The following is a 57,392-nucleotide window of genomic DNA, read 5'->3' on the forward strand; positions in this document are numbered from 1 at the left end:
TGCTTCCTCAAGAAGGTGGCCCACAGTTATGGGTAAAAACAGCTTTGGGTAGCAAGTGGGGATTTGTCGTTGCTTGGTTGCTATGGGTTCAAATGTTCCCTGGTATGGTAATGGTCGCTTCAACATTAGGCCCATTGCTTGGAAATACCTTTGGAAATGTTGAACTAGGAAATAACCATTGGTTCGTATTAGCTTGTATTTTAGTTATTTATTGGATTATTACTTTATTGAATTTAAAATTTGATATGGCAAAAGTTGGCGGAAATATTGGTGTTTGGTTGGGTGTATACATTCCCGTTGTCATTATGTTTGTGCTTGGTTTATTGGCAGCATTTAAAGTTGGCTTGGTTTCAAACGGCTATTTAGGTGCATTTTCTTGGTCAAAAGCTTTCCCAGACTTAGAACACGTGGAATCATTAAAATATCTAGCTGGTATCACTTTTATTTTTGTTGGGATTGAAATGAGCTCGGTTTATATGCCTCGCTTGAAAGATGCAACGAAAAACTATACTAAAGGTGTATTCATTGCCTTGATTGGTCTAGTTTTATTGAATGTCATCAATGCGATGTTAGTTGCTAACGTTGTTCCGAATGGAAAAATGGAATTGGCTAACATCACACAACCAATCTTGATTGATTGCCAAATTTTAGGTTTACCAGAAGTTATCGGAAATATTTTTAGTTTCATGGTCTTCATTGGTGTATTGTTACAGCTATCTGCTTGGGTTACTGGACCATCAAAAACCATCATCCAAGTGGCCAGAGAAGGCTTCTTACCACCAAAATTTGGTTTCCATAAAGAAAACAAATATGGTGTTTCTAAAAATGTCGTGTTAACACAATCTATTGTTATTTCATTGTTTGCGCTACTTTATGGTGTAATGGATGACGTTAGTGCGGTTTTCTTGACATTAACAAATGCAACTACAGTCATTTACTGTATTGTTTATGTGTTGATTGCTATTTCTTTACTTGAAATGAGAAAAAAACATCCAGAATTGAACCGACCTTATCGTATTGGTAAATCAGGAAACTTCTTTGCTTGGGTTATTAGTTGCATGTTGATTTTCTCAATCGTTGTCGTTGTTTTTGCTACATTAGGAACAGCAACAATGAGTGATGCATTACTTGTAACAGCTATCGCAGTTGTTATGTTTGTAATCCCATTGATCATCAACCATTTCAAGAAAGATTCTTGGAATACTGCAGTTGAAGCAAGTTTAGAAGAAAATTTAGATGAATACTCTGATCAAGTGACAAATAGTCACTAATCCAGATTGTCCTACCAAGAGAATAATATTTTCGAGGTGGGACTTTTTTCATGAAAAAAATAATGGAGAAGTGAGAACAAGTGAATAAAAAAAGTTCGATTAAAGAAAGTATCGCTGTCTTGGTGGTACTATTAGCGATATTAGGTATTTTGATTATTGGGTTTCATTTAACACCACACATCCCAATTTTAATCGTTTTTATGGGTTTGTTATTTTATGGTAAATTTAGAGGTTTTACTTGGGATGATATCCATGCAGGGATCGTCCAAGGAATCACACCGGGAATTATCCCAATTTTGATTTTTTTGCTGATTGGCGTGTTAGTCGCTTCGTGGATTTTAGCCGGAACGATTCCAACAATTATGGTTTATGGTTTTCAATTGATTTCTATCCGTTTCTTTTTACCCACAGCGTTTTTAGTTTGTACGATTGTAGGGATTACGGTAGGGAGTTCATTTACGACGATTTCGACAATTGGAATTGCCTTTTTAGGAATCGGTCATCTACTAGGCTTTTCTGATGCCATGACAACAGGTGCTGTAGTTTCTGGAGCTTTTCTTGGAAACAACTGTTCACCGTTATCTGATACCACGAATTTAGCAGCTGGAATTGGTGGGGTAAATTTATTCGATCACATTGCAGCAATGCGTTATACGGATTTACCAGCTTTTATTGTGTCTTTAATCTTGTATACACTATTAGGTCAAAATAGCCATTCGGCCGATTTATCAAATATTACTGGGATGATCGATAAGATGCAGGCAAACTTTTGGATATCCCCTTGGACGTTGATCCCATTAGTTATTTTATTTGGTGGTGCCATCAAAAAAATTCCAGCTATTCCAACTTTATTAGTGGGTTCTTCAACAGCAGTTGTATTGGCATTTATTCATCAAAAAATAACGATTCAAAAAGTCGCTGATATCTTGATGAATGGTTATCTTGCTCAAACTTCAGATGAAAAGTTGAATACATTGCTTTCTCGAGGAGGAATCATGAGTATGCTTGGTTCGGCCAGTTTGATTCTGTTAGCTTTGGCATTAGGTGGTTTATTGATCAAATATGAAATTGTTGGGACAATTGTTCAAAAGCTACGCGAAAAAATGGATCGGCCTTCACGTTTGATTGGCTTCACTGCATTAAGTAGTATCGGAATTAATTTGATTGTTGGTGAACAATATCTATCAATTATTTTGCCAGGAGAAACCTTTAAAGGGTCGTTTGAGCAAACTGGCTTACGTAAGACTTATTTGACGCGCACGCTAGCTGATGCGGGTGCTGCGGTCAATTCTTTAGTTCCGTGGGGAGTTAGCGGGACGTTTATTATGGGAACCATGAAAGTCAGTGCATTACAATATTTACCATTTGCTTATTTTCCATTGTTTGCGCCAATATTTACAATAGTAATTGGTTTTCTTTTGAATAAGAAAATTAAATTGGAAAAATAAAAATAATCGGCACTGAGACAAGAACATGTTTCAATGCCGATTATTCTTATTGAATAGATAAATGAGAACTTAACCATTTTTGTTATAGCGAAGTAAAAAAAGTGATAGCACCTAGAAAGATTCCGGGCACATTGGCTATGATGATTGGCCAATCTTTTTCTTTTTTTAACGTACCGTAAATTGTCCAGATGATACAGTTGACCATTGCTACTAATGGTTGGATAGGATTGCCTTTTGAACCCGCTAGATTATCCATGATTTGTGGGATATAGGAAACATACATCATCACTGAAAGAATCGATGCGATACGTCCGATATGCCCAATAATTTTTTCTCTTTTTTCTTCGTTTTCCATATAAACACTCCTTAATTTTCACAATCGTTCTATCTAACAGTATAGAGTTTCTTGTGATAATCGTCTAACTAAAAGAAATCGACTGTTATTAAACAGAATAAAAAGCGTTAGGATGAATGCCCTAACGCTTTTTTCTTTGCTCAATTATGTGGTTATTTCGGCTAATGGAATGACTGTCTCTCTTTTAATTAATTTATGAGGAATGACCATACGAACACCACTACTTAATTCGTCATGGATAATTTCTCGTAGCTTCTGCATAGCCATTCTACCTAATTCTGAAATATCGATATCAATACTTGTTAGGTAAGGGTGCGTTAATGTTGAAAAAATTGAATTATTAAAACTTATTACTGACAAATCATCAGGAATAGTGTAGCCATACATTTCTGCAAGCTGCATCGTACGCAGTGCAAAAATATCATCAATGACAACCAAGGCAGTGGCTCTCGTTGTTGTTAATGTATCATTAAAAGTTAGATAGTCTTCTGGATTTTCTAAGACAATACTAGGGAAAGTGGGTAATTGATTGAGCATCAGTGCTTTTTGGTAACCAAAATAACGCTCGAAGTATAAACTTTCATGCGTAGTATTTGTAACGAATAAAATATTTTGATGCCCATTTTGGATTAAAAACTCGGTTGCCTGTTTCCCAAGTAATTGATTGTCGTTATCGACATAAACAATATCATTTTCATGTTGATAAGGTTGACCAATCAAGGTGAACGGAATCTGATTTTTATATAAATAATCAATTACTGGATCAGCGCTATCTGAATAAACGAGAATAAAGCCGTCGACCTGTTTTTGTAGGTGCATGCGTTTGACGTTCTCAAGCAAAAGCTCAAAGCTTTTAGCCGTTGCAATCGCTGTCGTCATATCATAAAGTCGAGCTTCGTCGTTGATTGCTTCCATGATTTCAAGGTAGAACGGATTACCAAGTCTTTCTTTAGAATCTAGTGGGGGCAAAATAACGCCTACGGCATTCGATGTCCGCTTTCCGAGATTTCTGGCAGTCATGTTTGGAACGTAGCCAAGGTCATCCATTACTTTTCGAACTTTTTTCTTGGTTGTTTCCGAGATGCTTGGATGATCGTTGATTACACGCGAAACAGTTGAAGTAGCAACGCCTGCTTTTTTTGCGACATCTTTTACAGTGATAGCCATTATTTGCCACGCCTTTCTTGTGATTATGAAGTAGTCATGAATTGATAAGTTGTTTGGGTGATACGTTCTTGTCCAGGATGCAGTGTAATCGAACCCCATTCTGGAAAGTGAACGATGTCGGGTACTTCCTGTGGTTCAATAGCTAATCCGTAGTTTGAATGCATTTTCTGACCATTCAATGTAAAATCAGCATCAAACCCAGTCGTAGAAAATAATACCACACTTTTATTAGAAGTTGCCACAGACATCTGTCTACCTGACTCTTTTTCTTCCAGAAGAAGTGAAGGTTTAGTTACTTTAGGATAACGTAATAAAAAAACATCATCTAAACCAAGTGGATAAGCATCGAGAATTTGTTTTATCGAGTTCGTTTTTTTGAAGTTTATACGTAAGTCGTTTTCTTCGAGCAAGTTTCCTGTAGGTAATTTCTCAGAATCTAGCTCCAACATTCCCAACGTATTTAAGGTCAAAGAATGCGTTAAAATATCCCTTTGTCCGTTCCCTGAAAGATTGAAATACGCATGGTTGGTCGGATTCGTAATAGTAGTCACGTTGCTAGTTGCTTTAGTGGTCATTTGAAGCTGGTTATTTTGTAAACGGTACGTTATGGTAGCTTTTATCGGGCCTGGATAACCAGAAAATGTATCTTTTAAATAAAAGACAACGCCGATTGCATCTGGTTCTTCAAAAATTTCGATTTCCCAATATTGAAAAGACCAGCCGTTTGTTCCACCATGAATGTGATGTATGCCATTGTTTTTTTCCAGCTGATGATTTTTCCATTTGCCGTCGCGGATCCTCCCCGCGACAGGGCCGACAGTTGCACCAAAAAAACTTTTGTCAGTTAAAACATCTTCGTAATTATCATAACTTAGTAAGATATTTTCAACGTTTCCATCTTTGTCAGGTGCAAATAGTTGATGAAGACGAGCGCCATAATTGAGAAGAACGACTGTTAAAAAGTCGTTCTTCAAAGTGATTTTTTTTAAATTATGAGTAATTGGTGTAACGAGGATATGCGGTTTATTCATGTTCATGCCACACTTCTTTAAGGTAGGCTAGCGTTAACGCAGTTGTGTCAGAAACGATTGGGATGTTTTCACCAAGGTCTTTTTTTTGACCGACGCCTACAGGTTGAGCACCACTTGCCATGATTGCTTGGATTCCGGCACGTGCGTCTTCAATACCGATGCAGTCTTTTGATGTTAAACCTATTTCTTTAGCAGCTAGCAGAAAAATATCCGGCGCTGGCTTACCATGAGCAATTTTCGCAGGGTCCGCGAGTGCATCGAAATAAGAAGTTAAGTTCATTTTTTGAAGTAGAAAAGGCCCATTTTTACTTGCGGAAGCAAGAGCAATTTTCAGGTTGGCTGCTTTCAAATCTGTAAGTAGTTCTAAAATTCCTGGGTAAACATCTCTGGGAGTGATTGCTTGAATCATTTCCAAGTAATAATCATTTTTTCTTTGAGCTAGCTCAGCAAATTCTTCAGCTGTAAAATCGTTCTCTTTATTTCCATAACGTAGCATTAAAGATAAAGAATCTTCACGGCTAACACCTTTCAATTGTTCGTTGAATCGGCGATCAATTGTAATACCGATTTCTTCACCAAGTTTTTTCCAAGCGTGGTAGTGATATTCAGCTGTATCAGTAATAACACCATCTAGGTCAAATAGAACGCCCTTAAACATAGTCATCTTCCTTTCTAAGCGGTAGAGATAATGTATTTGCTAATTCATAGGTCCGGTTATAGACAACGAAACTGAAAGGTTCACCTTCTAATAAAGTGAAAGTGACTTGATCACTTTCAACAACAACAGAAATCAAACGATTCCGATAGTTGATATGGAAAGAATAGGCTTCCCAAGTTTTAGGTAAAAATGGTGCAAAACTTAATGTTTCCTGGTCTGTTTTCATTTGCGCAAAACCTTGAACGATGGCTAGCCAGCTACCAGTCATTGAAGTAATGTGAAGTCCATCTTCGGTATCGTTGTTATAATTATCCAAATCTAAACGTGCAGTACGTTGATACATTTCAACCGCCTTTTCTTCCATACCTAACTCTGCAGCCAAAATGGCATGGATACTTGGAGAAAGGGAAGACTCGTGAACGGTCATTGGTTCGTAAAAATCAAAGTTACGACGCTTTTCTTCAGTTGTGAATTGGTCATTGAAGAAGTAGATTCCTTGTAAAACATCCGCCTGTTTGATGAAACAAGAACGCAAAATTTTATCCCAAGACCAATGTTGATTCAAAGGTAGATCACTTGGAGAAAGATTTGCTACTGGTTGTAGATCTTTATCTAAGAAAGTATCATGTTGTACAAAAATTCCTAATTCTTGATCTATTGGGAAGTACATATTTGCGGCGATTTCTGTCCATTTCGCTAATTCTTCGTCTGAAATTTTGACAGTTGCCTCTTTTTTGAACTCAGAATATTTTTCAGCTGTATAACGTAAAACCCAAGCAGCAATCGTGTTCGTATACCAATTGTTATTGATATTATTTTCATATTCATTTGGTCCAGTAACTCCATGAATCATATATTTATTTTGTCGTTTGGAAAAATGAACGCGATCTGCCCAGAAACGTGCGATCTCAGTCAAGACTTCCAGACCTTCTTTTTTCAAGTATTCTTGATCGCCAGTGTAATTTGTATAGTTATAGATGGCATAAGCAATCGCGCCATTTCGATGGATCTCTTCAAAAGTAATTTCCCATTCATTATGGCATTCAATACCTGTGAAGGTAACCATTGGATAAAGTGCGCCTTTTAGTCCTTGTTGTTGTGCGTTGTGAATGGCTTGTGGTAATTGGTTGTGGCGGTATTTTAAAAGATTTTTTGTTACTTCTGGTTTGGCTAAAGCTAGATAAAGTGGTACGGCATAAGCTTCTGTGTCCCAATAAGTTGCGCCACCATATTTTTCACCAGTAAATCCTTTTGGTCCAATGTTCAATCGTTGATCTTCTCCATAATAAGTTGAGAATAGCTGGAAAAGATTGAAGCGAATTCCTTGTTGCGCTTCATCATCACCTTTGATGATAACATCCGCCAATTCCCAACGTTTTGCCCAAGCTGCTGTTTGATCTGCTTTTTCTTGTGCATATGTTTGATCAAGCTGATTAAGCATCTCCATTGCTTGTTGAACTTGTTTTTCTTTTTCAACATCACGGCTAGTTAAAACAACGACTTCCTTATCAATCGTAAATGATTCACCAGCTTGTAAAGTCTTGGTAAATGTTGCAGATAAAGTCAATTCAGTTTCTTCATATGTTGGTACGGCTAGTTTACCGTCGATTAAATGGCGAACGGCAGAAGTAACGGCAAAAGTTTCAATTCCAAAGTTATTAGGGATTGTTTCAGTAGTTAAATAGCCGATACCATCTTTTGAACCAACGGCGATCGGTAGCCAAAAATGTTCTTCATAATTGCTGTCCTCATTTTGAACATCCCCGTCTAATTTTGAACGAAGATCAATTGTGCCTGTGCCTTCAAGCATTTCGACAGTTAAGTGGATAAATGCAGATTCTTTTTTAGAAATACTTAGAAAACGCTCAAAAGAAAAGCGTACTTTATTTGTGTCAGTAGTGATTGTAAATTGGCGTGATAATAGTCCGTTCCTCATATCTAATTCTAGATAAAAATTTTCTGGCTGGTGCGTTGCTAAGTCGACTGGTTGCTCATCGATAAATAAATCCATCGCGATAAAGTTCACCGCATTGATCACTTTACCAAAGTATTCTGGATAGCCGTTTTTCCACCAGCCAACTCGAGTTTTGTCTGGATACCAAACACCTGCAAGATAAGTTCCTTGATGGTGATCGCCAGAATAACTTTCTTCAAAGTTACCACGCATACCCATGTAGCCATTTCCGATACTTGTAAGGGATTCTTGTAGGCGTAGTTCATTTTTATTAAGTTGATTTGTTTTGATTTTCCATGGATCGATTTGAAAAAGACGTTTGATTTGTTTCATGATTTGCCTCCTAGTGAATTCATATTGATACGTTTATAATAAACGCAACCGATTGCGTTAGTCAATAAAAATAATTCAAGAAATCTTTTTATTTTGACTGAAGGATGATAAAAAGGATTAAATACTGATTGTTGTTGCTTTTCAAAAACTAACGTGATGTACAGAGAAAAATCAATATAAGAAGTAGGGAAAATTTTTTTGTCGTTGATTAAAAATAAAGCATTTACAAAAAATAAAACCCAAGCTATAATGACAATATAGCGAAACCGATTGCGTAAAGGAGAGAGAGCATGAAGAAATTATTTAGTTTTGAATTTTGGCAAAAATTCGGAAAAGCATTAATGGTTGTTGTTGCAGTTATGCCAGCTGCAGGGTTAATGATTAGTATTGGGAAATCACTGCCACTGATCAATCCAGATTTTGCACCGTTAGTTACAACAGGTGGTGTAGTTGAGAGCATTGGTTGGGCAATTATTGGTAATCTACATCTTTTATTTGCACTGGCTATTGGAGGCAGTTGGGCAAAAGATCGTGCAGGAGGAGCATTTGCTGCAGGGATCTCATTTGTATTAATCAATCGAATCACTGGAGCGATTTTTGGTGTTACTGCGGATATGTTAGCGAATGAAGAAGCATTTACGCATACCTTATTTGGTACGAAAATCATGGTTAAAGGATTCTTTACTAGTGTTTTAGAATCACCTGCTTTAAACATGGGCGTTTTTGTTGGGATTATCGCCGGATTTGTTGGGGCGATGGCTTACAATAAATATTACAATTATCGAAAATTACCTGATGCATTATCATTTTTCAATGGGAAACGTTTTGTACCATTTGTTGTAATTTTATGGTCTACAATTGTTGCTTTGATTCTTGCTATTGTGTGGCCAAATATCCAAGCAGGAATCAATAACTTTGGTTTATGGATCGCTCAATCACAAGATAGTGCACCAATTTTAGCACCGTTCTTATACGGAACACTTGAACGCTTACTTTTACCTTTTGGGTTGCATCATATGTTAACGATTCCAATCAACTACACACAATTGGGTGGAACGTATGAAATTCTATCTGGTGCACAAGCTGGAACACAAGTATTTGGTCAAGATCCATTATGGCTTGCTTGGGCAACAGACTTGGTTAATCTTAAAGGTGCTGGCGACACATCACAATATGCCTTTGTATTGGAAAACTGGACACCTGCACGTTTTAAAGTTGGACAAATGATTGGTTCGTCTGGTATTTTAATGGGCTTAGCTTTAGCAATGTATCGTAATGTGGATGCTGACAAACGTTCAAAATATAAATCAATGTATTTCTCAGCAGCGTTGGCAGTTTTCTTGACAGGTGTGACAGAACCTCTTGAGTTTATGTTTATGTTTGCAGCAATGCCATTATATATCGTGTATTCTTTTATCCAAGGGGCAGCTTTTGCAATGGCAGATATCTTACCATTACGAGTACACTCTTTTGGGAATATTGAATTATTGACACGAACACCACTAGCTATCAAAGCCGGTTTAGGTGGCGATTTACTTAACTTTGTTCTGTGTGTTGTAGTATTTGGTGTAGGAACTTATTTCTTATCAAACTTTTTAATCAAAAAATTCAATTTTGCGACACCTGGACGTAATGGAAACTATGATAATGATGGTGGCGATGCAACAGAGACAACAAATGATGGTGAAGGCGTAGCAAGTGAACAAGTTATTCAAATTATTCATTTATTAGGTGGTAAAGAAAATATTAGTGAAGTAGACGCGTGTATGACTCGTTTACGTGTGAGCGTCAATGATCGTGAAAAGGTCGGTACAGAAGATGCTTGGAAACGTGCTGGAGCAATGGGGTTGATTGTAAAAGATAATGGGGTGCAAGCTGTTTATGGACCAAAAGCGGATGTTTTGAAATCTGATATTGAAGATTTGTTGCAATCTGGTGCAGCTATTCCCTTGCCAAAAAATAACCTAGTAAGTTCAACAGAATCACAAACGACATTTTTAGGCAAAGAACAAGCGATTCATGCGGTAACAACAGGAAAGTTGATTGCACTTGAAGATGTTGATGATCCTGTGTTCGCACAAAAAATGATGGGTGAAGGATTAGCGATTGTCCCAACTCAAGAGACAGTGGTAGCACCAGTTGATGCGAAGATTATTAGTATTTTCCCAAGCAAGCATGCGATGGGCTTACAAACGGTAGATGGCATTGAAATTTTGATCCATATGGGAATCGATACGGTTGAGTTAACGGAATCGGCTTTTGAAGTTTTTGTTAAAGAAGGGCAAATAGTTACTGCAGGAACAAAACTTGCATCTATGAATTTAAATGTTATCGAAAAAGCTGGTAAAGAAACAACGATTATGGTTATTTTCACGAACAGTGATAAGGTTGAAACATTAGAAATCCCACGGTTTGGAAATGTGCAAGAGAATGAAGTCATTGGAACTATCCACATTTAAATTGAATACTTGTGAAATGAAAAAGGGGTCAGATAAATGAATTTGCTCACACTAAATACACATAGTTGGCTAGAAGATGAGGCGGAACGGAAGTTACAACAATTAGTTGAGAAAATTGTGGAAGCAGACTATGATATCATTGCATTGCAAGAAGTGAATCAACTAGTGGAGTCAGCTGTTGTTTCTCAGAGTGACCTTGTTAATTTTTGTTCAGTAAGTGGACAAAAAAGTATCCATGAAGATAATTTTGCCTATTGTTTAATCAAAAAATTAGCAATGGAAGGACGCTCCTATTATTGGAGTTGGGACATGAGTCATATTGGCTATGATATTTACGAAGAAGGAAATGCGCTACTTTCAAAAAATCCTTTGACAAGTGAGGCAATGATCGTATCTGAAACAAGTAACTATCAAGATTATCGAACGAGAAAGTTACTAATTGGCAATACGTTATTCCAAGGAAAAGAAATTTGTGTTGTAAGTACTCACTTTTCTTGGTGGCAGGATAAAAATTCCGGTTTTGCTTTTGAATGGCAACAGCTAGAACAACGATTATTAACGGAGAATAAGCCGCTTTTCTTACTTGGGGATTTTAATAATCCAGCGCAAGAAGCAGGTTACTTACTTGTTGAAAAAAGTCCACTTGCAATAATAGACAGCTATTCCATAGCGAAAACAAAGAATGGTGAAGCAACAGTAGAGCAAGCAATCGATGGGTGGAAAGAGAATACTCGGAAATTAAGAATTGATTATATTTTTGTTCCAGAAACTAGTATTGTTTATTCCCATCAAATTGTATTTGATGGAGAAAATGCTCCAATCATTAGTGATCACTTTGGAATTGAGATAGAAATCGCTAAATTTTAAACAAATACATGGTTGATGAAAAGATGACCAACTATTATGAAAACTACCGACTAGAAAATTTTAGTCGGTAGTTTTTTGTGATATTTTATTCATGATAACTGATTTTTCAAAAGACATTTATAGAGTGCAAAAATATGAATCATCTATAAACATAAAGATATTTCTTTTTTTGTGCATATGGATAAGTTTAATCTATAAAATGGAATACAGAGGTAAGCGCTCATTGTTGGAAAATACGTAGGACTCATGAATGCCAAATATCTCAATTTTTCTAGATCGTCCATAATTCATAAGAGATTCTATTGTTTTAACATTGGCAATATTTATTCTAAATAATAATGATTTTTTTCAAGTGAATACTAGTAGTCAACTAAAAAGAGGACAAGAATTTGAATGAAGAGGAGCTTTCATAAATCGGAAGAAGAGACATAGTGAATGCATGACCGATTGATTGCTACAGATACAAAAGGTAAAGTAAAATTTTATGTTCTGAAAACAGAAGAAACGATTGATGAATCATCTGAAGAGAACAAGGTAGAACAGAGTTCAGCTAGTTACCCGTCATCTAGTAAAGAAAAGTTGGTTGAAAGCGTAGAGAATCAATTCTTGGTATCTCTTGGAGAAAATGTTTATGTTGAATTGGTCGTGGCAGAAATCATCTTGATTATTATCACAGTTTTACTTGTTTTGGGAAAGAAACGAAGAAAGTAAACTAAAAGCTCATTCATCCACCTCTCGTTTCAGAATGAAAGAACTACTGTCACCTTTAAATGGTTCCTTTTTACTAAGTTAGATAATTTAAACAACAAGTCCCCTTACGGTGGTTGAGAAACATAACCATAAGGGGACTTGTTGAACTTATATGTGTGAATGACTTCTTGTTGAAGGGGACAATAACTACTTGAATAATTCCTTTTTTTTGCGCCAAAGCGTATATTTTTCATAAATAGGAGACAAAAATAGAATTCCCCAAGCGACAAGACAGATGACAAGAGAAACATAAAAATAGAACGGTGGAGAATAATGAATCGTCACTTTGTTAATACCTTTGTGCTGCTTGATAATGGGCGTGCCAATATCAGTTAATTGATAGTCTGTGATCGTATGGCCATTTCGAACTAATCTTGTTCGATCATAGACAATAATTGGTAGTTTGACTGTTTCGGTTCCCGTATTTTTCCATTTAACAGTTAAATCACCTTTTGAATAACTCTTGATATATTTTGTTTCATTATCTAGAATATCTTGGCTATAACGATCATATTTATTTGCAGTTGTTGCTTGATAGATTGGTAGATAATCTGGTGTTGTTTTTTGAAAAGCAAACAAACTGGTTGCTAAATCTTTATTAAAAAATGTTTTTCTCGTGTCGGCTTGATTCTCAAATAAATAAGTATGTCTGCTGACAAATTTTGTTTGTTCCCACTGAGCTAAGTGGCTAGAGAGAGTTTGGACAGTTTGACCAGTACAAATAATCACTATAAATATACCGATTATCTTCAGCCATTTCTGAGAATGCCAATGGCTGGAGACCAATGCAAAGAGTAGCAAAAATAGTAGCGTGAAAGGCACAAAAAAACGAAAAGGAAATTGAATCAAACGAACAAAAGGGACACCTTTTGCTACCAATGTCGTCCAAGGCACCAAACTGGTTGAGAGAAGCAAGAAGAACAAGCTTGTTCCAAAGAGTAATTTCTCAAAGAGTGTTAGCTTTTTCCGGAATAAAATTAATAACAGAACGCCTATAGCTAAAATAATAGGAAAGATTCCTGGATAGCGTAGCCAATAACTTCCACCGAGATCAATCGCTTTTTCGCTCATGTTTTTATTAACGAATGGTGCTAAAATTTCATTTCCAGTATAGACAATTAGTAAACTAGCCCAAACGTTTGCAGTCAGGCAGAGGTAAAGTAAAATTGATTTTCCAAGTTGTAGTAATTGGCTTCCACGATTTGTTTGCGAAAAAAAGAAAGTGATATAAAAAGGTACATACATTAAAATAAGCATGATAGTTGAAAGTAAATGAATCTGGGTCATTATAGCTATAGAAACTGCTACTTTTTTCAAAGGAAACCTTTTGTTAACGACAAAATCAACGATGGGGAGTAAACACAAAGGAAAAAACGCGGTTCCCCAGCTAGTAAATCCTTGATTGATTGCCCAATATTGTATGGAATAAGTACTCATAAAAATGACAGCAATCGGTATAGCAATCGAATCTTGGACTTTCGCATACTTCAATAAAACAATCATAGAGCAACCAGCTATCAAGTATAAAAGAAAATTAGAAAGTATTTGGTAATGAAACCAACTACCAGAGATCAGGACAAGTAGCCCTTGAAAATAAGCAAAAAATGGACCGTAAACAGCATTGACAATCCGACCACTTTGCTGGAAACCATAAATGGAAGTAAAGTAATGAAAGTTGTGATTTTTAATTTGCTGAGCTGTTTCGTAAAAGCGATTATAATGAAAAGAAGCATCTGCGCCAAGGATCAGTTTATGTGTAAATAAATGTGGAAGAACAAAAATAAGTGCAATCAAACTAATCACCATAAAAGGTCTGATTTTTTTCAAATAGAAAGCTCCTTTCAATTGGATGAATTAGTTATATGATAAAGCCAATTGAAAACGGAGGCAAGAATTTTGAAAGAAAATTGAAATTTCTTTCTATTATTGAAAAAGGTTACTAACTATGTAATGATAAATGAAAAGGGTACCAAAGGAGGGCGGACATATGAAAAATGAAAAGCCATTTAAAAGGAAACAAAAGATTAGAACATTATTGTTAAAAATAACATTGTTATTCGTAATCCTCCTAGGATTACTGATTGCACTCTATCCTTTTTATGTTGATTCGCTGAATGGATTGATTGATCAAAAAAGAATTGAGCAGGCGCAGAAGAAATCAGTTGAAGAAACTGCTTCTTTACAACAAAAAATGACAATGGAAAATGAACGCTTACGAAAAAATGGGCTCAATCCTGGTTCTGACCCTTTTAATGATGAAAAAAAGGGAGAAATTGTGCAGGCTGAATTAATTGGTAGCATCAATATTCCTAAAATCAATATCCATTTACCACTTTATGATGAAACAACTACTGATGTTTTAGAAATCGGTGCAGGCGTTTTACAAGGGACATCTTTTCCTACCGGTGGGAAATCGACGCATTCTGTTATTTCGGCACATTCGGGTTTACCCAATCGTCTGTTCTTTACTGATTTAGAAGAAATGAAAATTGGGGATCAGTTTATTTTGACAGTCTTAGATAAAAAATTAGCTTACCAAGTCGAGAACATTGAGGTGGTGACACCAGATGATACTTCTTCATTATCGATTCAAGAAGACAGAGATCTAGTTACATTGTTAACTTGTACACCATACATGGTTAATTCTCACCGTTTATTGGTTACGGGTTACCGTATTCCTTATAATGAATCCGTAAAAGTGAGTGAAATAAAAGGAAATCAATGGCGAATTTTGCGTTATGTTTTGATTTTGATTGGTGTGATTGTTGCCACACTATTTTTGATTTATTTGGTGTATCGTTTGATTTATCATCATCAATTAAGTCAAAAAACATTTGATTTTTCTTTTATTATACGTAACACATCCGAATTACCAGTAATAGGATCAACTTTTCGCTTAATGCAAAAAGGACGATTGGTTTTTAGAGAGGGTGAACCGATTGAATCAACAAGTAATCAGTTTGGTAAAGTAGAATTTAAACAATTGCCAGGCGGACAATATCAATTAGTTGATGTATCCCATAACAACGTCAAGATTAAGTTTGGTGTGAAAAAGAAAAAAGAGTCAGCTATGTTATTTATTAGTAGAAGAAAAAGAGTGAAACAACTAATAGTTGATAATCGAAAATTTATTGTTGAATAGAATCAAAAAAATGGGACAAATGATGCGTACATTGTTTGTTCCAGTTTTTTTGTAAAAAATCTACTTTTTTGACACACAAAAATGAAAAAAGGCGTAACTACATGATGAAAGGAATTAAAATTGTTTGTTTGAGTGATCAGAGGAGGAAATGCATTTGATGGGATATGTGGTAGGAATTGATTTGGGGACTAGTTCACTAAAAGGAATCGTGACTAATAGAAGTGGAGAGGTCGTAGCCTGTGCAAGTGAGAGTTATTCTTTTTTTCAGGAAAAGACTGGCTGGAGTGAGCAAAATCCAGATGATTGGTTCCTTGCTTTACAAAAAGTATTAAGAAGGTTTGTAGTGGAGATAGCAGATTTCAGTGAAAATCTAAAAGGAATAAGTTTTTCGGGGCAAATGCATAGTCTAGTTTTATTAGATGAACAAAAGCAGGTATTACGTCCAGCTATTTTGTGGAATGATGTTCGTACAAGTCTGGAGTGTGAACAGATTAAGGAAAGTTGTGGAGACCAGCTTTTAGAAATTACAAAAAACCAAGTTGTGGAAGGCTTTACTCTCCCAAAAATATTGTGGGTAAAGAAAAATGAACCAGAAATATGGTCGAAAGTTCGCCATATTTTATTACCTAAAGATTATTTGAGATATCGTTTGACTGGAAAAATAAACATGGATTTTTCAGATGCAGCAGGAACTTTGTTGTTGGATTTTGAACAACGATCTTGGTCAGAAGAAATTGCTGAAATCTTCGGCATTCCATCAATATATTTCCCGCCATTAGTCGAATCGACAAAGTGTGTAGGGATGTTGCTGCTTGAGTCTTTAGACGATGTGAGAATCAATCAAAAAGTAAAAGTTATGGCTGGAGCGGCAGACAATGCTTGTGCAGCGCTAAGTGCGGGGATTTTTTCTTCAGAAAAAGGGTTAGTGAGTATCGGTACTTCAGGTGTATTTTTGACTTGTGGTAAGAGTCAAAAACAAACTACTGGAAAACTTCATTGGTTTGATCATGCAGTTTCTGATAGCTATTATTTGATGGGTGTCACCTTGGCAGCAGGATATAGTTTGCAGTGGATGAAGCAAACATTTGCTCAAGAGAAGAGTTTTTCAGAAGCGCTATCTGAAATTGAACAGATTTCGCCAGGAGCGAATGGCTTGCTCTTTACACCATATATCATAGGAGAAAGGACACCTCATTCTGATGGCCACATTAGAGGGAGTTTTTTAGGGATTGATACGAAACATACATTTCCACATTTTATGCGTGCAGTGGTTGAAGGAATCACTTTTTCCTTGAAAGACATTCAATTATTGCTCGAAGAGATGCTACAACAAACATTTACTCAAGTTATTTCCGTTGGTGGAGGTGCAAAAAATAAAGAATGGGCACAAATCCAAGCTGATGTTTTTGATGTAGACATTTTTGGTCTGGCTGTTGAAGAAGGACCAAGTATGGGTGCTGCGATGATTGCGGCAGTAGGAGTCGGATAGTTTGATTCACTGGAAAATTGTACAGAAATTTTGTTAGTTATCATAAAGTAGCAACGCCAAATACTGATAATGTTCGAGTATATCAAAAAATTTATTCAATTTATCAACAAGTTTATGGACAGACGAAGGAACTGAGTCACCAGTTACGTGTATTTGATGAGGAAAAAGGGGGAAAAGAGTAAAAAAAGAACCACTCACTTATTCTCAAAATAAATTGAGTCGAGGAAGAAAATGAGTGTTCCAAATTATTGAAATTTATTTTGAGTGGATAAGACTAAGCTTCTCTGACTAATTTCTTAATATCTACATTCTCGGCTATAGGGACGATTTTATACGTTAATTCATCTGTTTTATCATCATGAATAATGTAAATTTGGGAATCATCTTCTTTGAAATCTCCAAAAGAAATTGCTGTGTAGCGCTGATCGAACAACTCGATTTCTTTGATACATTTTGAAAAAACTTTGCGAACATGGTGCATTTTTTGGATATGAGCAGTTGCTTTTTCAACAGCTTTTGTCAACGTATATCCTTCGTCCAGATACTGTTTGATGATTTCAACCTTAACAACTGTAGGCAATCGATACTTTCTTGGTCCGTTGGAATCGGTTTCGACAGATTGAATAAAACCTTTCTTTTCCCAATAACGCAATTGACGTGGAGAAACACCAACAAGTTCACTAAGTTCACTGATACCAACAAGCAAATGATCATTTTTTAATAGTTCTTTGAGGTGGTTATGAATCACTTTTGTCACTCCTTTTGACCTTCTTCTTTCTTTAATTATACTTTTGTTGACTTTTGTGTCAAGTAGGTTGACAAACTATCTGATTAGGAATAAAGTATTCTAGTGATTTCGCAAAAATAATTAGAAAGAAGGAGACACATGAGTAAAAAACAGCCCGTAGATATTTACGGCAAACCATATAACCGCTCATTACTAGTGGTTGTTTTACTAATTGGTACCTTTTGTACCGTATTGAATCAAACGCTGTTGACAACAGCTTTTCCTACGTTAATGAAAGCTTTTGATATCACAGCTTCAGATGTGCAGTGGTTAACAACAGGATTTTTATTAGTGAATGGGATCATGATCCCTATTACAGCTTGGTTGATTAACAAGTTCAGCTCACGCAGTTTATATCTTTCAGCAATGACGGTATTTTTAATTGGAACAATTACTTGCTATATCGCACCTAATTTTTCTACCTTATTGATTGGCCGTTTGATTCAAGCTGCAGGTGTTGGTGTTTCAATGCCATTATTGCAAAATATTATGTTATCGATATTCCCACCAGAAAAAAGAGGTTCTGCGATGGGAATGTCTGGAATTGTGATTGGACTTGCACCAGCATTAGGCCCAACGTTATCTGGTTACATCATTGATAATTATCAATGGCGTGATTTGTTTGGGATGATTATTCCAATCGTTGTATTAGTTTTAGTGTTGGCAATCTTCTTGATGAAGAGCGTGATTCCGTTGTCAAATCCAAGTATTGATTTACTTTCAGCAATATTATCAACAATCGGATTTGGTAGCTTACTTTATGGATTTTCTAGTGTAGGCAACGAAGGTTGGGGAAGTGTCCAAGTAATTGGCTTCTTGATTGTTGGGGTTCTTTTTATTATCTTATTCTCATTACGTCAGTTGCGTCTAGAACATCCTTTCTTGGAACTTCGGGTCTTTAAATCAACAACATTTACTATTGCAGCTATTTTAGCTGGAGTAACCAATATGGCGATGGTTGGCGCGGAAATGGTTGTTCCTTTGTATATTCAAAATATTCGTGGAGAGTCAGCCTTTCATTCAGGATTGATGTTACTTCCAGGTGCATTGATCATGGGGGCAATGATGCCAATCACTGGGATGATTTTTGACAAACATGGTGCAAAACGTTTAGCTATTACAGGTATGTTTATTTTAACTGCCGCTACTGCACCATTTGCATTTTTAACAGAAACAACACCAGTCGTTTATATCGTGCTTTTATACGCGATTCGGATGTTTGGGATCTCAATGGTTATGATGCCAGTTACAACTTCAGGTATGAATGCTTTACCAAATAATTTGATTAGTCATGGTACGGCGGTCAATAATACTTTCCGTCAAATTGCTAGTTCAATCGGTACGGCAATTTTGATTAGTGTATTGACCAATGTTACAAAAGACAATTTACCTGACAAAGAAATATTAAAAGCAACACCATTGGCTTATAAAGACCAAGCAATCAATGCAACTTTATCTGGCTATCATGCTGCATTTGTAGTAGCGATTATTTTTGGGATCATTGGCTTTGTTATTGCTTTCTTCTTAAAGAAAAAAGAACCACTTAAAGAACTTTCAGTGAAGGGGGATCAAGCATGATAATTGGTATTTTGATTATTAGTTTAGTTGCCTTTGCTTTGATTAATGTTTTTGCCAAAAAAGCATGGCAAACAGTCCTTTCATTGATCTTTGGTGCCGTTTTTGTTGGAGCTTTAGGATTGATTGTAGCGAATATTTCTAACCATTTTGGGATGGAAAGAGTGACGGAAATAACAACGAAAAAAATCGTTTCTAGCGCTGATTCAGGTGCCAATCTGTTACTTTATAAAGAACTTGGTGATGGAACTGAAAAGATTTACTTGTATAAGACCAAAGAAAGTCAGAAAAAACCAACAGCTACTGGAACTGACAATGTAACGAACAAAGTGGAGTCAACTACTGGAGCTGCAGAAAAAGTCACAAAAACGACTTATTGGGTATACAAGAATGATCATTATAAATTTTGGTTTAATATAGCTGATAATAATCATGAGTTTGATAAACGTGTGAATACATTTAAATTACCAAAGGACTGGATTACTTTAAATACAGATCAAGCAGAAAAATTAGCAAAACTTTCCAAAGAACGTCAAAGTACTATGGAAAGTGAAGCAAAAGCTTATGTACAGGACGGCTTAAAGCAAGCAATGATGGAGAATCCACAAATGAGTCAATCTGAGCAAGAAGCGCTAATCAAAAAATTAACAGCTGCTTATCAACAAGAAGCGTTTACCAAATTGATTCAAGAAGTGAAAGAAAAATAGATGCTAGAAACAGTTGTTTGACCAACTGTTTGAAAAATAGACTAGGACCTGTAAAGGTTCTAGTCTATTTTTTTTGAATGATTGTAGGAACATTTCTAACATGTTAAACTGGCGGGGGATAGCGCTTTCTTTTTGTGGCATGGGAGATATCTTAAAAAGGATTGGAGGAGTAGAAATGAAAGAGCAAGTACCGAAAGCAATAAAAGTGGAAAATGTAGCCAATATTTTGAAAGTAGATTTTGATAATGGTCAGACAAAATACTTAAAATCACACTGGGTTGAAGACCTCGGAGATGCATTCAAATTAAACAGCAAAGGAGCACGCAAAAATCTTTTAGGAATGCCAGCAAATATGTGGATTGGAAGTAAAACTGAAATTGAATTAGATGGAACGGTCGTGCTGAACGAAACCGATCGATATACTTCAGAAGAACTTTGGTATAAGGGACAAGATAGTATACCAAAGCTGTAAGTAGCTAAAACGGAAATAAAAAGCAGCTGAAATCATTAGTGATTTTAGCTGCTTTTTTGTTTATAAATATAAATTTATTCAGCGCGTAAAGCAATAGCGGCATCTTTTTTCGCTGCCATACGAGCTGGAATGTGTCCACCAAGCATTGTTAAAATAGTTGAAACCACTACTAAAATCAATGCGTGAACAGGGTTTAATTGAGCGACATTTTTCAAATCAGTCATACTATATAAGATACTGTTGATTGGAAATGTAGCTAACCAAGCAATTAAGATTCCTAAAATACCAGAAGAAATTCCTAAAATGCAAGTTTCAGCATCAAAAACTCGAGTAATATCTTTTTTACGAGCACCCAAAGCTTTCAATACACCAATTTCTTTTGTTCGTTCAATTACTGAAGTATAGGTGATGATACTAATCATGATCATACTTGTCACCAGTGAAATACCTGCAAAAGCGACTAATACGTAAGTGATGGCATCCATCAATCCACCAGTTAATTCAGTCATTGTACCTGCGAGGTCAGAATAAATGATTTTATCTTCTTCTGATTTGCCTTTGTTGTAGTCATCCAGATAATCAAGGACTTTATCTTTGTCTTCAAAATTATTTGGATAAATCATAATACTTGAAGGCAAGCTATCACCACCAAGGTAACTAATAAATGTTTCTTTGGCAGAAGCATCTAGTTTTTCAGTGGTCATCACATTGGTGTCACTATCTCTTTGTGCCTTAACGATTTCAGAATCCTTGTTTTTGTCAACAATTTGTGTTGTTAACTGGTCGCTGTAAGCAATACCTGGAGATAAAAGATTCATTGTTGAAGATGATTTCACACGCAAAATACCTGCTATTTTTAATTCTTCAGTCGAGTCATTGTACATTTTGTCGTAGTCAGAATTTGGAATAAATGTTCCAGTTGGCAATTGTGAGTAATAGTCATTATTGTTCACTAATTTTAAAGTAGTACCAATAATTTGATCAAAATCAAATTTTTGATCTTCTTTTACATCAAAACCAAGATTTTTTAGTGCGTTGATATTCGTATTATTGTTTCCATCGACAATCAGAACTACATCAGTTGTTGCACTTGGATAACTACCAGCAAGTAGTGAATAGTTATCTTTTAAAAAGTTTCCTTTATCAGCTGCTAATTGTGTTGGGAAAGTTGAGACACCGACACCTGTCATGGAAGCCATTGTGCTTGAAAAAGAAAGAGCGTCGTTATCAGGACTCGCATTGGAGAAGCTTACTGGTTGAGCTTTTCCATCAATTTCACGAAGCAGATTGATTCCCGTTGATCGAGTAAAGCCAATATTATTACTTAAATCAGGATCAATATCATTTACATAATCGACATATTTTTGATCAATTTTGTTTGTGTGTTGTGCCTTATCTTCATCACTAGTTTTAGCGGTGATTGTTTTTTTATTTGGGTAGTCCGCTTTACTTGCACCAAGTGCGGCAGAGTTATTTGTTTGACTAGTTGTCACTTTTGAAATTGTGATTGGGAATTTTGACATTGTTTCTGATTGTGTACTATCAATTTGTTTTTGGAACCCTGTAGACAAGGCTAAGACGATCGCAATCCCGATAATTCCGATACTTGATGCAAAAGAGGTTAAGAACGTTCGTCCTTTTTTTGTTCGGATATTATTGAAAGAAAGTTTTAGAGCTGTCCAAAAACTCATTTTCGTACGGCGCAAATTGAACTGATCATTTTTTGGTCGCTCGATATGTGGATGAGAGTCTGCTAAAATTTTTCCGTCTGAAAATTCAATAATTCGATCAGCATATTGGTTAGCTAGTTCAGGATTATGCGTGACCATGATGACTAATTTCTCTTTAGAAAGTTCTCGAATCAATTCCATAATTTGAATACTTGTTTCGGTATCTAATGCTCCAGTTGGTTCGTCGCATAATAGAATATCTGGGTTGTTTGCTAAAGCACGGGCAATTGCGACACGTTGCATTTGTCCACCAGAAAGTTGATTTGGTTTTTTGTGCATATGGGCAGAAAGTCCAACACGATTTAAAGCTTCTTCTGCTTTTTTTCGCTTTTCTTCTTTAGGAACCCCACTTAAGGTCATTCCAAGTTCCACATTTTCAATAATTCCTAGATGTCCAATCAAGTTGTAGCTTTGGAAAACAAAGCCAATCGAATTATTACGATAGGCATCCCAGTCGCTATCTTTAAAATCTTTTGTTGATTTTCCGTTGATGACCATGTCGCCTGAATCATAGTTATCTAACCCGCCGATAACGTTTAGCATAGTTGTTTTCCCAGAACCACTTGGACCAAGAATTGCGACGAATTCTTTTTGTCTAAAAGCAACGGAAACGCCATCTAATGCTTTAGTTGTCGTTTCGCCAACTTTATAATACTTTTTAATATCCTTTAGTTGTAGCATCTTCATCCTTCTCTCATTAAAAATATTCTGTATAATAACAACTATAACAGAATGATAGTGAAAGTATAACGAATGAATGTTAACTGAATATGAACTGAGTGAAACATTCAAGAAATTTTTTAGAAAAATGAGGAAAAGCGCAATGAACCGACTTTTAGTTGTTGAAGACGATGAGAATCTACAATTATTGTATCAATCTGTGTTAAAACGAGCTGGTTTTTCCACTATTCTCGCCTTTAATGGTGAAGATGCACTGAAAAAACTTGAAAATAATCATGTTGATTTGATTATAACTGATGTGATGATGCCAGCAATGGATGGGTATACATTGTTGGAGAATTTACGAGGGAGTAAGATTGAGACGCCTGTATTGATCATTACTGCGAAGCATGACTTTGAGGACAAGAAACGGGGCTTTCATTTGGGCGCAGACGACTACATGACGAAGCCAGTAGACGTCAACGAAATGGTCTTGCGGGTGGAGGCTTTGTTACGTCGAGCAAAGATCAATCATAGTCAACGCCTGATAATTGGTGAGACTTGTTTAGATCAAGAAACCTATGAGGTGACGAGTAAAGAGGAGTCAATGATTTTACCGCAAAAGGAATTTCTATTATTGTATAAGTTGCTATCTTACCCTAATAAAATATTCACGCGCCAACAATTAATGGATGAGATTTGGGGGATGGATACGAATACGGAGGAACGAACGATTGATGTTCACGTGAAACGTTTACGTACGCGTTTTGAAAACAATCAAGATTTTCAAATTGTAACGATTCGTGGACTCGGATATAAGGCGGTTATCAAAAAATGAAGAAAAAAATATTTTCACAGCTCTGGATCTATTTTGCACTGATTGTTTTTTTGTGCATTATAGTGACGCTAGCTTGTTTTGTAGGATTGGTTTATTTGTTGGCAAATCAACGTTCTTGGACACCAACAGAACGGCCGACGCTTTATCCAATCATGGTTTTAGCAGGATTTAGTGCAGTCGTTGGAACAGGAATCTCTGCGTTTGTTGGTAGAGGGATATTGTATCCAATTAGTGAACTAAGAAAAAATATGAGCCAAGTAGCAAAAGGCGATTTTACAATCCAAATGAATGAGCAACAAAAAGTAGCTGAAGTTCAGCAACTGTATCAAGATTTCAATGTAATGGTTCAAGAGTTGAATAGCATCGAAACTTTGCGCAATGACTTCGTCTCAAATGTTTCGCATGAATTCAAGACACCGTTAGCAACTATCCAAGGCTATGTCCAATTATTACAAAATCCCGATCTTTCAGACGAAGAACGACAGGTATTTTTACAACGAATCATCGAAGGAATCACGCAACTTTCTCAATTAACAGAAAATGTTTTGAAATTGAATAAGCTAGAGAATCAACATATGCTAATGGAGAAAAAAGAATTTCGTTTAGATGAACAAATTCGAGAAGTGATTTTATTTTTACAACCGAAGTGGGAAAAAGAACAATTACAGTTGGATATCCAACTGGAAAAAGTGAAGTATGTTGGAAATGAAGAACTCTTGTACCAAGTTTGGTTGAACATTATGGATAATGCCATCAAATATAATCGTCCAACTGGTAAAATTTCGGTAAAACTAACGCAGAAAAAAGACGAAATCGTATTGGAAGTGACAGACTCTGGTATCGGTATGGATGAGGAAACTTCGGCAAAAATTTTTGATAAATTCTATCAAGGCGATACGAGTCATCAGAATGCGGGGAATGGTTTGGGGCTTTCGTTAGTGAAGAAAATTTTGGAATTGCATCAAGGACGTATTGACTACAGTAGTATTGAAGGCGTGGGGACGACGGTGATGATACGTTTGAAAAATGTGGAAGAAGTTGTGAAGGAAGCGCTTCTTGAACACTGAGAAAAAGGTTGTGGCACAAAATGCTTAGTCCGAGCAGATAGTGCGCACACAAAACAACTAACAAAAATCTCCTCATGATTTTGACATCAGAGAAGCGAATAGAGTGACACTATTTTATACAGTTTCTTAGAAGTTGAACAAGAAAGTTAACTTCTAAGAAGCTGTATATTTTGTTTTAAGTATTTCCAAAACGTATTTGAGGCTAAAGAATGTTCCCCTTGTTTTCTAGCGAATGCCAGAAAACTTTCTCTGTTTGGTGTAATGGGAACGAGTACCGTATCTTCCTTTAATAGATAATTAACCGTTTTTTCCATCACGATCGAGATGCCCATATCGTTTGCAATCATGTTGAGAATCAAGTCCATTCGAGATCCGTTGTAGACAATGTTAGGCTCAAATCCGACTTCGTGGCAAAGATCAATCACTGGTTGATAAAGATTGGTTTGCTGTCCAAGTAACAGAAAGGCTTCATCTTTTAGTTCACGTAAATTTATTTTTTTTTCATGCGCTAAAGGGTGATGAGCTGGGAGTACGGCAACAAAGTAATCTTTTTCAGTGGGAAGCCATTCAAAATTTGTCGGCGGCTCATGAAAATTTCGACCAAAAATAATTGAATCAATTTGTTCAGTTGAGTAATAAGGGACTTCCGCACTTTCAACTTCTTTGAGTTGAATAGAAAATTCAGGATGAAGTTTCAAAAATTGAGTAATATGACGAAATCCAGCATAGTGGGTCATAGTAGGAATCGTTAAAATGCTTAAAGAGAGATTTTGTTTTTTGGTATACATTTCTAAGACATCCGTCATGCCTTGGTATTGTTCGACAATTTTTTTCGCATAGGGCAGAATGAGCTGTGCGGTTTCTGTTAACTCGATTTTTCGATGCGTGCGGTCAAATAATTGAGTGTCTAGCTCCTTTTCTAAAGCAATGATTTGTTTGGAAATCGTTCCTTGCGTCATGAAAAGATGTTCTGCTGTTTTAGTAAAGCTTAACGTCTTTGCTAGATCAAGAAAGACAACAAGTTTTTGAATATTCAAGGAAACCTCTCCTAACTATTCCGTTTATGAATACTTTAACATGAAATTTGAATTGGTTGAATGAAAAAACTTTGATAGACTAAAAAATGCAGCGAAAAGGAACGCTTTGAAAGAGTAAATGAAGCGCGTTAAGGTAGAAAGGAGTTTTTTTATGCCAACTGGAGTATTAATCAACGTCGGAACGGTCTTTTTTGGAGGTCTGTTTGGAGGTCTTTTAGGAGAGAAATTAAGTAATCGATTTAAAACACAACTAATGATGGTGTTTGGTGTTTGTTCAATGGGGATGGGGATTTATTCGATGGGCCCGATGAAAAATATGCCACCTGTCATTTTTGCTTTAGTGATCGGGACAGTGATTGGACTAGTCATTCATCTAGGAGAGCGGATTGATCAAGGCGCAAATTTGATGCAAAAGCCAATTTCAAAATTATTTCCTAGTGAAAAGCTTGATTTATCTCATGAAGAGTTCATTAATACCCTAGTCACAGTGATTGTGCTATTTTGTGCAAGTGGGATGGGGATTTACGGAAGTATTGATTCAGGAATGACAGGAGATAACACGATTTTGATTTCAAAATCTGTTTTAGATTTTTTTACAGCAACAATTTTTGCTTGTAATTTAGGATTTGTAGTTTCCGTCATTGCGATACCGCAATTCATTATTTTTTATGCTTTGTTCTTATTAGCAAAATTCATTTTTCCAATGACAACGCCAGCAATGATTCTAGATTTTAAAGCTTGTGGTGGCTTTTTGATGCTTGCAACTGGTTTTCGAATGATTCATGTCAAAATGTTTCCAGTTGCTGACATGATTCCAGCGATGGTTGTAGTAATGCCTTTTAGTTGGTTGTGGACGACAATCATTTTGCCTCTATTATAAAAGCCAGAATAAATAAGAAAAAATTTTATAAGACAACAAGATTATTTTAAAGTAAAGTATTTTCATTTATACCCATGCTATACTAGTAGGTGAGATGACAGTATAGTTTGTGGTTATCCAAGCGAAAGTTCATGTTTTTCTAACAATCAGTTTGTACGAAGAAAACTATTCAAAAAAATTGGTTATTAGTGGATCGAAAAAACTACCAAATTTAGTTGGTGAGAAGGTGTAAAGACCTTCTCTTTTTTTTACTCAACTAAAAATTAGAATACGTTGCTCAAACTATATTATATCTGATATAATATAGTGGAATTAAAAATATTGTAAAAGAAGGTGTCGCTATGCATATTCAAATTCCAACGGTTCTTCTTGATGGAACGGTGTTAGCAGCATTGAGTCGAGAAGATATGTATGGATATGCACTAACAAAAATTGTGCAGGAAAGTTTATCAATTAGTGAATCTACCATGTATCCCGTATTAAGAAGATTGAAACAAGAAGGATATTTAGAAACCTATGATGAACCATTCGAGGGTCGAAACCGAAGATATTATCGCTTAACACCAATCGGACATACACATTTAGAAGAAATTATTGATGAATGGATCGTTTTTCGAGACTCTTTAGATCGGTTATTGGAGGATAATAGACATGAATGAATATTTAAGTGAAGTCTTAGACGAACTTCAAGAAATTCCTGAAGCTGACCGCTTTGATTTGATCCAATATTATGAAGAGTATTTTTTGGATTCAGGTAAGACAGTCGATGAAATTTTAGAAGAATATGGCACACCTAAACAGTTTGCATTGAAGTTGAAGATCAATTATTTTTCTGAAGCAGATGACTTAGGTCAAGAAGAGATTCATCAAAATAGTCCGAAAAGACAAATGCGTTTGATTTGGTTAATTTTACTTGGCTTATTTGCATCGCCAATCTTAATTCCTTTAGCATTGCTATTTATTGCTGTATTGGTTGGTTCGGTCATCGCATTATTTGCGGTTATTTTTAGTATCTATGTTGTTTGCATTGTGATTTTAGGAGTAGGCGTGGTTATGGCGTTAGCAGGACTGATGATTTTAGGACAATCAGTTGTCAGTGGTTTGTTTTTCGTTGGCTTAGGTCTGTTTGCGACTGGTGCAGCTATCTTTTTTACTCCGATTTTAGTGAGATTGACAAAATGGTTGGCTCAGTTGATGATGCGTTTTGTGAAATGGGTCGGTCGTCGCTTTGTTACTAACCGTGGTCTTCATCCAACACACGATGGAACGGAGAGGTGAATGAAATGAAACTAAAACAATTTTTATTGATTGGTAGTGGCTTGATGCTCTTTGGTGGAATTTTGGCAGCAGGCACATATACGTCAGGAGCACAAAAGACAATCGTTTGGGAAAATGGTCCTAAGTTATTAGAGATGCAAGAGCATACAGAAAAATTTAAAGCAAATGAAATCAAAAAATTAGTGATTCAGGCAGAAAACCAAGAAATCAAAATCAGACAAGGGATTGATTTTGAAGTCACGACTCGTTATGAAAAGTCAGATGCACCAAAAATTGATTTAAAGAATCAAACATTAGCCATTCAAGCGCAAGGTCAGCCGGAATATCCAGTTCAGCTTAGTTTGGAAGAAAATCAGCCGCAGGTAACGATTACGGTACCAAAAGAAATGTCTCTCAGTGATGTTACGATTGAAAGCAGTAATAGTCGATTAACGATGACAGATATTGCAACAAAAAATCTAACTGTTGACGCTTATGCAAATAGTTGGTTAAGTTTTATTGGCTTAACGACGGACTCAGTGACAGCCAAAGATCAATTTGGTTCGCTTGATTTTAGTCGTTTGAAAACTAAAAAGGGAAAATTTACTGGTGAGGGAAGTAATTTTTATTTTTATGATAGTGCGTTAACAGAATCAAGCACGATTGTTGCTAAAAATGGTTCTGTTCAGTTGACGGATTTAGCTGTTCCTGGCTATCAACTAACATTGATAGGCGATTCAACTTTCCAAATGAACAATGAAGTACAAGCAGGCGTATCTTTTGAAAAAGGAAACGCGGAAAAAGGATTGACTGTTGAAGGAACAGACACCTTTATTGGATGGATGGACGATGAACAAGAATATTCGATGAATGAGCAAATGGACGACGATATGGAAGACATGAATGATCATATGGAGCAAAAGATGGATCACATGGACAACCATATGGAAGATGAAACTGAATAAAATTTCGTAAAATGATATTGAGACATTTTTTTGTTTCAATATCATTTTTTGTTTCGCTTAAGTTGTTTTCTTATAGTAAGATAGGTATAGACAAATGAAAAATTGAAACTTAGCAGAAGAATTAGGGTGGGGAAAATGAAGACAGAAGATGTTCAACGAGAACAACTACGAGAAAAAATGCTCGAACTACATGCGCAATTAAAGTCATTGAACGAATTATACTATGATGATGATAAGGAAAAAGTAACGATTGAGTATCCCAAAAATTCAGAAGGACGTCAATTAGAACAAGTACATAATGAAATGTTTCGCCATTTAATGAAAGTAAAAAAGGAGATGGATTATTACTCATTGCCAATCATAGATACGGGTGTTTTACAATATGATCCAAGTAAAGAACGCTTTATTTTTAAGTCTGTCCGAAAAAATATCATTCTCAATGCGGGAATGTATTTGGAAATTTTAGTTGAAGATTACTTTACAGAACAAAAACACTGGGTTAGAACCCGATTAGAGTATTTACCAAAAGCTGCGGGAGGAACGCACTCGACGGGATGGTTCATTAGCGAAGATAAAGATTTAGAATTAGAAGGTGCTTTAGCAAGACTGAGAATAACTGAGTAGTCAGGAAAGAAAGTTTATGCTAGTACGTAAGAGGAGGAAAGACATTGAAAATGAATGAGAAAAAAGCGCTCTATATCAATGGGTATATTGGATTAGTTGGTGTCGTTGTTTTGGCAATCGCGGGTGCCATCTTGTTTTATTTTGGCACAGTAGCAACTAGCCCAACATTAATCATTCTAAGCATCGTTTTGTGGGGAATTGCTTGTTTATTAGTTAGCTCAGCAACAGTGGTCAGTCCAAATCAATCAAAAGCTATTTTGTTTTTCGGTAACTATTTAGGAACAATCAAAGAAAATGGCTTTTTTTTAACCGTTCCGTTAACTAATAAAATCAACGTGTCACTTAAAGTTCGAAATTTCAATAGTTCTGTTCTAAAAGTAAACGACTTAGATGGAAATCCCATTGAAATTTCTGCTGTTGTCGTTTTCAGAGTGGTGGATACGGCGAAAGCTTTGTTTGATGTTGCTTATTATCAAGACTTTGTAGAGATCCAAAGTGAGACTGCTGTTCGTCACATTGCAAGTCAATATCCTTATGATACTTTCAATGATACTGATATTACTTTACGCGGAAATACGACCGAGGTTTCGGATAAATTAGCAACGGAGCTTCAAGAACGACTAGCTGTTGCGGGAGTTGAGGTTATCGAGGCACGATTGAACCATTTGGCTTACGCAACTGAAATTGCGAGTGCCATGTTGCAAAGACAGCAGGCAAAGGCAATCCTCTCTGCACGTCAAACAATCGTTGAAGGCGCGGTCACAATGACGCAAATGGCACTGGAACAGATTGAGTCGGGTCAAGAAATCAATTTTACAGATGATCGAAAAGTTCAACTAATCAACAACTTATTAGTATCGATTATTACAGACAAAGGGACGCAGCCGGTAATTAACACGGGGGATTTAACTGATCGAAAATAACCCATGATTGAAAGTGAAAAATAGCGGGGTGAGGCAAGTTTGCTTCACTCTTTTTTAATTGAATAAGTCTATTGTCAGGTTGACTCATTGGATAAAAGCTAACAATATTGAAAGATGACTGACAGAGGAATCTAAGGCATGTTCGTTCTTTTTTTTCTATACTAAGTTCATCAAGTTAAAAGAGAGGTATAGACCGTGAAAAAATTTCTGATTGGATTATTGGTTGTCGTGGGTATTGGAGTAGCAGGTTTAAAAATAGCAGATGCTGTTATTATGGGCGGAGATGATTACTATGTACAGATCACGACAAACGGTGAAAAAATTGTTCAAAAAGATGAGCAAAATCAAGATGTGATCACTTACCAATATAATTTATCTGGATTTAATAAAGAAGGCGCTAAAAAAGAATTAGAATTTCAAGGGATGCAAGCACGCCCATTACGAAAAAATGCGTATCTCAAAGTAGTCTGGAATAAAAATAAAGGTGTAACTGGTTATGAAGAAGTTGAAAAGTCAGCAATACCTAAAGCAGCACAAGAAAAATTAACTAAAGGGTAGGCGTAAAAAATGGAAAAAATTGTTGAAATCCAAGACGTAACAAAAGTGTATGGTAAAAATAATGAAAAGAAAACGACAGCTTTAGCGGGCATTTCATTTTCAGTGGAAAAAGGTGAATTTATCGGAATCATGGGTGCATCCGGTTCTGGTAAATCAACTTTGTTGAATATTTTGTCTACCTTAGATAAACCAACAGATGGTCGTATTCGGATCAATCAAAAAGATGTAACAGCTTTAAAAGGAAATCAACTGGCAGATTTTCGTGCGAAAGAAATCGGATTCATCTTCCAAGACTTCAATTTATTGGAAAACTTAACCGCGCAAGAAAATATTGCCGTACCACTATCTTTACAAGGGGTTCGTCCAAAAGAAATCAAACAAAGAGTCAAACAAATTGCTGAACGCTTATCAATTAGCCATATTTTAGATAGCTATCCTTCAGCTATTTCCGGTGGACAAAAGCAACGTGTCGCAGCTGCTAGAGCATTGATTACTCAACCAACGATTTTATTAGGCGACGAACCAACTGGTGCACTCGACTCTAAGAGTGCGCGTGATCTATTGGACACGATGGATGAATTGAACCAAAAAGATAATGTTTCTATTTTATTAGTAACACATGATCCTTTTTCAGCAAGTTATTGCCAACGAATCTTATTTATCAAAGATGGCGGCATTCATCAAGAAGTTAAACGAGGCGATCAAAGTCGTGAGTCGTTCTATCGCCAAATTTTAACTATTCTAGGAAATTTGGAACAGTAAGGGGGAGAAAAATATGCTTTGGAAACTATCACTTACTGGTATCAAAAGCCGCTTGCGTGACTATCTAGTCTTGTTTTCAGGATTAGTTATGGCGTCAGCAATTTTTTATATGTTTGAGTCAATGGCAAGTAATGAAGCTTTTCTGAAAAGCAATTCGACAATTGCTTCAACGGTAATCATTTTTCGCTTAGGATCTGTCTTATTAGGAATCATCACCTTTGTGTATATTCTTTATGCCAACTCATTTTTAATGACGATGCGTCAAAAAGATTATGCGATGTTTATGATGTTAGGTGCGAAAGGACGAAAAATCGCACAAATGATTTTTTCAGAAACATTTATCGTGGGGATTTTAGCAACGTTAGTTGGCTCCGTTGTCGGCATTGGTTTAACGAGTGTGGTCAATCACTTATTAGTCCAACAATTGAATGTTAAAATTTCAAATTTTTCACCATTTAGTGTACATGGATTATTGATTACAATTGCGTTTTTCTCTATTTTATTTTTATTAGCAGCTATTGTTAATGCTTTTTCAATTGTAAAAAAACCAATTTTAACTTTGATTCGTGCAGATCAAACACCAACACAAATGAAACAACATAAATTTCTCTTCTTTCTTGAAGTGGTATTGGGGATTGCCTGCTTAACATGTGGTTATTACATGATGCAAAACTTAGCGAAATTTCAGTTGTTTGGAATTGGAGTAGCTTTAGTTACTATTGTTTTAGGAACATATTTCATCTTCCATTCCGTTATTATCTTCTGCTTATCTTTATTGAAAAAAGCAGATAGTATTGCATTAAGAAAACTAAACAACTTTACTTTTTCACAACTAAGTTTCCGTATTCGTGAGTATACACAAATGCTTTCAATGGTAGCAATGCTATTTGCTCTAGCACTAGGGGCTTTGACTGTTGGATTAGGATTTAGAAATGAAATTTCAAAAGTAACAAATAGCTTTACTGTTTATGATCTTGTGCTAAACAATGCACAAAAAGTTGACCAACAAGAAGTAACGAAATTAGCCCCCAAATTAAATGCTTCTTACACGCAAAAAGAAGACGAGCAAACGATATATTATGTGACAGAAGAGTTTGAACAAACACCATTTTTGATTAAAGAAACAAGTACAGATCGAGCAGTTGAACCGAAAGACAAAGAAATCACTGCCGATCAATTAGCAAACGAACTGAAATTTCAAGATAGCTTAAGAGATTACGAGTTGCCTGAACAACAACCAAAAGAAATCAAATTAATTTCGCAAGCAGAATTTGCTCAATTGAATTTACCAGAAACGTCACTACAATTAGTTCAAGTAACTGATTTTGAAAAACAATTAAGTAACATTGAAAGACTGGTAGCAACAAATAAAACAAACAACCCAGCACTTCAAGACGTGAACTATAGCTTTACTCAAAAAGCAGATGTGTACAACACATTCAATGGTGCATTTTCTGGATTTGAATTTATGGGATTCTTCTTAGGTTTAGCCTTCTTGACGATGTTAGCAAGTTGCTTGATGTTCAAGATCCTTTCAGGAAGTAAGAGTGACCAAGTACGTTATGAAATGTTGCAGAAGATTGGAACACGACAAGGTTTATTAAAACAATCGATTCGTAGAGAAATTGGTGTCTTGTTCTTAGCACCTGGTATTTTAGGTGTTGTTCACGTCTTGTTCGGCTTACAAATGTTCAAGTTATTGATGAGTGATCCTTATGATAACTTATGGATTCCATTTACAATTTTCTTTGTCCTATACTTTATCTATTATGTGATAACGACATGGTTGTACACAGGAATCGTTTTAAAGAAACAAGCATAAATAAATGAGTTAGAAGTGTTTGAAACAGAAGTAGTTTAACGTCAAAACAGACTAAAGTTCTGAATTTCCGTCTGAACCTTGGAAGGTTTTCAAATTGACAAGTTTTGTTTTATCGTTTATTTAATCGAAGTTCAAAAAGAAAGAGGTTGGGAAAGTTTATGATCCCAGCCTCTTTCTTTAGGTGTTGTGCAAGTAAAAATGAAAATATACTAGTCATTTTATTTTTGATGATTCGTTCTAGTCTGATTTTTAATGCGAAACTCAAGTAGCTCGGCCTACGATTGCTTGATGTTCTAATAACTCCATAACAGATTCTAATGAAAGATTGTTATGTTTTTTCTGACTAGCTCGTTTGCGATAAGCCGTTGGTGTTTCGCCAGTCTTCTTTTTAAAAGTCCGACTAAAGACAACTAAGCTATGAAAGCCTGACTGAAAAGCAATATTTTCAACTGAATCGTCTGACATCAGCAATAAAAAAGCAGCTCGATTGATTCTGATACCCAGCAACCATTCTTTGACACTTACTCCGATATTTTCATGGAAGGTGCGAGAGAGGTGACTGCGGTTGACGGATAATGCGTCAGCAATTTCTTGAATAGTGAGTTCCTCTGTTGCATGCGCTTGGATATATTCGATTGCTTCAATCGTCAAACGCGAGATATTTTGAGGTGTACTTAAGTGATTTTTTCCACCATCTACTAGCAATTTTTCAAAAAAACGATACAATAACTCGTTCAATTTGATTTCGTTCAGTAGTGTATCTGGTGCATAATCAAAACAAGTTAAAATCAACTGACTATAGTCAACTAACTGATTTGAACGAAAAGTATACTCATCTTCTTTAAAAGGTGAGTGTTTAATTAGTTCCTCAGCTTCTTTTCCACCAAAGGAAAGCCATGCGTAGACCCAAGGATTGGTCACATCGGAACGATAAAAAGTTTGATCACCAGGGCGAATGAGAAATAAATCTCCTTTTTTTAGATGATACTGTTGCTGATTGACCGAATACACACCTTCCCCATCCAAGATGATATGTAGGACAAAATGCTGCCGGATAGCTGGACCAAAAGAGTGGAAAGGCATCGTTTTAGAAAATCCACAAAAGTTAAAGTAAAGTTCACTTGATAAAAAATGATGTTCTTTTCGTAAAAATACAGTTTGTTCCATCTGCTCAGCTCCTTTTCTTCAAGGTACGCTTTCTCGAAAAAAAATGCAACAAAAAGTTAAATTTGTATCACATGATAGCAATAAAAAGAAAGCGATTACTTGTTATAATAAACATGAAGTAATCAACTATGGAATGGAAAGAGGGCGGCAGTATGCAAGTCAAAGAACAAGAATTTGGAAATAATTCTCATTTGATCACATTGATCAATGATCAAAAAACAGAATTAGCCGTTACGGATTTTGGCGCACGAATTGTACATTTACAGACGTTAATTGATGGAACAAAACGGGAATTGATCCTAGGATTTGATCAAGCAGAAGAATATCTTGCAAAAGACGCATATATCGGTGCAACAATCGGTCGAACAGCTGGTCGAATCGCTAAAGGAAAATTTGTTTTAGACAATCAAGAGTATCAGGCGAAAATCAGTGAAGAAACAGGTCATTGTTTACACGGCGGAGATCCTAGCTTTGAAACGAAAAATTGGCCGTATACGATTATCAAAGGTGAAAATGAAATTTCTGTTATTTTTTATTTAACAAGTCCTGATCAAGATAATGGTTTTCCTGGTAATTTAGATATAGAAGCGCGCTATACTTTAACAAATGATGATGTTTGGCGGATGAGCATTCGTGGAATTAGTGATCAATTGACTTTATTCAACCCAACCAATCATGTGTACTTTAATCTAACCGGTGATGTAACTGAACCAATTGATCAGCACGAATTGTGGTTAGCAAGTCGCTTTTTTGCTCCTTTACAAAAAGATTTGATTCCAAAAGGAGAAGTAGCACCAGTTAAAGGGACAGCATTCGATTTTACAACACCAAAAGAACTTTCAGATGTTTTTACTAGTGACTTTCCTCAAGCTAAAATGGTTGGTGGAATGGATCATCCATTTTTTTTACAGAAGACGAGAGAAATGAATCCAGTAGCGAAATTAACTAGTCCTGATAAAAAGGTTGCAATCCAAATAGCGACCAATGCAGGAAGCATCGTTTTGTTTACTGCTAATTTTGGTGATGAGGCACCAGTTATGCACGGAGACAAATTAGTGAACCATGGCGGAATCACTTTTGAAACGCAAGAAGCTCCTGGGTCAGAACGATTTGAAAGTTTTGGCGATATTACGCTTTTACCTAATCAAGCACGTGTATTTGTGACGGAATATCAAATAAAAAAATAGATGAATGAGGGATACAGATGGAAAAAATAGCTGAAGTAACAGCAGCATTTCATAAATTATTTGGAGAAAAAGCAACTAGTTCTTTCTTTGCTCCAGGTCGGATCAATTTGATCGGGGAACATACAGACTATAATGGTGGACATGTGTTTCCAGCATCCATTACGTATGGGACTTATGGTGTAGCTGCACCACGAGATGACAATCAAGTAAAAGTTTATTCCCTAAATTTTGAAGAAGTTGGCGTAATTACTTTTTCTTTGGATAACTTAAACTATACAAAAGAAGATAATTGGGCAAACTATGTAAAAGGATTCATTTTAAAAGTCCAAGAAGCAGGCTATCCGATTACTCACGGCTTTGAACTTGTGATTGAAGGAACGATCCCAAATGGTGCTGGTTTATCAAGTAGTGCTTCGTTGGAACTACTAGTAGGCGTCATGTTAGAGGAACTGTATGATTTACCAATTAGTCGTTTGGAATTAGTTAAAATCGGTCAAAAAGTTGAAAATGAATTTATTGGAGTCAACTCAGGAATCATGGATCAATTTGCAATTGGTTTTGGCCAAAAAGAACAAGCTATTTTATTAGATACAAATACATTAGTCTATGAAATGGTACCGACTGAACTAGGAGACTATGCAATTGTCATCATGAATACGAATAAACGTCGCGAACTAGCAGACTCGAAATATAATGAACGTCGTGGTGAGTGCGAGGAAGCATTGAAACGTCTACAAAAAGTTGTCGATATCCAATCATTAGGAGAATTAGATGAAGAAACATTCCAACGTTACAGCGAAGTGATTAAAGATGCTATTTTAACAAAGCGTGCAAAGCACGCAGTGACAGAAAATCAACGAACGTTGAAAGCAAAAGATGCTTTAGTAGCGGGTGATTTAGTTTTATTTGGCCAACTATTGAACGCCTCCCATGATTCCTTGCAGCACGACTATGAAGTGACAGGTATTGAGCTGGACACTTTAGTTCAAGCAGCGCAAGCACAAACAGGGGTTTTGGGTGCTAGAATGACAGGAGCAGGCTTTGGTGGGTGTGCGATTGCATTAGTGAAAGAAGTGGCGATTCCAGTATTTGAAGATAACGTTAAAGAAATTTATCTAGAAAAAATTGGTTATGCGCCTGATTTCTATGTTGCTCATATTGGGGATGGCGCACAGAAAATCTAATAAGTGAAAGAAGACATAAAAAAGAGCTTCAGACAAGTCTTGTCTGAAGCTCTTTTACTTTATTTAAAAAGTGGAAAGTCTAACCAAAATGATTTGTTTAAACTTAAGAAACTAACCATTGGTAATTCATTTGATTGAGCTGTTAGTGTTCGTGTTTCTGGAATCTGATTCACAGTAAAGTGATACCATAATTCCCAAACATTTGCGACTTTCAATTCAGAAAGGAAAGCTGGTGAATTGATATTAGATTTGACGATAGGTAAATCTAATACGTCACTAAACGTTAAATGATTCTTTTTCCAAATAGTTGGTACAATCAGAAGTTGTTTAGTTGATTTTGTTTGTGTTTTAATCGGTTCTTCTTTAGCTTCATCATATTTTGTTAAATCGTACGCTTTGATGATCGCATTTAATTTTTTCGAATATTGTTTGTCTGTTGCATAGCGACCTTCAAGATATTTTGTAGCATCCTGGTAAGATTTAGCTTCAGATTTCCAAATTGGTTTATAGAAATCTTTATTTCCAGATAAACCATTTTTGATTAAATCAGCGTAATCTTCCAAGCTTTCTTTGTAAGAAGGGTATTTGCGGAACTGAGCTTTGATTTGATAGCTTTGGCCATTTTCGTCTTGTTCAAGTGTGTTAAAAGAAACACTTGAACCTTTAAAATCACCTTTGATTCCAAAAAGATTATAATTTGGCTCGCTAGCTAATAAGCTATTTCCTGAACCACTTTCCAGAATAGCCTGTGCCATCATTACTGAAGCGTAGATTCCTTCTTTTTGTCCAATCTCTTGAGCAAAATCAGCAATTTCCTTTAAAAAATCATCGGTTGATTGATTTTTAGAAAAAGAAAAATCACCTAGATTATCTAAAGCAGAGGAACCAATAGAATTAGCTAATGAACCAGATGCTACTGGCAAACCAGCTAAGTTCACCCGAACAGCAAAGTCAGGCGTGTAATCAGCAATAGAAGTGATACGAACGTGATCACCTGGTTGAGGGGCATGAATGTATTGTCCATTACCAATGTAGATAGCTACATGATGTGTCACACCAGAAGATGGTCCCCAGAATAACAAATCACCAGGTTGTGCTTGGCTAACTGGAATTTGAGTACCAGCGTATTGTTGTTCACCTGTCCAGCCACCAATATAATGACCAGTGGCTTGCATGTACACATAATAAGCTAGTCCAGAACAATCAAAAGTTGAAGCGCCTTTTGCTCCCCAAACATAAGGACTTCCAAGATATTTGTATGCTTCTTTGACGATTGCCTGTTGAACACTTGTAGTATTCGCTGGTAAAACGGCATCTGTTGGTGTTTTTGTAACAAAGTCAGAAGTTGAAGCAGAAGGACTTTCTGTCTTTGGTTGTGTTACGTTTGTTGAAGAGTTGTTTCCAGTGTTTGGTTTAGAACCCTTTTGTGAACTATTCGTTGATCCAGCAGGCTTTGATGGTTTATTATTGCTGGAATTCGATGTATTCCCTTTACCAGAAGAGTCTGTTGTACTACTGCTTTCTGTAGTACTTGAATCAGGAGTGGTACTTTCTTCTGTCGGAGCTGTTGAGCTGTCTGAAGTATTACCTGTGCCTTCACTTGGACCAGTCGAAGGTTCTGTTGGCTCTTCTGTTGAAGACTCAGGAATAGCTTCAAAGGTTGCATCGATTACTAAGTTGGCCCTACCAACAACAAATGTTTGATTTGTGTAATCAACTGTTTGAACACCATCGATTTGAACAGATGCAAGTTGTTCTCCAGCACTTGGTGTAATCTTGTAGTTCAGTTGTGTCCCTTCTGTTAACCCAGTTAAGACACCACTTTCATTAACTGATAAAGTTTGCCCATCCATTGTTGTAATAGTGATCTTACCAATCAATGCGGGATTAATTGTTGCTGTGTAAGTAGCTTCTGCTGGTGTTTCGCTCTCTGACTGAGAGGAAGAACCAGTAGAAGTTGTCGCGTTTGACGTGCTAGTCTCAGGTTGTTCCGAGGCTACGACTGAACTTTCGGTCGTTGCAACTGGCTGTTCTTCTGTTGCAAAAACGGATTGAGTAGATAAGACAGTCGGAGCAATGAGCCACGTAGCTGCTAATAGGCGAATTGCCTTGTTATTCTTCATAGTCATCTAATCCTTTTTGTTTTTTTTTTGCTCATATCCAAGTAGTTCATAAAATACTCTCTAACTGGTAAAGTGACTCTCCATTTTCAATGAAAGAATCAACTTTTCTGACAGAGTAGCTGGCATAGTTACGAGTAAAAGTTGTCTGGCTTAAATTTTTGGGTACCGTTCTTACTTTGTTGGGGAAAAGGTGTGGTTCAAAATAAGATACGCATACTCTATCCAATTGTACCAGAAGATGAACATTTCGACAAAAAAAATAGTGAAATAAAGGGACGTAAAAAATAAAAAAAACTCCAAACAGTGAGAAAACTCATTGTTTGGAGGAGAAAGTTATTCTTGAGGCATCAAAGTTTCATCAAACCCGCTAACTAAAGTGGTGATCATTGCAACTACTAAGCTGACCGCAAGACCGATGACGTACCACCAAAAAGTACTTGAAATAAATGCAGGAAGAGTGGTCAAGCTGCCAAAAACAAAGGCAATTGCTTTTACTTTTGCAAATCCCATGACCGCGCCACCAGCCGCAGCACCGACACAAGCAGCTATAAAAGGTTTTTTCAAAGGAATGGCAATGCCATAAACAGTTGGTTCAGTGACGCCAGCTAATAAAATGGAAGCAAATGCCGAGCCAGATATCGAGCGTGTTCTTGACTGTTTACTTTTTAGAAACACACCTAAAGCTGCTCCAGCCATCCCAAAGTTTGCTGCCCCAGTTAATGGAACGATGCGGTCAAAGCCAAAACTTGAAATGTTGCTAATCATGACTGGATTGACAGCCCACTGAATACCGAAAATCACTAAGATATTCCATCCACCAGCAATGATTGCACCACTAATTGGTCCATTGATATCCATCATCCAAGTGATAACAGCGGCTAATCCTTCACCCAAGTACACACCTGCAGGGCCAAATACCATCAACGTCAATGGCACTGTAATCACTAATGAAAGCAAGGGAACAAAAACTAATTGCATACTTTCGCGAATATATTTTTTTAGAAATTTTTCAACAAAAGAGTAAAAGAAAATTCCTAAAATAGCTGGCATCACCGTGGAAGTATATTGCATTAGTACCACGGGGATACCTAGAAAATCAGTCGAAGCTTTCCCACCGTTGGTCAAAAGACTGGTTAAATTTGGCTCGATTAAAGCAGCTGCAATGACACCAGCAATATAGCCATTGACTTTAAAAGTCTTGGCTGCAGAAAAGGCTAGAAAAATAGGTAAGAAATAAAAGACAGCGTTGGAAGCAGCAGCTAAGATATGGTAAGTTCCGCTAGTTTCATTTAACCAACCAAGCGTCGTTGCTAATACAACTAATCCTTTTAAAATCCCTGAACCGGCAAAAAGTGGGATGATTGGTGTAAAGATCTCAGAAATCAAGCCAAATAATTTTTCGATGGGGTTCAGTTTTTCTTTGGTTGCAGTTTGATCCAGTTGTTGACTTAAAGCTTCATATGTTTCATTTAATCCTTGTTCCATAATGAGTTCTGCATATTTCTCTAAAAGAATGAAATATTTTACATTGGGAATTTGTTGAATAATTTCTTTTGATTCCGTTGCTGGTTGTTTTTTTAGTTGAATGCGTAATCGAGTGGCACAAGGTGTGATAGATTCAATATTATTTTTCCCGCCTAACTGAATAAGCAAAAGTTGAACTTGTTCCGACAATAAAAGTTGTTCTGGCTGAATGATTTTTTCCATTAGAAAACCACTCCGCTCACCAAAATAATATTTGCATAAGGTGTCATTTCACCAGTACGGATAAAAGCATGGCAATGAGTTAGGTCTTGTTTCATTTCCTCATGAGGTATAAACACGATAGGCGTTTCAGGCATCAATTGTTTGATTTGCTCTAGTACATCAGGATTCAATGTCTTTATTTCTTCTGCTAGTTCAATTGATTGAACTTCTAGTTCTTCTAGGACGTTTTCTAAGACAGTCATAAAGCTGGGTACGCCGTTTGTGACAGCAAGATCGATTTTTTCAGTTCCAAATGGTACAGGCATGCCAGCATCACCAATACTTAATTTGTCAAAGTGTCCCATTTGTGAAATAACTCTAGAAATATCTGAATTAATAACTTTACTTTTTTTCATATCAAGATCCATCCTTTTCATTCATTGTTTGTGGTCTGTTATTCAAATGTTAAGTCTGTACGATAAGGGATTGATGGTTGAGCACCATAACTTTGGACAGCAACAGAAGAAGCAAGGTTACCATACCGAACGGCTTCTGGTAAATTGTTGAAATCTGGATTCAATTGGCTACTTAAAGCACCAATGAACGTATCTCCTGCAGCGGTAGTATCAACTGCTTTTACTTTGAAAGCAGGCACGATACCATGTTCAGTCGCAGTATGATAGAAGGCACCTTTACTTCCTAAAGTAATAATCACTGTCTCAATTCCAAGCTGATGAAAAGCAGTTGCAGCTTGCAATAAACTTGCTTCATCTGTCACTTCAATCCCAGTAATAATTTCTGTTTCAGTTTCATTTGGAATAATGACATCGGTTTGTGCCAGTAGTTCCGCTGGAATTGTTTCAAGAGCGGGTGCAGGATTTAAGATTGTTTTTTTTTCAGCTTTTTTAGCAAATTTAAATGCAGCCAATGTCGCATCTAAACTACTTTCAAATTGTGCAATCAGGAAGTCACTGTTTTCAATCAACGCTTTTTGTTGCTGAACTTCTGCTTCATGAAAGGCATTATTTGCACCAGCATGGATCAAAATACTATTTTCGCCCGCATCATCAACCATGATCATTGCTTGACCAGTTGCGGTGTCAGGGATTGTGGAAATACCTGAGATGTCGATCTGTTCCTTTGCCAATAACTCAAGTAAAGTAGTGCCTTCGCTGTCAGCGCCAACTGCGCCGATAAAAGCCGTGTTTGCACCAGAACGTTTTGCAGCAACAGCCTGATTAGCACCTTTTCCTCCGCCTGAATGGAAGATGTCGCTTGTGTGCATAGTTTCGCCCGGTTTAGGCATTTTTTTTAAACGTAAAGTTGTATCCATATTGATACTACCAATAACTGTAACCGTGTTCATTTTTCAAACCTCCAAAAAGTTGATGACATTTTTCCTTGCAAGAAAATAGATTAAAACGTTTTATTAAAACGTTTTAATAACTTGGCTAAAATATAGCACACCTTGAAAGCTATTTCAAGGGTGCTGTTGAAAATCTTTTTTCTAAATGAACTGGAAGCAGTTTTTCTTCCGGTTTTTTTTCAGGATGCTGGATACGTTCTAGTAAAAGTTTCGCTGCTTCTTGACCCAGTTCGAAGATTGGTTGTGCAATCGTTGTAAGTTTAGGCTTTACATACTCAGACATATCTACATTATCGTAACCAATAATACTATAGTCCTCAGGTATTTTTTTACCTAATTCCTCTAGTCCACGGTACAAGCCAAATGCTAATTCATCGTTCAATGCAAAAATAGCAGTTGTTTTAGAACCAACGATTTGGTGAGTTGCTTGGTAGCCACCTTGTTTTGAAAAAGCTGTTGGAATGAGAAGCAGTTGACCATAGTCAATTTGATAAGCATCAGCTGCTGATTTAAACCCTTCGATACGTTCTTGGATATTTGCTGGTGGATTTTCTGGGTAAACGAGGGCAACTTGTCGATGCCCTAAAGAGAACAGGTGCGTGCCAGCTAAGTAGCCTCCACGAAAATCATCCGTACGCACGGAGTCACTAAACTCTTCTGCTTTTTTTTGATCTAAGACGATAAATGGGCGACCCTGTTGTTGTAAGTCCTGCTTGATTGCCTGAGTAGAAATGACAGAAGAAGCAATGATAAAACCATCTACACCACGACGAGTTAGTTCTGAAAGGTACTGGACTTCTTTTTGCTGATTAGAGTCAGCATTGCAAAGAATGGTCACGAAATGCTGTTGATATAAAATTTCTTCGATCCCTCGCATGAGCAGATTGAAAAAAGGATTCGTAATATCAGGAACAAGTACACCAATCGTTTTTGTCTCTTTCGTAATCATCTGACGCGCAAAATAATCGGCTTGATAACCAAGTTCATTTTTGGCAGCTAGGACTTTTTCGACTGTCTTTGAACTAAATTTATCTTGGTTACCATTTAGAATTTGCGAAACAGTGGCAATCGAGACACCGGATCGCTGTGCGACATCTTTAATCGTTACTTTTTTTTTCACCATAACTTTTTATACTCCTAACTAAATCTTGTGGTTATTTTCCCATGAAACGTTAAAGAAGTAAACGAAATCATTTGATAAAGAGAAACTAAGAATGATTTTCAAAAAAGAAAATTAGGGTACCTAAAAAGAATAGGTTATCTGATTGAGAGTAGTCGAGTAAGTTTTACAAACGCTTCCTTTTCAGTTATAATAATTTTGAATAACTTGTATATATAAGTTCGAAGGCGACTAATTTAATGGAGGCGAGTATATGTCATTTAAAGAAAAAGTCATTTATCAAATTTATCCAAAATCATTTAACGATACGAATCATGATGGAATTGGCGACTTGAATGGTATTCGAGAGAAACTACCTTATTTACATGAGTTAGGTATTGATATGGTTTGGTTAAATCCAGTTTATCCCAGTCCACAAAAAGATAATGGGTATGACATTTCAGATTATTTAGCGATTGATCCATTGTTTGGGACGATGGATGAATTTGAAGCATTAATCAAAGAAGGGAAAGAGTATCAAATCGAGTTTATGCTTGATATGGTCTTGAATCATGTTTCGATTGAGCATGAATGGTTTCAAAAAGCACTAGCGGGTGATAAATACTATCAAGATTTTTTCTATATTCGTGATGAACCAACTGATTGGGTTTCAAAATTTGGTGGAAACGCATGGGCACCCTTTGGAGAAACAGGAAAATATTATTTACATCTATATGATATTACTCAAGCAGATTTGAATTGGCGTAATCCGGTAGTTCGCGAAGAGTTGTTTAAAGTCGTTCGTTTCTGGATGGAAAAGGGCGTGAAAGGATTTCGGTTTGATGTCATCAATGTTATTGGAAAAGATGAAGTGTTGAAAGACAATCCAGTGAATGATGGGAAACCTGAGTATACGGATAAGCCAATCACTCATGATTATTTAAAATGGTTGAATCAAGAAACTTTTGGACGAGATCCAGAGATTATCACAGTTGGCGAAATGAGTGCAACTACCGTTGAAAATTGTATTTTATACACTGAACCTAACCGTCATGAGTTGACAATGACTTTTAACTTTCATCATTTGAAAGTTGATTATGAAAATGGAGATAAGTGGACAACTCCAGCTTTTGATTTTGAAGAATTAAAACGTTTGTTCCATACGTGGGGAGAAGAAATGAGTAAGGGGAATGGTTGGAATGCTTGGTTTTTAAATAACCACGATCAACCACGAGCTTTGAACCGGTTTGTTTCAGTAGAAAATTATCGAAAACAAGGGGCAGAAATGTTAGCGACGTTGATCCATCTGAATCGGGGAACACCCTATATTTATATGGGGGAAGAAATCGGGATGATTGATCCGGCGTTTACATCTATGGATGATTATGTTGATATTGAAAGTAAAAATGCTTATCAAATGTTAGTAGAAAAAGGTCTATCAGAGCAAGAAGCCTTTCATAGAATCCAAGCTAAATCCCGTGATAATTCACGAACACCGATGCAGTGGACCAACGAAAAACATGCTGGTTTTACTGAAGGAACACCATGGCTGAAAGTGGGCGCCAGTTATCCTGAAATCAACGTCGAGGCAGCAAAAAATGAGCAAGAACAATCAATTTTTGCCTATTATCAGCGCTTAATTCAGCTACGCAAAACACATCTGGTGATTTCTGAAGGTGATTATCAAGCCTATGCACCAGAACATCCACAAGTTTATGCTTTCTTACGATCTTATGGAGATGAAAAATTACTTGTTTTAACTAATTTTTATGAAAAGACAACTAAAATTGATCTTCCAGAAAAATTTGTTGAAGGCGAAAGACTGATTGATAACTATTCTGATACAGTGATAAGTAAAGAATTGACGCTAAAACCGTACCAAGCGATTGCATTGCTTGTGAAATAAAAAGAATTCCTACTCAGCGAATAATTGAGTAGGAATTCTTTTTATTGTCAGATAAACATCAATCAAAGTAATCGTCTTCTGAAAAATCTGCTTCTTCGTATTCTCCTTTATCACCGTAATACTTATTGTAACGTTGCTTGAATTTTCTAAAAGCAAAGACAACCAGTAATTTTAGTAAAGTATAGATTGGTATACCAAAGATAACGCCCATGATTCCAAGTAAGTCACCCATAACAAGCAACACAATCAAAATTGTTATAGGATGAACTTGTAGTCTGTTCCCAATCACACGCGGAATAACTAAATCACCATGGAGTAACTGGACAATGAACCACACAAGGACAAATTTGATGACCATAAATGTTGAATCTTGGAAGGCGATAAAAAGTCCGGGGAAGAAGGCAATGAACGGCCCGATATAAGGAATGATACATAATATACCAGCGGCAATAGCTAGGATACTAGCAAAATCAATACCAATGAGTAAAAATGTGACCCAGTAAATGGCTCCTAAAATAAACGAAGAAATAATTTGCCCTTTCAAAAATGCACCCAATTGTTGATTAGCAATTTTAGTCAATTCTTGGAAATCCTGACGAAATGCTGGTGGTACGATTTTTAAGACCGATCGGTAGAACCCATGTGGATTTTGAAGTAAGAAAAAGGCAACAATAGGACCAGTAAACAGAGTAATAAAAGTAGTTGTTACGGCAGAAAACAGATTACTGATACTTTGTGCCCCACTTTCCCAGTAATTACCGATGAAAGATGTTGCTTGATCTGTAAAATTATCAATGGAAGAAAAGAATTCATTGAACTTATTGGCGAAAGGTGTGTGTTCTAAAATATTTCTAACACCTTCTTGAAAATCATTGAATAAGTTCGGTAAGCTATTAAATAATTCAGTTGCTTGCTGTTGTAAGAAAGGAGCGAACCACACGCTTCCTAAACCAATTACAGCAAAAATCAAGACATATACCAAAATGACGGCAATGTTACGTGACATTCGTTTACTCAGGCGTCGAATGAGTGGATCTAGTAAATAATATAAAATAAGTGCAAATAGTACAGGTGGTAATGATGCTGCAAAAATAACTCCTAAGGGTTGAAAGATAAAGGCAACTTGCCAAAACACATAAATGACTAAGGCAAGCATAACTAATAAACCCAGTACGTAATAAGAGGTTTTTCCCCCTAAAAATTGAATCAGTCGAGAGTTCGATTTTTTGTTCAATTTTTTTCCTCCTTTTTTCTCTTTTGTTTTTATTATAGTCAGAAGTTAAACGAAAAAGAAAATGAAACAAACTAAATGCGGAAGAAATCTTATTTTTTGAAAAACTCCTCAACGAATCAGCAAAATGCTAACAAGTTGAGGAGTAAGTTTGTTATGAGATGATTTTTTTTAAACCACGAATCGAGATAGGAACTGTTTCACCATTTGCTAAAGTGACTTCCCTTTTTTTCTTGTCAATAGCTCGAATGTTGAGTTTATTAATAACATATGACTTATGGCAACGAATAAAATAATTATTTCTTTTCTCAATGTCTTTGATTTTATCATAAAACTGTAGATGGGCATGTGTCATGTGTACTTCAAGCTTATGAGGTGTAATTGATGACGTAGAAAAATATTGAATTTCGTTTAGTGGGAGAAACTTGATTTCCCCGTTGAATTCTAGCTTAAAGATGTCCTTTTGAGGTTGAGAGTTATGAAAGTTAAGAAAGATTTTACTTAAGATATGTTCTAAACGATCTTTTAACTCAAAGACATCTTCTTTCGAAATATAATCGGTGGGTTCAATACGATTTTTTAGAATCTCTAAAGAAAAGTCAGGGTTAGCTGTCACATAAATGATTTTACCTAACGGGTCCATTCGACGAATATCTTTCCCAAGCGTAACACTAGTCAATTCATGATTTTTAATGTCTGTATCCAAAAAATAAATACCGAAATCAGTAGTTCGATGACGGGCAATTTCAAGAAATTCAATTGGATCAGTTGAAGAAACAGCAACGTAACTATCGAGATCTTCAAGCGTGATCTGATTTTTTATAACGGTTGTGATAATTTCTAATTGCCGTGGATTTTTCTCACAAATGTAAATCGGGATCATATCAATACTCCTTTACTTAAAATAAATTGGCTATGTATCAAACATGTTTCAGTAAATGAACTGTATTATTTGTTATGTTCATATTTTGGTTGGTTAAAAATCTGAGTGTTAACTTGCCGTTGGAATCTGATGTTTCGCGCGAGAAGACATATATCTAAATTTTAGGGATCATCGCTAATCAAAGATTTTCCCCACATTATACAAAATAGCTAAAAACTCTTAGTTAAAAGTGTAATAAAAAAAAGAGAATAAAAACGGTTCACTCATAAAATGTGTGTTTCAACTCATAACTGTAGAATTTCACTTAATTGTTATGCAAAATGACCGATTCTTGTGAATTTTGTGAAAAAATTTCACAGTTTTGATGTTAGAAAGGCTTTTTTTGAGCGTGTGAACTAATTTTTTATTTCTATGTTAAAAAAGTACTAACCTGATAAAAGGTGATGGAGGTATTCTTATGGAAAATGAACAATTATTTGAAGTAGGCGAAACTTACGAATTTCATTCGGATTTGTTTGAATCACCAGTCAAAGGGAAAATCGAAAAAATATATGAAAATAGTGTAATGATTCGCGTAATGAAATGTGCGACAGATGAAACTGAAACAGCTGATAATCTACAATGGCAGCTGATTGTTCGCAAATCGAACGCTTTAATTGAAAATAACTAAGTAAACAGGAACTAGTTGTTTTCAAATAGTTCAATTTTGTAATTAAAAAGACTAACTTTTCAAGAAATAGCAGAAAAATTGTTATTATCTAGTGAAAAGCTTGGTCTTTTTTTGTGTTAAAATAGGGAGCAGAATTTATAAAAGGAAGGATGCCGATAATTGTGATTATTGTTGCGGGAACTATCGGAGCTGGAAAAAGTACACTAACTGAAATGTTAGCACAAAATTTAGAAACTAAGCCATTTTATGAAAATGTTGAGGATAACGAGGTCTTACCTTTGTTCTACTCAAATCCAGAAAAGTATACTTTTTTATTACAAATTTTCTTTTTAAATAAACGATTTTTAGCAATCAAAGATGCGTTTGGTCATGATGATAATGTACTGGATCGCTCTATCTACGAAGACAGTTTGCTTTTTCATTTAAATGCGGATTTAGGAAGAGTATCAAAAGTAGAAGTTGAGCAATATCAAGGATTACTTGAGACGATGCTGAATGAACTAGAAGATATTGCACCCCAAAAAAAGCCAGACTTATTAGTTTATATTCGGGTTTCTTTTGAAACGATGCTAGAGCGCATCAAAAAGCGTGGACGGGAATACGAACAAATTGAACAAAATCCTGAGTTGTTTTCTTATTATCAAGAATTAAACCGCCGTTATGAGAAATGGTTTGATGCGTTTGATGTCTGTCCCAAACTAGTGATAGATGGAGATCGTTATGACTTTGTAGCGGAACCAGAATGTGGTGAACAAATCGTTCAGTTGATTAAAGCCCGAGCTAAAGAGATGGGCGAGGTAGCAACGAACGAAAAAATTCAGTATACAACCTTAGTTCCAGAAGCAAAAGGAATTTTTTCTTGCGAAAAGTAAATAAGAAAAAGGCACGACAAAGATATTTCTGCTTTGTTGTGCCTTTTTAAATTAATCACTGTATTCCAATCGCTTAAAGTGGATATTGATTGGTTCTGAAGAACCGCCAAAGTTGAAATGTTTGGCTGAGGGCCATTACTAAAAAGAGAAATGATACTAATAAAATAGCTCGTGCGCCGAATAGATGGTAACAAAAAACGGAAGCGACTGCTCCTAAAATGAAAGCTAGTACAACTGTGAGAAAGTGAAAAAATTGGTCAAAATCAGATTTTTCTTTCGAAATCAAAAAATCATAAAGATTAGTTGCCACACCTTTCAAATTTCCGGTTGTAAAAAGATTTGTATAGGCACGTCCATTGATTTTGTCAAATGATACCCACTGGATTGCAGCTGTAAAGGCAATTAAAATTGTTACCAGTGAGGGATGGATATTGATTATTTTTAAGCTAACGATGAAAAAAATCAGTGCTTCATAATAAAGAACAAATAAACGCCAAAAATGCTTCTCACGTTTTTTAAAATAATCAATCAAAAACTTAGTTAATAAAATACCTATGAAAAAGAAAAGAGTTGATAACACCTTTTTTCCAAAACTAATCCATTCCCCGTCGAAGGCTTGAATAATTGCAAGAATAATATTACCAGTTTGTGCAGAAGCAAAAGCATCATAATGAATATAAGTATAACTATCCATTGCACCACCAATAAAAGTTAGTAACAGCCCGATAGTACGATCCTCGTGAAACGAAGTACGCATGATTTTTCCACCTTCAATTATTATTTTACTTAATTTAACTGCCTCTATCTTAGCATAATTTTCCGAAAAAAATGATAAATTTTCTGAAACAAAGTGATTGAATAACGGCGTTTCATTTTCAATAAAGGTCTGGTAGTATAAAGAAAACAAGAATGACAAGATAAATAAGAAAATTTTGAAAAGAAAGTTGGTGGCACTGATTACTCAGCTAAATGAAAAAGAAATGTTACGGTTAAAAAATGAGCTGAAGTCTTGGAAAAACAGATACCATAAACTTCAACAAATCTTTCGACTACAAGAAGAGATAATTGCTAGTTATGAGGCTGCTTACGGGGAAGCACCTGGACTGATTGAAGAAGAACAGCCAGCTGATGTAGTGGATGATTCGTTTTTTAAAATGATGGAAAAACGATCTTATAATCAGTTTAACTTAGAGCAAAAAGCTACAATCACCTACGATATGAAAAAAAATCTTCGTATTATTGCTGGTGCCGGCAGTGGCAAGACGCAAACGATTTGTGCAAAAGCAGTCTACTTGATGACCCAAAAACAAGTTGCTGAACAACGGATTTTGATGATTACATTTACTCGAAATGCAGCGAACGAATTGAAAAAAAGAGTGGATAATTTTAGCCAACATAAAACAGCGGTACATATCGGAACATTCCATAGTATTTTCTTTCGTCTTTACAATGAAATTTGTAAAGAATTTCCAGACATTGCGATGCAAGGTATCCATGGAGATTTTTCCAAAGATTCAAGCCAAAAAATTGGAGCAATTCTACAACACTTGATTCGTAAATATAATCTTTATTCTTTTGACCAGCATGGTGAGAAAAATTTGTCGGCACGTTTGGATTATTGGCAGAATATGAATCTTTCTGTAGAAGAAATTATCCATTTGGTAAAGGAAAAGTTTGATAGTACAGAAAAGAACACAAATCAACCACTTTCTGAGCGTATCGGACTGTTGATGATGGAGTTGAAAGAGTTAAAACAGCAACAACATCTAGCTGACTTTAATGATATTTTGCAAAACTTAAAAGAAGCATTAGCTAATGAAAATGTTCGCCAGTTTGTTGGTAAGAAGTATGACTTTTTATTTATTGATGAGTTTCAAGACACAAATCCCCTACAATGGGCAGTTGTAAAATTGATTACTAAAGGAACAAACATCAAGCTTGTCGTAGTTGGGGATGACGATCAAAGTATTTACGGGTTCCGCGGATCAGAGCCAGCCTACATCAAGGAATTTGAACAAGAATATCCGACTGAAACACTTTTTTTATTAACAAATTATCGTTCTCGTGCCGCGATTGTTCAAGGAGCAAACCGGTTGATTAGTTACAATAAGGGTGATCGCATTCCCAAAGCTATGATTCCTGCACAAAAAGAAGAGGGTGTTATGGAGGCCATTTCTTTTAAGGATTCACAAACAGAAAGCCAATGGGTGATTCGCCAGATTCAAACGTTTATCAGACAAAAAGGTAAATACAAAGAGTCTATTATTTTGTACCGTTCGCTTTCGCAAACACAAAAATTAGTCCAAAATCTTTTACAAACAGATATTCCATTCGTCCTTGAGGCAGATACACCTTATGAAGGGATTTTTGGTGTACGAAACTTTCAACAACTATATAGAAGACTTCTTGACTGGCAAAGAGCAACAACTGGTCAGAAAAAAGATCAAAACTACCAACAAATTTTGAGGCAAATCATGATTAATTGCTACTTGAAAAAATCAGAATGTGATCGTTTCTTCTTCCAAAAGCACTCAGATAATGAACTCACTACGTACATTATTCAAGCGAAACCCTCATTAAAATCACGGCATAAGGAATTTCAACAATTAGTAAAAGAATTGCAAGATTTCACTCAGCAACCAAGAAAAAACATGTACCTGTTTTGGCAACTATTTATCAATCTTCCACGAGTAAAGAAAGAACTCGAGCAAGGAGAGCGTGATTGGTTACTAGAAGAAATCAAAAAACAACCAACTTTACCACAATTGATTGACTTAGAAAAATCGATTCAATCTCAAGCAAAACAACTAAAAACACGTTTGATTGCTTACCGACAAGGGAAATTAGATGCGTTATGTATTCAGAGTATCCATAAAAGTAAAGGGTTGAGCTATAGAAATGTTTTCTTGATCGGCTGTAATGAAGGAGCATTGCCACATAACGGTGCAGCAGAAAAAGAAGCCGTCTCATCTGAGGAAATCAAAGTGGAGCCTGTGACGACGATTGAGGAAGAACGTCGCTTATTTTATGTTGCGATGACTCGGGCTCGAAATCGGCTGTATTTGTGTGTGCCGCAGCTGAAAGGAAATAGGCAGTTAAAGCCCTCTCGTTTTATTAAAGAATCGGGTATTCAATTAAGAAAATAACTAAAAAGACTATGATGCACTAGATACTTGCGTCATAGTTTTTTTTAGTTTGGTTAGCGAATGAGTGGTCTTTTTTTTATAATTCAGTTAAAATGGGATTATAATTAAAGAGGAGTGAGAAAATGATAAAAGTATACACCTCACCTAGTTGTACTTCTTGTCGTAAAGCTAGAGCATGGTTACAAACGAATCAACTTGAGTTTGAAGAAAAAAACATTTTTGTCGATCCGTTACTTGAAGAAGAAATAAAAGAAATTCTAGCAGCAACTGAAGGCGGGGTTGAGGATGTTATTTCCACTCGGTCAAAAATTTATGAAAAATTGTGTTTAGATTTCAATGAACTAACACTTAAGCAAATGATTGTATTGTTTAAAGAGTATCCTTCGCTGATTCGTCGTCCTATTCTAATTGATGAAAAGAGAATTCTGATTGGTTTTAATGAGGATGAAATTCGTTCATTCGTTCCTAGAGAAACCCGCTGTGTTGAACGAAACCTAATTTATTTGCAAGACTATGGTACGGTAAACTCATGACCAACTAAAAGAAAGAGGGAGGTCCTGTGAAAATAAAAGTATTTGGATCGAAAGATTGTTTAACTTGTTTGAAAGCTAAAAAGTGGTTAGAAAATCATCGTTTAGCTTATCAATTCGTTGACTTAGAAAAAACAACATTAAGTATACAAGATGCTAAAGAGCTATGTAGCTTTAAAGAAGTTCAAGCAACACAGCTATTTGCTACTTGGTCTGAAGCATTTCTTAAAATGCAAGTGGATCTATCAAACTTAAAAGATTCTCAGCTAATGTCACTTTGTAGAGAACATACAGAAATTTTGAGACGTCCATTGATCATTATTGATGATGTTTTATTTATTGGATATGATGAACAATTGTTAGAGCAACTAGTCGTTCATGAATAAGATTGAGTAAAGAGCAGAGTGTAACCGTCTCTGCTCTTTTTATTGTTTCTAACATTTTAAAATTATTGTATAGAAGCAAAGACCGATACTTGCAATCGCTTTAAGGAATCATTATAGTTAACTGTTGATTAGTTAACTATAATGATTGAGATGAACGATAATTAATTATATAGAAGAAAAGTGAGGAACTTTTTATATGAAAAGACAAGTACAGTTTCTATCTGCTGACGAAAAAACTACGATAGAAGTAAGTTGCTGGTATCCTCAACAACAGCCGGTGGCAACTTTACAGATTGTCCATGGGATGGTTGAGTTTATCGAACGATATGATTTATTTGCTGACTATCTCAACCAAAAAGGAATCATTGTGATGGGGCACGATCATTTAGGACACGGACATTCTATCCAATCTAAGGAATATTTTGGTCATGTTGCAGATAAAAATGGTTCAGAGTTTTTACTTTCAGATATTCATACAGTGAACGAAAAAATCAAGGAACAATATCCAACGCTACCGCATTTTATTTTGGGACATAGTATGGGCTCTTTTTTGGTAAGAAATTATTTGGCACAGTTTGAGACAGATTTTTCTGGGGTAATTATTATGGGAACTGGGTGGCACAATCCTAAAGAAATGAGAGCTGCTGAAGCAATTGCTTCTACAATCGCTTCTGTTCATGGAGCGAAATATCGTTCAAAATTTCTAGATCAATTAGCATTTGGCGGTTTTAATCGACAATTTGAACCAGCAAGAACGTCAAAAGATTGGCTTACGCGTGATCAAACAGAGGTGGATAAGTATCTGTTTGACCCAAGAACACAATTTATTTTTACCGCTGCTTCTTATAAAGAGTTATTCCGGTTAGTTCGACAAGCGTGTAGTCTTGATCAAGTAAAGCAAATTTCAGATTCGCTTCCAATGCTAGTTGTTTCGGGAGCAAAAGATCCAGTAGGTGCGAATGGTCGAGGTGTTCGAACTTTCATCCAAGCAATGAAAGAATATACTACTAGTCAATTAACACTTTTGCTATATGAGGAAGCGCGCCATGAACTACTTAATGAAATCAACCAAGAGGTGGTGTACCAAGACCTTTATTTTTGGTTAAAAAAATATATTGATACTTATTGACAGGTAAAAAATTACATGATATATTTATTCCCGTTGTTGCGAAAGTAACATTCATGAAACTTTCGTAAATAACATGAAAAATAGTTGTTGACTTGTGAGTTATCACATGATAAGATAACTAAGTCGTTTAGAAAGAACCTCTTAAGAAGCTTGATTTCATCAAGAAAAACTTCAAAAAAGTTCTTGACAAATAACAAATGATGCGATATGATGAATGAGTTGCCGAAAGATTTCTTAAACGAAATCGGAAAAACTTTTTCAAAAAAGAGTTGACATTTAAACGTCGCTCTGATATGATATAAAAGTTGCTACGGCAATTCAAGTAGACCTTTGAAAACTGAACAAAGTAAGACAAACCAAATGTGTAGGGCGTCTTGATTCAATTCAAGACAACAAACGTTTTTAAACAGCAAGCAATATGCTAGCAAACAAATTGAGCTTAACAATCGAAAGATTGTTCTAACTTTTATTATGAGAGTTTGATCCTGGCTCAGGACGAACGCTGGCGGCGTGCCTAATACATGCAAGTCGTACGCTTTTTCTTTCACCGGAGCTTGCTCCACCGAAAGAAAAGGAGTGGCGAACGGGTGAGTAACACGTGGGTAACCTGCCCATCAGAAGGGGATAACACTTGGAAACAGGTGCTAATACCGTATAACAATCGAAACCGCATGGTTTTGATTTGAAAGGCGCTTTCGGGTGTCGCTGATGGATGGACCCGCGGTGCATTAGCTAGTTGGTGAGGTAACGGCTCACCAAGGCCACGATGCATAGCCGACCTGAGAGGGTGATCGGCCACATTGGGACTGAGACACGGCCCAAACTCCTACGGGAGGCAGCAGTAGGGAATCTTCGGCAATGGACGAAAGTCTGACCGAGCAACGCCGCGTGAGTGAAGAAGGTTTTCGGATCGTAAAACTCTGTTGTTAGAGAAGAACAAGGATGAGAGTAACTGTTCATCCCTTGACGGTATCTAACCAGAAAGCCACGGCTAACTACGTGCCAGCAGCCGCGGTAATACGTAGGTGGCAAGCGTTGTCCGGATTTATTGGGCGTAAAGCGAGCGCAGGCGGTTTCTTAAGTCTGATGTGAAAGCCCCCGGCTCAACCGGGGAGGGTCATTGGAAACTGGGAGACTTGAGTGCAGAAGAGGAGAGTGGAATTCCATGTGTAGCGGTGAAATGCGTAGATATATGGAGGAACACCAGTGGCGAAGGCGACTCTCTGGTCTGTAACTGACGCTGAGGCTCGAAAGCGTGGGGAGCAAACAGGATTAGATACCCTGGTAGTCCACGCCGTAAACGATGAGTGCTAAGTGTTGGAGGGTTTCCGCCCTTCAGTGCTGCAGCTAACGCATTAAGCACTCCGCCTGGGGAGTACGACCGCAAGGTTGAAACTCAAAGGAATTGACGGGGGCCCGCACAAGCGGTGGAGCATGTGGTTTAATTCGAAGCAACGCGAAGAACCTTACCAGGTCTTGACATCCTTTGACCACTCTAGAGATAGAGCTTCCCCTTCGGGGGCAAAGTGACAGGTGGTGCATGGTTGTCGTCAGCTCGTGTCGTGAGATGTTGGGTTAAGTCCCGCAACGAGCGCAACCCTTATTGTTAGTTGCCATCATTAAGTTGGGCACTCTAGCAAGACTGCCGGTGACAAACCGGAGGAAGGTGGGGATGACGTCAAATCATCATGCCCCTTATGACCTGGGCTACACACGTGCTACAATGGGAAGTACAACGAGTCGCGAAGTCGCGAGGCTAAGCTAATCTCTTAAAGCTTCTCTCAGTTCGGATTGTAGGCTGCAACTCGCCTACATGAAGCCGGAATCGCTAGTAATCGCGGATCAGCACGCCGCGGTGAATACGTTCCCGGGCCTTGTACACACCGCCCGTCACACCACGAAAGTTTGTAACACCCGAAGTCGGTGAGGTAACCTTTTGGAGCCAGCCGCCTAAGGTGGGATAGATGATTGGGGTGAAGTCGTAACAAGGTAGCCGTATCGGAAGGTGCGGCTGGATCACCTCCTTTCTAAGGAATATTACGGAGACTACACAGGTTTGTCATTATTACTTTGTTCAGTTTTGAGAGGTTTACTCTCAAAACATTTTGTTCATTGAAAACTGGATATTTGAAGTAAGATCAAAACAAACCGAGAACACCGCGTTGAATGAGTTTTTTAATAAGTTCAATTGCTTATTTTTCTTGACACGTTTCTATCGCTAGAAATGAAGTCAAAACCCAACCGTAAGGTTGATAAGGTTAAGTGAATAAGGGCGCACGGTGGATGCCTTGGCACTAGGAGCCGATGAAGGACGGGACTAACACCGATATGCTTTGGGGAGCTGTACGTAAGCTATGATCCAGAGATTTCCGAATGGGGGAACCCAGCATCTTTTATAGGATGTTACAAATATGTGAATACATAGCATATTTGAGGTAGACGCAGAGAACTGAAACATCTAAGTACCTGCAGGAAGAGAAAGAAAATTCGATTCCCTGAGTAGCGGCGAGCGAAACGGGAAAAGCCCAAACCAACAAGCTTGCTTGTTGGGGTTGTAGGACTCCGATATGGTAGTTTTTTCAGATAATCGAATGACTTGGAAAAGTCAGTCAAAGAGGGTAAAAACCCCGTAGATGAAATTTGGAAAGCACCTAGGAGGATCCTGAGTACGGCGGAACACGAGGAATTCCGTCGGAATCCGGGAGGACCATCTCCCAAGGCTAAATACTCCCTAGTGACCGATAGTGAACCAGTACCGTGAGGGAAAGGTGAAAAGCACCCCGGAAGGGGAGTGAAATAGAACCTGAAACCGTGTGCCTACAACAAGTCAAAGCCCGTTAATGGGTGATGGCGTGCCTTTTGTAGAATGAACCGGCGAGTTACGATTGCATGCGAGGTTAAGTCGAAGAGACGGAGCCGTAGCGAAAGCGAGTCTGAATAGGGCGTTTGAGTATGTAGTCGTAGACCCGAAACCATGTGATCTACCCATGTCCAGGTTGAAGGTGCGGTAAAACGCACTGGAGGACCGAACCCACGTACGTTGAAAAGTGCGGGGATGAGGTGTGGGTAGCGGAGAAATTCCAAACGAACTTGGAGATAGCTGGTTCTCTCCGAAATAGCTTTAGGGCTAGCCTCGGAATTGAGAATGATGGAGGTAGAGCACTGTTTGGACTAGGGGCCCATCTCGGGTTACCGAATTCAGATAAACTCCGAATGCCATTCATTCATATCCGGGAGTC

General features: G+C 36.6%; 47 protein-coding genes, 2 rRNA genes and 1 pseudogene (2 of these 50 only partly in view). 32 read left to right on the plus strand and 18 right to left on the minus strand.

Annotated elements, in window-relative coordinates:
• Window positions 1-1,271, plus strand: the 3' portion of a protein-coding gene (gene tyrP, locus AC4BC3_RS01695; RefSeq protein ID WP_206911091.1) for a tyrosine-tyramine antiporter. It extends 187 nt beyond the left edge of the window; 1,271 of the gene's 1,458 nt are visible here — the last part of the coding sequence; its start codon lies beyond the left edge, outside the window; the stop codon is at window positions 1,269-1,271.
• A gap of 80 nt (window positions 1,272-1,351) precedes the next feature.
• Window positions 1,352-2,719: a Na+/H+ antiporter NhaC gene (gene nhaC, locus AC4BC3_RS01700; RefSeq protein WP_490466800.1), complete on the plus strand. Its 1,368-nt coding sequence runs from the start codon at window positions 1,352-1,354 to the stop codon at window positions 2,717-2,719.
• 82 nt (window positions 2,720-2,801) lie between these two features.
• Here the strand turns inward: nhaC and AC4BC3_RS01705 are convergent, their stop codons facing one another.
• From AC4BC3_RS01705 to AC4BC3_RS01725, 5 genes are all read right to left on the minus strand, one after another.
• Complete coding sequence (locus AC4BC3_RS01705; RefSeq protein WP_490466801.1) at window positions 2,802-3,074, minus strand: SemiSWEET family transporter; 273 nt, start codon at window positions 3,072-3,074, stop codon at window positions 2,802-2,804.
• A 144-nt stretch (window positions 3,075-3,218) separates the two neighbouring features.
• A complete protein-coding gene (locus tag AC4BC3_RS01710; protein WP_206911086.1) occupies window positions 3,219-4,241 on the minus strand; it encodes a LacI family DNA-binding transcriptional regulator in 1,023 nt (340 codons plus the stop codon).
• A gap of 23 nt (window positions 4,242-4,264) precedes the next feature.
• The gene (locus tag AC4BC3_RS01715) at window positions 4,265-5,272 is read right to left on the minus strand and encodes an aldose epimerase family protein (protein ID WP_490467273.1); all 1,008 of its coding nucleotides are present in this window, start codon (window positions 5,270-5,272) and stop codon (window positions 4,265-4,267) included.
• Window positions 5,265-5,930 (minus strand): beta-phosphoglucomutase, encoded by a 666-nt coding sequence (gene pgmB, locus AC4BC3_RS01720; RefSeq protein WP_206911084.1) that lies wholly within the window; start codon window positions 5,928-5,930, stop codon window positions 5,265-5,267. Before pgmB ends, AC4BC3_RS01715 begins: the two co-directional genes overlap by 8 nt.
• Window positions 5,923-8,217 carry a glycoside hydrolase family 65 protein gene (locus AC4BC3_RS01725; protein ID WP_490466802.1) on the minus strand — a complete coding sequence of 765 codons (2,295 nt, stop codon included), beginning with the start codon at window positions 8,215-8,217 and terminating at the stop codon, window positions 5,923-5,925. The genes pgmB and AC4BC3_RS01725 overlap by 8 nt, the downstream gene beginning before the upstream one ends.
• Before the next feature lie 290 nt (window positions 8,218-8,507).
• Here AC4BC3_RS01725 and AC4BC3_RS01730 point away from each other — a divergent pair, with 290 nt between their 5' ends.
• The 3 genes from AC4BC3_RS01730 to AC4BC3_RS01740 all read left to right on the plus strand — a co-directional run bounded on the left by AC4BC3_RS01730 (window position 8,508) and on the right by AC4BC3_RS01740 (window position 12,254).
• Complete coding sequence (locus AC4BC3_RS01730; RefSeq protein WP_490466803.1) at window positions 8,508-10,676, plus strand: PTS transporter subunit IIBC; 2,169 nt, start codon at window positions 8,508-8,510, stop codon at window positions 10,674-10,676.
• Between the two features lie 36 nt (window positions 10,677-10,712).
• A complete protein-coding gene (locus AC4BC3_RS01735) occupies window positions 10,713-11,543 on the plus strand; it encodes an endonuclease/exonuclease/phosphatase family protein (RefSeq protein ID WP_490466804.1) in 831 nt (276 codons plus the stop codon).
• Between the two features lie 435 nt (window positions 11,544-11,978).
• Complete coding sequence (locus AC4BC3_RS01740; RefSeq protein ID WP_206910982.1) at window positions 11,979-12,254, plus strand: hypothetical protein; 276 nt, start codon at window positions 11,979-11,981, stop codon at window positions 12,252-12,254.
• Window positions 12,255-12,440: 186 nt separating this feature from the next.
• Here the strand turns inward: AC4BC3_RS01740 and AC4BC3_RS01745 are convergent, their stop codons facing one another.
• Window positions 12,441-14,120 carry a hypothetical protein gene (locus AC4BC3_RS01745; protein ID WP_490466805.1) on the minus strand — a complete coding sequence of 560 codons (1,680 nt, stop codon included), beginning with the start codon at window positions 14,118-14,120 and terminating at the stop codon, window positions 12,441-12,443.
• Between the two features lie 160 nt (window positions 14,121-14,280).
• Here AC4BC3_RS01745 and AC4BC3_RS01750 point away from each other — a divergent pair, with 160 nt between their 5' ends.
• Together AC4BC3_RS01750 and xylB are read left to right on the plus strand one after the other, a co-directional pair.
• Window positions 14,281-15,435, plus strand: a complete 1,155-nt coding sequence (locus AC4BC3_RS01750; RefSeq protein WP_490466806.1) for a class C sortase — start codon at window positions 14,281-14,283, stop codon at window positions 15,433-15,435.
• 157 nt (window positions 15,436-15,592) lie between these two features.
• Window positions 15,593-17,106 (plus strand): annotated as a pseudogene (gene xylB / locus AC4BC3_RS01755) (xylulokinase).
• A 92-nt stretch (window positions 17,107-17,198) separates the two neighbouring features.
• On the opposite strand, the gene AC4BC3_RS01760 reads toward xylB, so the two are convergent.
• Window positions 17,199-17,672 carry a MerR family transcriptional regulator gene (locus AC4BC3_RS01760; RefSeq protein ID WP_206910986.1) on the minus strand — a complete coding sequence of 158 codons (474 nt, stop codon included), beginning with the start codon at window positions 17,670-17,672 and terminating at the stop codon, window positions 17,199-17,201.
• 138 nt (window positions 17,673-17,810) lie between these two features.
• Between AC4BC3_RS01760 and AC4BC3_RS01765 the strand changes: the two genes are divergently transcribed.
• The 3 genes from AC4BC3_RS01765 to AC4BC3_RS01775 all read left to right on the plus strand — a co-directional run bounded on the left by AC4BC3_RS01765 (window position 17,811) and on the right by AC4BC3_RS01775 (window position 20,465).
• Window positions 17,811-19,289, plus strand: coding sequence for an MDR family MFS transporter (locus AC4BC3_RS01765; protein WP_206910976.1), 1,479 nt, complete (start codon window positions 17,811-17,813; stop codon window positions 19,287-19,289).
• Window positions 19,286-19,993, plus strand: coding sequence for a DUF4811 domain-containing protein (locus AC4BC3_RS01770; RefSeq protein ID WP_490466807.1), 708 nt, complete (start codon window positions 19,286-19,288; stop codon window positions 19,991-19,993). Before AC4BC3_RS01765 ends, AC4BC3_RS01770 begins: the two co-directional genes overlap by 4 nt.
• 100 nt (window positions 19,994-20,093) lie before the next feature.
• Window positions 20,094-20,465, plus strand: coding sequence for a hypothetical protein (locus AC4BC3_RS01775; RefSeq protein ID WP_490466808.1), 372 nt, complete (start codon window positions 20,094-20,096; stop codon window positions 20,463-20,465).
• 74 nt (window positions 20,466-20,539) lie between these two features.
• Here the strand turns inward: AC4BC3_RS01775 and AC4BC3_RS01780 are convergent, their stop codons facing one another.
• A complete protein-coding gene (locus AC4BC3_RS01780; RefSeq protein WP_490466809.1) occupies window positions 20,540-22,876 on the minus strand; it encodes an ABC transporter ATP-binding protein/permease in 2,337 nt (778 codons plus the stop codon).
• A 142-nt stretch (window positions 22,877-23,018) separates the two neighbouring features.
• On the opposite strand from AC4BC3_RS01780, the gene AC4BC3_RS01785 reads away from it, so the two are divergent.
• Both AC4BC3_RS01785 and AC4BC3_RS01790 read left to right on the plus strand, forming a co-directional pair.
• Complete coding sequence (locus AC4BC3_RS01785) at window positions 23,019-23,693, plus strand: response regulator transcription factor (RefSeq protein WP_206910967.1); 675 nt, start codon at window positions 23,019-23,021, stop codon at window positions 23,691-23,693.
• On the plus strand, window positions 23,690-24,760 hold the full coding sequence (locus tag AC4BC3_RS01790; protein ID WP_206910966.1) for a sensor histidine kinase: 1,071 nt from the start codon (window positions 23,690-23,692) through the stop codon (window positions 24,758-24,760). Before AC4BC3_RS01785 ends, AC4BC3_RS01790 begins: the two co-directional genes overlap by 4 nt.
• A 146-nt stretch (window positions 24,761-24,906) precedes the next feature.
• On the opposite strand, the gene AC4BC3_RS01795 is transcribed toward AC4BC3_RS01790, so the two are convergent.
• Window positions 24,907-25,797 (minus strand): LysR family transcriptional regulator, encoded by an 891-nt coding sequence (locus tag AC4BC3_RS01795; RefSeq protein WP_490466810.1) that lies wholly within the window; start codon window positions 25,795-25,797, stop codon window positions 24,907-24,909.
• A 151-nt stretch (window positions 25,798-25,948) separates the two neighbouring features.
• On the opposite strand from AC4BC3_RS01795, the gene AC4BC3_RS01800 reads away from it, so the two are divergent.
• The 9 genes from AC4BC3_RS01800 (at window position 25,949) to AC4BC3_RS01840 (ending at window position 33,588) form a co-directional block, all read left to right on the plus strand.
• Window positions 25,949-26,677, plus strand: a complete 729-nt coding sequence (locus tag AC4BC3_RS01800) for a DUF554 domain-containing protein (RefSeq protein ID WP_206910963.1) — start codon at window positions 25,949-25,951, stop codon at window positions 26,675-26,677.
• Window positions 26,678-27,018: 341 nt separating this feature from the next.
• Window positions 27,019-27,336, plus strand: coding sequence for a PadR family transcriptional regulator (locus AC4BC3_RS01805; RefSeq protein ID WP_067481404.1), 318 nt, complete (start codon window positions 27,019-27,021; stop codon window positions 27,334-27,336).
• Window positions 27,329-27,955 carry a DUF1700 domain-containing protein gene (locus tag AC4BC3_RS01810; RefSeq protein ID WP_206910958.1) on the plus strand — a complete coding sequence of 209 codons (627 nt, stop codon included), beginning with the start codon at window positions 27,329-27,331 and terminating at the stop codon, window positions 27,953-27,955. The genes AC4BC3_RS01805 and AC4BC3_RS01810 overlap by 8 nt, the downstream gene beginning before the upstream one ends.
• A 5-nt stretch (window positions 27,956-27,960) precedes the next feature.
• On the plus strand, window positions 27,961-28,899 hold the full coding sequence (locus AC4BC3_RS01815; protein ID WP_490466811.1) for a DUF4097 family beta strand repeat-containing protein: 939 nt from the start codon (window positions 27,961-27,963) through the stop codon (window positions 28,897-28,899).
• Window positions 28,900-29,034: 135 nt separating this feature from the next.
• Window positions 29,035-29,523 (plus strand): DUF5348 domain-containing protein, encoded by a 489-nt coding sequence (locus AC4BC3_RS01820; protein ID WP_490466812.1) that lies wholly within the window; start codon window positions 29,035-29,037, stop codon window positions 29,521-29,523.
• A 50-nt stretch (window positions 29,524-29,573) separates the two neighbouring features.
• Window positions 29,574-30,446 (plus strand): SPFH domain-containing protein, encoded by an 873-nt coding sequence (locus AC4BC3_RS01825; RefSeq protein ID WP_206910955.1) that lies wholly within the window; start codon window positions 29,574-29,576, stop codon window positions 30,444-30,446.
• Between the two features lie 195 nt (window positions 30,447-30,641).
• Complete coding sequence (locus AC4BC3_RS01830; RefSeq protein WP_206910954.1) at window positions 30,642-31,004, plus strand: YxeA family protein; 363 nt, start codon at window positions 30,642-30,644, stop codon at window positions 31,002-31,004.
• Between the two features lie 9 nt (window positions 31,005-31,013).
• The gene (locus AC4BC3_RS01835; RefSeq protein ID WP_206910953.1) at window positions 31,014-31,766 is read left to right on the plus strand and encodes an ABC transporter ATP-binding protein; all 753 of its coding nucleotides are present in this window, start codon (window positions 31,014-31,016) and stop codon (window positions 31,764-31,766) included.
• A 13-nt stretch (window positions 31,767-31,779) separates the two neighbouring features.
• Window positions 31,780-33,588 (plus strand): ABC transporter permease, encoded by a 1,809-nt coding sequence (locus AC4BC3_RS01840; protein ID WP_490466813.1) that lies wholly within the window; start codon window positions 31,780-31,782, stop codon window positions 33,586-33,588.
• Window positions 33,589-33,849: 261 nt separating this feature from the next.
• Here the strand turns inward: AC4BC3_RS01840 and AC4BC3_RS01845 are convergent, their stop codons facing one another.
• Window positions 33,850-34,755 carry an AraC family transcriptional regulator gene (locus tag AC4BC3_RS01845; RefSeq protein ID WP_206910949.1) on the minus strand — a complete coding sequence of 302 codons (906 nt, stop codon included), beginning with the start codon at window positions 34,753-34,755 and terminating at the stop codon, window positions 33,850-33,852.
• Window positions 34,756-34,907: 152 nt separating this feature from the next.
• Here AC4BC3_RS01845 and AC4BC3_RS01850 point away from each other — a divergent pair, with 152 nt between their 5' ends.
• Both AC4BC3_RS01850 and AC4BC3_RS01855 read left to right on the plus strand, forming a co-directional pair.
• A complete protein-coding gene (locus tag AC4BC3_RS01850; protein WP_490467274.1) occupies window positions 34,908-35,942 on the plus strand; it encodes an aldose epimerase family protein in 1,035 nt (344 codons plus the stop codon).
• Window positions 35,943-35,959: 17 nt separating this feature from the next.
• Window positions 35,960-37,126 carry a galactokinase gene (locus tag AC4BC3_RS01855; protein ID WP_490466814.1) on the plus strand — a complete coding sequence of 389 codons (1,167 nt, stop codon included), beginning with the start codon at window positions 35,960-35,962 and terminating at the stop codon, window positions 37,124-37,126.
• Between the two features lie 59 nt (window positions 37,127-37,185).
• Here AC4BC3_RS01855 and AC4BC3_RS01860 read toward each other — a convergent pair whose 3' ends face one another.
• The 5 genes from AC4BC3_RS01860 to rbsR form a co-directional block, all read right to left on the minus strand.
• Window positions 37,186-39,249: a C40 family peptidase gene (locus tag AC4BC3_RS01860; RefSeq protein WP_490466815.1), complete on the minus strand. Its 2,064-nt coding sequence runs from the start codon at window positions 39,247-39,249 to the stop codon at window positions 37,186-37,188.
• 333 nt (window positions 39,250-39,582) lie between these two features.
• On the minus strand, window positions 39,583-40,956 hold the full coding sequence (locus tag AC4BC3_RS01865; RefSeq protein WP_490466816.1) for a PTS transporter subunit EIIC: 1,374 nt from the start codon (window positions 40,954-40,956) through the stop codon (window positions 39,583-39,585).
• Window positions 40,956-41,351 (minus strand): D-ribose pyranase, encoded by a 396-nt coding sequence (rbsD, locus tag AC4BC3_RS01870; RefSeq protein WP_206910943.1) that lies wholly within the window; start codon window positions 41,349-41,351, stop codon window positions 40,956-40,958. Before rbsD ends, AC4BC3_RS01865 begins: the two co-directional genes overlap by 1 nt.
• A gap of 38 nt (window positions 41,352-41,389) precedes the next feature.
• Window positions 41,390-42,301, minus strand: a complete 912-nt coding sequence (gene rbsK / locus AC4BC3_RS01875) for a ribokinase (protein ID WP_490466817.1) — start codon at window positions 42,299-42,301, stop codon at window positions 41,390-41,392.
• 109 nt (window positions 42,302-42,410) lie between these two features.
• A complete protein-coding gene (gene rbsR, locus AC4BC3_RS01880) occupies window positions 42,411-43,424 on the minus strand; it encodes a ribose utilization transcriptional repressor RbsR (RefSeq protein WP_206910941.1) in 1,014 nt (337 codons plus the stop codon).
• A 250-nt stretch (window positions 43,425-43,674) separates the two neighbouring features.
• On the opposite strand from rbsR, the gene treC reads away from it, so the two are divergent.
• Entirely contained in the window at window positions 43,675-45,306 is a 1,632-nt protein-coding gene (gene treC, locus AC4BC3_RS01885; RefSeq protein WP_206910940.1) for an alpha,alpha-phosphotrehalase, read from the plus strand.
• Window positions 45,307-45,364: 58 nt separating this feature from the next.
• Here treC and AC4BC3_RS01890 read toward each other — a convergent pair whose 3' ends face one another.
• Both AC4BC3_RS01890 and AC4BC3_RS01895 read right to left on the minus strand, forming a co-directional pair.
• Window positions 45,365-46,573, minus strand: a complete 1,209-nt coding sequence (locus AC4BC3_RS01890; RefSeq protein WP_490467275.1) for an AI-2E family transporter — start codon at window positions 46,571-46,573, stop codon at window positions 45,365-45,367.
• 118 nt (window positions 46,574-46,691) lie between these two features.
• On the minus strand, window positions 46,692-47,420 hold the full coding sequence (locus tag AC4BC3_RS01895) for a LytR/AlgR family response regulator transcription factor (RefSeq protein WP_490466818.1): 729 nt from the start codon (window positions 47,418-47,420) through the stop codon (window positions 46,692-46,694).
• 457 nt (window positions 47,421-47,877) lie between these two features.
• Here AC4BC3_RS01895 and AC4BC3_RS01900 point away from each other — a divergent pair, with 457 nt between their 5' ends.
• Both AC4BC3_RS01900 and AC4BC3_RS01905 read left to right on the plus strand, forming a co-directional pair.
• Window positions 47,878-48,090, plus strand: coding sequence for a hypothetical protein (locus AC4BC3_RS01900; RefSeq protein WP_206899307.1), 213 nt, complete (start codon window positions 47,878-47,880; stop codon window positions 48,088-48,090).
• 149 nt (window positions 48,091-48,239) lie between these two features.
• Window positions 48,240-48,962 carry a deoxynucleoside kinase gene (locus tag AC4BC3_RS01905; RefSeq protein ID WP_490466819.1) on the plus strand — a complete coding sequence of 241 codons (723 nt, stop codon included), beginning with the start codon at window positions 48,240-48,242 and terminating at the stop codon, window positions 48,960-48,962.
• A gap of 73 nt (window positions 48,963-49,035) precedes the next feature.
• On the opposite strand, the gene AC4BC3_RS01910 is transcribed toward AC4BC3_RS01905, so the two are convergent.
• Window positions 49,036-49,719, minus strand: coding sequence for a YoaK family protein (locus AC4BC3_RS01910; protein ID WP_206910924.1), 684 nt, complete (start codon window positions 49,717-49,719; stop codon window positions 49,036-49,038).
• Between the two features lie 223 nt (window positions 49,720-49,942).
• Between AC4BC3_RS01910 and AC4BC3_RS01915 the strand changes: the two genes are divergently transcribed.
• The 6 genes from AC4BC3_RS01915 to AC4BC3_RS01940 form a co-directional block, all read left to right on the plus strand.
• Complete coding sequence (locus AC4BC3_RS01915; protein ID WP_490467276.1) at window positions 49,943-52,108, plus strand: ATP-dependent helicase; 2,166 nt, start codon at window positions 49,943-49,945, stop codon at window positions 52,106-52,108.
• 122 nt (window positions 52,109-52,230) lie between these two features.
• On the plus strand, window positions 52,231-52,641 hold the full coding sequence (locus AC4BC3_RS01920; RefSeq protein WP_206910926.1) for a Spx/MgsR family RNA polymerase-binding regulatory protein: 411 nt from the start codon (window positions 52,231-52,233) through the stop codon (window positions 52,639-52,641).
• Window positions 52,642-52,667: 26 nt separating this feature from the next.
• Entirely contained in the window at window positions 52,668-53,024 is a 357-nt protein-coding gene (locus tag AC4BC3_RS01925) for a Spx/MgsR family RNA polymerase-binding regulatory protein (protein ID WP_490466820.1), read from the plus strand.
• Window positions 53,025-53,220: 196 nt separating this feature from the next.
• Window positions 53,221-54,153 carry an alpha/beta fold hydrolase gene (locus AC4BC3_RS01930; RefSeq protein ID WP_490466821.1) on the plus strand — a complete coding sequence of 311 codons (933 nt, stop codon included), beginning with the start codon at window positions 53,221-53,223 and terminating at the stop codon, window positions 54,151-54,153.
• Window positions 54,154-54,620: 467 nt separating this feature from the next.
• A 16S ribosomal RNA gene (locus AC4BC3_RS01935) occupies window positions 54,621-56,180 on the plus strand.
• Window positions 56,181-56,409: 229 nt separating this feature from the next.
• Window positions 56,410-57,392, plus strand: a 23S ribosomal RNA gene (locus AC4BC3_RS01940); it runs 1,931 nt beyond the window's last position.
• The 16S and 23S rRNA genes sit together here, the layout of an rRNA operon.

The sequence above is a fragment of the Enterococcus sp. AAFC-DPL-6103 genome, from assembly GCF_058216595.1.

Coding starts and splice junctions, on each gene's coding strand:
- AC4BC3_RS01815 (WP_490466811.1), top strand. CDS start 27,961: ATGAAACTAAAACAATTTTTATTGATTGGTAGTGGCTTGATGCTCTTT.
- AC4BC3_RS01895 (WP_490466818.1), bottom strand. CDS start 47,420: ATGATCCCGATTTACATTTGTGAGAAAAATCCACGGCAATTAGAAATT.
- AC4BC3_RS01750 (WP_490466806.1), top strand. CDS start 14,281: ATGAAAAATGAAAAGCCATTTAAAAGGAAACAAAAGATTAGAACATTA.
- AC4BC3_RS01905 (WP_490466819.1), top strand. CDS start 48,240: ATGCCGATAATTGTGATTATTGTTGCGGGAACTATCGGAGCTGGAAAA.
- rbsD (WP_206910943.1), bottom strand. CDS start 41,351: ATGAAAAAAAGTAAAGTTATTAATTCAGATATTTCTAGAGTTATTTCA.
- AC4BC3_RS01740 (WP_206910982.1), top strand. CDS start 11,979: ATGCATGACCGATTGATTGCTACAGATACAAAAGGTAAAGTAAAATTT.
- AC4BC3_RS01915 (WP_490467276.1), top strand. CDS start 49,943: ATGTTACGGTTAAAAAATGAGCTGAAGTCTTGGAAAAACAGATACCAT.
- AC4BC3_RS01840 (WP_490466813.1), top strand. CDS start 31,780: ATGCTTTGGAAACTATCACTTACTGGTATCAAAAGCCGCTTGCGTGAC.
- AC4BC3_RS01860 (WP_490466815.1), bottom strand. CDS start 39,249: ATGAAGAATAACAAGGCAATTCGCCTATTAGCAGCTACGTGGCTCATT.
- AC4BC3_RS01785 (WP_206910967.1), top strand. CDS start 23,019: ATGAACCGACTTTTAGTTGTTGAAGACGATGAGAATCTACAATTATTG.
- AC4BC3_RS01805 (WP_067481404.1), top strand. CDS start 27,019: ATGCATATTCAAATTCCAACGGTTCTTCTTGATGGAACGGTGTTAGCA.
- AC4BC3_RS01705 (WP_490466801.1), bottom strand. CDS start 3,074: ATGGAAAACGAAGAAAAAAGAGAAAAAATTATTGGGCATATCGGACGT.
- AC4BC3_RS01800 (WP_206910963.1), top strand. CDS start 25,949: ATGCCAACTGGAGTATTAATCAACGTCGGAACGGTCTTTTTTGGAGGT.
- AC4BC3_RS01765 (WP_206910976.1), top strand. CDS start 17,811: ATGAGTAAAAAACAGCCCGTAGATATTTACGGCAAACCATATAACCGC.
- AC4BC3_RS01820 (WP_490466812.1), top strand. CDS start 29,035: ATGAAGACAGAAGATGTTCAACGAGAACAACTACGAGAAAAAATGCTC.
- pgmB (WP_206911084.1), bottom strand. CDS start 5,930: ATGTTTAAGGGCGTTCTATTTGACCTAGATGGTGTTATTACTGATACA.
- AC4BC3_RS01710 (WP_206911086.1), bottom strand. CDS start 4,241: ATGGCTATCACTGTAAAAGATGTCGCAAAAAAAGCAGGCGTTGCTACT.
- AC4BC3_RS01810 (WP_206910958.1), top strand. CDS start 27,329: ATGAATGAATATTTAAGTGAAGTCTTAGACGAACTTCAAGAAATTCCT.
- AC4BC3_RS01730 (WP_490466803.1), top strand. CDS start 8,508: ATGAAGAAATTATTTAGTTTTGAATTTTGGCAAAAATTCGGAAAAGCA.
- AC4BC3_RS01850 (WP_490467274.1), top strand. CDS start 34,908: ATGCAAGTCAAAGAACAAGAATTTGGAAATAATTCTCATTTGATCACA.
- AC4BC3_RS01825 (WP_206910955.1), top strand. CDS start 29,574: ATGAATGAGAAAAAAGCGCTCTATATCAATGGGTATATTGGATTAGTT.
- AC4BC3_RS01735 (WP_490466804.1), top strand. CDS start 10,713: ATGAATTTGCTCACACTAAATACACATAGTTGGCTAGAAGATGAGGCG.
- rbsR (WP_206910941.1), bottom strand. CDS start 43,424: ATGGTGAAAAAAAAAGTAACGATTAAAGATGTCGCACAGCGATCCGGT.
- AC4BC3_RS01845 (WP_206910949.1), bottom strand. CDS start 34,755: ATGGAACAAACTGTATTTTTACGAAAAGAACATCATTTTTTATCAAGT.
- treC (WP_206910940.1), top strand. CDS start 43,675: ATGTCATTTAAAGAAAAAGTCATTTATCAAATTTATCCAAAATCATTT.
- AC4BC3_RS01775 (WP_490466808.1), top strand. CDS start 20,094: ATGTTAAACTGGCGGGGGATAGCGCTTTCTTTTTGTGGCATGGGAGAT.
- AC4BC3_RS01770 (WP_490466807.1), top strand. CDS start 19,286: ATGATAATTGGTATTTTGATTATTAGTTTAGTTGCCTTTGCTTTGATT.
- AC4BC3_RS01855 (WP_490466814.1), top strand. CDS start 35,960: ATGGAAAAAATAGCTGAAGTAACAGCAGCATTTCATAAATTATTTGGA.
- rbsK (WP_490466817.1), bottom strand. CDS start 42,301: ATGAACACGGTTACAGTTATTGGTAGTATCAATATGGATACAACTTTA.
- AC4BC3_RS01790 (WP_206910966.1), top strand. CDS start 23,690: ATGAAGAAAAAAATATTTTCACAGCTCTGGATCTATTTTGCACTGATT.
- AC4BC3_RS01865 (WP_490466816.1), bottom strand. CDS start 40,956: ATGGAAAAAATCATTCAGCCAGAACAACTTTTATTGTCGGAACAAGTT.
- AC4BC3_RS01910 (WP_206910924.1), bottom strand. CDS start 49,719: ATGCGTACTTCGTTTCACGAGGATCGTACTATCGGGCTGTTACTAACT.
- AC4BC3_RS01725 (WP_490466802.1), bottom strand. CDS start 8,217: ATGAAACAAATCAAACGTCTTTTTCAAATCGATCCATGGAAAATCAAA.
- AC4BC3_RS01920 (WP_206910926.1), top strand. CDS start 52,231: ATGATAAAAGTATACACCTCACCTAGTTGTACTTCTTGTCGTAAAGCT.
- AC4BC3_RS01900 (WP_206899307.1), top strand. CDS start 47,878: ATGGAAAATGAACAATTATTTGAAGTAGGCGAAACTTACGAATTTCAT.
- AC4BC3_RS01930 (WP_490466821.1), top strand. CDS start 53,221: ATGAAAAGACAAGTACAGTTTCTATCTGCTGACGAAAAAACTACGATA.
- AC4BC3_RS01715 (WP_490467273.1), bottom strand. CDS start 5,272: ATGAATAAACCGCATATCCTCGTTACACCAATTACTCATAATTTAAAA.
- AC4BC3_RS01835 (WP_206910953.1), top strand. CDS start 31,014: ATGGAAAAAATTGTTGAAATCCAAGACGTAACAAAAGTGTATGGTAAA.
- AC4BC3_RS01780 (WP_490466809.1), bottom strand. CDS start 22,876: ATGCTACAACTAAAGGATATTAAAAAGTATTATAAAGTTGGCGAAACG.